Here is a 56306-nt window from a genome sequence, read left to right as displayed (position 1 = left end):
CGGCTGATATCCCTATTCTTGTTCTTGCCGCCGGCGCCTCGAAACGGATGCAGGGAACGGACAAACTTGTGCAAACCATTGCAGGTGTGCCGCTCTTGCGACGGCAGGTGCTGCGTGCGAGGTCTGTTGCTGACATGGTGCTGGTCACGCTGCCGCCAGCCCCGCATCCGCGCTACGCGTGTCTGACGGGATGTGATGCAAAACAGGTCTCGGTTGCGGATGCAGACATGGGCATGGGTCACAGCCTGCGCGCAGGGATTGCCGCCCTGCCCCACGACACCCGACACGTCATGGTTTTGTTGCCGGACATGCCGGACATCACGGCACAAGACATCGCTGCTGTTGCCGCAGGACCGGCAAACCATCCACAGGCGACGATCTGGCGCGGCGCCACCGCCACCGGAACGCAAGGCCATCCAATCATCTTTGAGAAACGCCATTTTGATGACCTTAAACAGTTGACCGGAGATCGGGGCGGTGCGCAGGTCGTCGCGCGGCATAAAGAGCAGGTAAAGCTCATTCCGCTGCCCGGTGAAAATGCAGTGTTGGACCTGGACACGCTAAGCGCGTGGCAAGAGTGGCGACAAAACCAAAAAGCGGGAGATCCATAAGACCTCCCGCTTTCGTAATGCCGCGCGCTTAAAGTGCGGCGGCGGCTGCATATTCCGTATCGGCTATGGGCTATCCGCGCGTGAGCACCTGTGCCTCGTATTTCTTTAACGCGCGTCGCGCAGCTTGATATGACGCGCGCCCCACCGGTGTCTCGAATTCCGGGAAAAGCTCTTCGATTTCCAGCCGTTGAGCATTTCCTATTCCCTTGAGGCTGTAGTCGCCTGGTTGAAAACTTTCTGTCCAAGCCCCGTTCGACAGCACGATCTCATGCTGCGCGAACATGATATGGTGGTACGTTGTCCACCGCGGGTTCGCCACACTGACCCCTTCCAGTGCCGTCAAATGCTTGGCCGCCACCAGAACTTCGCGTTCTTCAAAGTAGAGAGCGGTTTTGTCGTTAGAGACCAGAACCCGGTGGTTCGGACTAACCCACAGATCGCGAACCGGCAGACCGTCTCCCAATGCACCCTTCTTTATGCAGATGGGTTTCAGATGCGGGCTCTTTGCCAGATCGGACCCTGTCAGACCGCGAGAACCCACCCAGCTTATTTCTTGTATCCCGTTGTCGCGCGTCAGTACCTTGTCGCCTGCTCGCAGGGTTTCTACAGGCCTCTCACCAAGAGGCGTAGCAATTTGCATCCCCGGCGCGAAACAGATGGGAATAATTTTTTCGATGTCGTAAAATTCGAGTTGTCCGGTTTCACGGCCGTCTGCGTCAAAATACGTGACAATCCCATCTTCCTGATCATCCGAAGTATAGACGATGCTGGCGCTCCCGCCTGCAGGCGCCGTGCCGCGCAAATCCAAGGTGTCGCAATCGTCACCGCCATCGCCGCCGTCAACGGTGTCACCCGGACCAGCATTGATGAAGAGATCCCGATCGTCTTCACCCTCTAGCGTGTTGTCACCTCCACCCGCACCGTCGATGGTGTCGTTTCCGTCGCCGCCACGTACAATGTCGTCGCCGCTACCGCCACCGAGGCTGTCATCTCCGTCACCACCGTCTAAAGTGTCGTCGCCGGTGCCACCTAGTAGAGTATCCTGTCCATCACCACCGTCGAGACGATCATCCCCGCCGCCACCAGAGAGGCTGTCGTCATTATCACCGCCGCCCAGTACGTCATCTCCGGCCCCACCTTGGAGCGTATCGTTTCCAGAGCCGCCGTCGAGCGTGTCGTCGCCACTTTCACCGTCGAGGCGGTCGTCCCCTTCTTCGCCAAAGAGCGAGTCGTCTCCTGTTCCGCCAAATACGTCATCGTTACTCAATCCTGCTTTTACTGTGTCATCGCCGCCCCCGGCGAGAACGAGGTCGTCATTGGGCGCGGCCCCCGGAAGGAGCGCATCCTCTGCGTCTATCCGGTCGCCGTCGGGATCGCCCGTATAAGCCAGATCGATCAGGTCATCGTCGCCTGTGCCTGACACAATTCCGTCTCGTTGCGGTCCGCTGATAATGTCGCGGTCATAAACGGCGACATATTCAATCTGGCCTTCGAAAAATTTTGAATAGGCGTTGCGGTTGTCGTTCACTTCCCGTGCGCCAATCGTGAAATTCTCACCGTCGTCATCGGCAGTGGCAAAACTCAGACCGGTCGTATCGAAATCGACTTGCGCTTCGGTACCGGTATCCAGATTTGTGACCAGAAGCGTACCGCCGGATGCACTGCTCCAGGCATAAGATAGCTCGACCCTGTCACCGGCTGAAAAGAGACCGGATTCGGTTCGTAGAAACAGATCCGCATCCCCTGTCTTGTGGGTAACTTCGATGCGGCCATCGCCAGTAACGCCGACCGCAAAATAGCTGTCCGTCATGCGGTCGGTGAACTCACCACGATTTATCAGAATGTCTGCAGATTGGTGTTTTTGCGGGCCTTGCGAGAAAACGATGTTAATTGTCCCTTCATCGATATCGAAGGGGTCATCGCTGCCCATGGTGCTGAAGTAATCTTTCTTTCCGTCAAGATAGAGTGCACCGTCGACAACAAACGCATCATCAAACAGCGCGCCGTCCTGCGCGATGCCGTCAGCCGAACCGGTATCAGCAGTCTCCGATCCTCTGAGGAAATCCCAAAAGCCAATCAAGTTGGCTGTATTTGGGGAGTCATCACCAGCTGACATTACTCTTCCTTACAGACCGATAGCGCAAAAACACGCGCACCGGTTTACACAAACACACACATCGTCCTGAGCCGACCCGGTGTCTCGGGCCTTGCGCAACACCACATAACCTTTCAACGACACCGGGGGCTTCAACAGATCACCGAATGAACACTCAAACGGCGGTGATCATCACGTTCACTCGTCACCCGACCACGTCTTGGTCACAACGAACCTGACCGATTGAGACCACACAAAGAAGCGAAAATTGTCCGAAAAAAGCCGTATTCTCAGCCACTGTTCAAATTTTTGACGGCGTAAGGCGCTGGGAGACATGACTAATTTTTGATATTGTTTCTTGCGCGCACTTTCGTGGTATGTCGCGAAGTCCAATAAACGCAGGCGATTAACAACCGACAACGCTTCGTGCTTACACGTAATCCGGACATCATTGTTCTGTCGCAAGAAACAGCGCGGCCACGCCAACCGTTTGAAATTTAGCGGCACAATCTGGCCACATTTGGTCCGGCACATTCTTGCGCTTGCGAACAATCCAACGCGGGTGCAGGTATTTGCCAGCTATCGCCAACAATGAACAATCAATTGTGGCAAGCGCATACAACGTTGATTCGTTTTGGCAGGGGCGTGAGCGCCTAGTTACGATCCAAGGTCAGCATTCGATTTGAATTCGGCGCGGAACACGAGAAACCGTGTTGGTGGTACCCAAGGCCGGACTCGAACCGGCACGCCCGAAGGCGGGGGATTTTGAATCCCCTGCGTCTACCATTCCGCCACTTGGGCACTGAGTTGTGCTTACTCAAGCTTTGACAGCGCGTCCAGCCAAAAAAGAATGCCTATCAACACAGAAACTGAACCACCGACGAATGCGACCTGAGGCGCTGGTCTAGGCCCCCGCAATTTGCTAGGCGAAGCACAAAGGCACGCAAGCTTGCGGCGTGCATGAGCGCGAAAGGCAGTTTTTTGACGGAACAGCAGGTCAATGATTTGGCGATATCAGAACGGCTTGACCAGTTGGCGCAATCCGCTTCTGAGGAAATCGTTTCGCTTTCTTGGATACTAAGCCAGTTGCACGAACGTGCCTTTGGTCTTTTCCTGCTGGTGCTTGCTTTGCCGTGCTGTATTCCGTTTCTATATGGTCTGCCTCAGATCGTGGCGTTGCCGTTGATGTTCGTGTCGGCGCAGATCTTGATCGGACAGGACAAACCGTGGCTCCCGGCAGGACTGGCGGCGCGCAAAGTCTCGGTTCAGGGCTTGGAAACGCTGTCAGATCGGGCGCGACCCTGGCTGCGCCGGATAGAAGCAATCAGCCGGCCACGGCTTGCTAATCTGACCCGGGGCCCCTTTGACCGCATCGTCGGGCTCGCGCTTGTTCTCTTTAGTGCCTCAATTCTTGTTCCCCTACCCGCGACGAATACGGTTCCCGGATTTGCAGTTGTAATAATTGCCGTAGGCCTTTTGCAGCGCGACGGGTTGATGGTCATTCTGGGCATGCTGCTTGGGACGGCGTGGATCGCATCACTTATTTTTGCCGGGGCCACATTGGTCAGTCTTATCAAAGGATGGCTTGGGATATGACGCGTACAAATTTGCTAGCACTCGCAACACTGGGGTCAGCCGGTTTGATGGTTGCAGCACTCGGCTTTCAGCATCTCGGCGGCATGGCCCCCTGCAAGCTTTGCATATGGCAACGATACCCGCACGTCATTGCGATTATGATCGGGGTCATGGCGATAACACTGAAAGCGCGCGGGCTGATTTTGGTCGGAGCTGCTGCAGCGGCGACCACTTCGGCCATCGGATTTTATCACGTCGGCGTGGAGCAAGGGTGGTGGGAGGGGCCGTCAACATGCTCCTCAGGCTCGATCGACAATCTGAGCGCTGATGATTTGATGGAACAAATCCTCTCGGCGCCACTTGTACGCTGCGACGAAATTCCATGGGAACTGTTTGGCATCAGCATGGCAGGTTGGAATGGAGTTGTGTCGTTCGCTCTTATGGTGGTTTGGTTGTTGGCCTGGCGTCGCGCTTAAATGGCCTTGCGTGTCTTGAGCAGCAAACTCGTTTCACTTGCCGTGACACCGTCTAGTCTGCGTACCTGCCCCAAGACAGCATCAAATTCTTCGAGCGAGTTGGTGCCGATCTCTACGATCACGTCCCACCGTCCGTTTGTTGCGTGCACCTGCCGAATGGAAGGCATCGACACGAGGCTGCGCACAATCCGGTCGGTCCCGCGCCCCTCGATTGCAATCATCATAAGCCCCCGCACCGGATCTCGCTGCTGGTCGGTTTTCAATACCGGCGCAAACCCGATTATTTCGCCTGATTGCTGCAATCGTGACAAACGCGCGCGAACGGTCGTCCGCGACCAACCAAGCGTGTCCGCCAACTGAGAGATTGATGCGCGTGCATCCTGACGCAGCGCCAATACAAGCTTTGTATCCAATTCATCCATTTTTCCCCTCCAATATGGATATTGGTTAACCATTATGAGCATTTTGGCAAGTTGTTGTCGCACCATTCTGGCGCATATATCGTGGACAGTCGCCATTATGGAGAATGATATGTCTCAGCAGAATTGCATTTTGATCGGTGCTCCGGTCGACAGCGGAAAACGCAGACGGGGTTGCCTGATGGGGCCAGATGCCTATCGCACGGCCGATCTAGCAGGAGCTTTGACCTCGCTGGGGCACAAGGTGGAAGACCGCGGGAATGTTGCCCCTGCCCCTCATGTTCCAAGCACTGATGGAAAATTATACGCTTTTGAGGAAACCGTAGCGTGGACGAAAGCCTTGTCCGACGCGGCGGAAGCAGCCTGTGCAGACGGTATGCCGATCTTTATGGGAGGCGATCATGCCTTGTCGCTTGGCACAGTGCTCGGTGCCATGCGCTACGCTGCGGCCAAAAGCCAGCCGCTGTTCGTCTTATGGCTTGACGCGCATAGCGATTTTCACACGCTGGCGACTACCGACAGTGGAAACCTGCACGGTACTCCTTTGGGCTACGTAACCGGTCGCGCGGACTTCGATGGATTTCCACCACTGCCATATACACTTCCACAAGAAAACGTCGCAATCATTGGACTACGGTCTGTGGATGCGGCTGAGCGGGTAGCCCTGCAGGAAACAGCGATACAGCGCGTCGACATGCGCGAGATTGATGAAACCGGGATCGCCAAACCACTATCAGCCTTTCTGGACCGCGTAGCAGGATCCAACGGGATGCTGCACGTATCGCTCGACGTAGACTTCCTTGACCCCAGCATCGCTCCCGCTGTCGGCACAACAGTTCCCGGCGGGGCCACCGTTCGCGAAGGTCATTTGGTCATGGAGATGCTGCACGATAGCGGCCTGATGACATCCCTCGATCTGGTCGAGTTGAACCCGTTTCTGGACGAACGCGGAAAAACCGCGCAGGTCATGGTCGATCTGGCCGCCTCGGCGATGGGCCGTCGTGTGTTTGACCGACCTACCCGCGCCTACTGAAGTCTTTAAGGAGTCGCACCATGACCTTGATTGCCCCTTCAGACAAAGCACTCGTGCCCTTTGTCTCTGTTGATCATATGATGAAGCTGATCCACCACGTCGGTATCGAACAGATGCTGACAGGTCTGGCGCAGTACATCGAAGACGACTTCAAGCGTTGGCAACTTTTTGACAAGACGCCGCGGGTGGCCAGCCATTCAAAGGAAGGTGTCATAGAGTTGATGCCGACCTCTGACGGCGAGGTTTACGGCTTTAAATATGTGAATGGTCACCCAAAAAACACCGCCGAAGGATTACAGACCGTCACAGCCTTTGGGCTTCTTGCCGATGTGGGCAGCGGTTATCCGGTTCTTTTGTCGGAAATGACGATGCTGACTGCGATGCGAACCGCCGCAACTTCGGCACTGGTCGCGCGCCTGCTTGCCCCGACAGGTGCCAAGACGATGGCCATGATCGGCAATGGCGCGCAATCAGAATTTCAAAGCCTCGCGATGAAAGCCGTCTGTGGGATAAAGGAGGTTCGGCTTTATGACATTGACCCGCGCGCCACAGAGAAATGCGCAGCCAATCTGGAGGGCTCCGGGTTGAAAGTTGTCCGATGCGCGAGCGCAGAGGACGCAATGCTCGGCGCAGAGATCATCACCACCTGTACGGCGGACAAGCAGTATGCCACGATTTTGACCGACAACATGGTTGGCGCAGGCGTGCACATAAATGCCATCGGTGGCGATTGTCCTGGAAAGACAGAATTGGCGCCTGCTATCCTGCACCGCTCTGATATCTTTGTGGAATTTCCTGACCAGACTCGCGTTGAAGGCGAAATCCAACAACTGGATGAAAATCATCCGGTCACCGAAATCTGGGAAGTTCTGGCGGGAACTGCGACCGGCCGCACATCGGACAAGCAAATCACGCTTTTCGACTCGGTTGGCTTTGCGATCGAAGACTTCAGTGCCTTGCGGTACGTTCGCGACAAGATCAGGCAGACAGAATTCTTTCACGCGCTTGACCTGCTCGCCGATCCGGACGACCCTCGCGACCTTTTTGGAATGCTTCAGCGCGCGGGCTGAGAAGCCGTGCGCGTCACGTCGTGACGGTAAATCCAATCGAACTGGCGCAGCATCAGTCCGGGCGCCAGCCTGCTGCCCAGTGACAAGGCAATGTGGGCTGTACGGCGCGGCAAGCCCGGTTTCATGTGATACTTCCACGCATTCCCGCTTGCGGCATCAATCACCTTGGACACGCGCGAATGTCGGGCTGTTTGATAGGCGCTCAGAGCACGTCCGGTTTGGACTGTGTTTGCCAAAACCCATGCATCTTCCAAAGCCAGATTTGCACCTTGTGCCAGAAACGGCAAAGTCGGATGCGCGGCGTCGCCCAGCAAAACGGTTCCGTGTTCCACCCATCGCGCTGCCACCGGGTGCCGGAACAGGCCCCAAAGATTTACGCGGGTCACAGCGCTCAGAATAGACGCGGAAGGGCCGGAAAAATCGGCAAAAGCAGCGCGAAGGTTTGCAGGCTCATCTGTGTGATGCCAGCCTTCCTCGGCCCAAGCGTCGCGTTCCTGAACAGCGACGATGTTGGTCAATGCCCCGTTGCGCAGCGGATAACTGACAATGTGCCGGCCCGGACCCATGGTGACTGTGGCAACCGGTTGCGGGTCCGCACAGGGAATGAGCGCGCGCCAGGCAACCTGTCCGGTGAATGTCGGCTTTGCATCACCATTCAAGGCCGCCCGTCCGATCGAGCGCAGACCATCCGCGCAAACGATCAATTCGGCGCGCGATGTTCCACCGTCTTCAAAGCTGATTTGCGAGATAGGCCCGGGTGTGACGGCCGTAACCCGTCGTCCTAGTTCCATCGAAACATTTGCCTGACGTGCCGCACGTGCGAGCAATCCGACAAGATCGGCCCGATGCACAAAGAAGTATTGTTGATCACCCAGTTTCGACAGATCCAGTCGCGCCACTTCCGTGCCGCCTTGGTAATCCGTCAGCGAGACGGCTTGCGCCCGAACGGCTCCCATCCGATCAAGGCTGCTTTGCAACCCCAAATCGCGCAAAACGGCCAAGCCGTTTGGACTGATCTGAAGCCCTGCGCCGATTTCGCCAAGGTCAGGAGCCTGTTCAACCAAGGTCACGGCAACGCCGCGCCGGGCGAGCAGCGCCGCTGCTGCGAGGCCGCCAATCCCCCCTCCCACAACAATCGCGTTACTGACCATCGTCACATATCCGTCAAACAAAGGGCGCCGAGACACACGCCTCAACGCCCAATCAATTCATTCCTGCCGTACGCGGCGATCAGTCGTCGCGATGTACTTTTTCCCGACGCTCGTGGCGTTCCTGCGCTTCGAGGCTCATAGTCGCGATCGGACGTGCGTCCAAGCGTTTGAGCGAAATTGGCTCGCCCGTGACCGAGCAATAACCGAATTCACCCTCTTCGATGCGGCGCAATGCACCATCGATCTTGCTGACCAGCTTGCGCTGACGGTCGCGTGTCCGTAGTTCCAGCGCACGGTCCGTTTCCTCGGACGCGCGGTCCGCGACATCTGGAATGTTGCGTGTGCCGTCCTGAAGACCTTCGATGGTGTCTTTGCTGCCTGCAAGCAACTCAGCGCGCCAGTTCAAAAGCTTTCTACGAAAATACTCCAGTTGCCGATCATTCATGAACGGCTCGTCTTCTGCGGGACGATAATCGTCCGGCAAAAACAATTCCTGCTTCATTTTGTTCCCCTCAACGTGGCGAGCGTTTTGCATCCGCACCTTGTCCTTTAGGCCAAGAACCCCTAAGCCAAGCGTGTAGCGCAGAGGGGTGTGGTTGTCACTACACATTTGGGACAATTCGACGCGAATTTGCACTTGACAAACTTGCTGCAAGGGATTGACAGGATAATGAAATTCCAAGGAACCGCCGATTACGTCGCCACTGACGACCTTACTGTTGCCGTAAATGCATCAGTAACCTTGGAACGTCCTCTTTTGGTGAAAGGCGAGCCCGGAACAGGCAAGACCGAACTCGCACGTCAGGTCGCTTTGGCGCTTGGCTTGGAGATGATTGAATGGAACATCAAGTCAACCACACGGGCGCAGCAGGGGTTGTACGAATATGACGCTGTAAGCCGTCTTCGCGATAGCCAGCTGGGCGAAGAACGCGTTCATGACGTGAAAAACTACATCCGAAAAGGCAAGCTGTGGCAGGCATTTGAATCGGAACAAAAAGTCGTTCTGCTGATCGACGAGGTAGATAAAGCGGACATCGAGTTCCCGAACGATTTGTTGCAGGAACTCGATAAGATGGAGTTCTTTGTGTACGAAACCGGTGAGACAATTCGTGCCAAACACCGCCCTGTCGTTATCATAACATCCAATAACGAAAAGGAACTACCCGACGCGTTTTTGCGCCGCTGTTTCTTCCACTATATCCGCTTTCCCGACATGGAAACATTGCGCAAAATCGTCGAGGTCCACCACCCCGGCATCAAGGAAAACCTGCTTACGACCGCACTGACCCAGTTCTATGAAATACGTGATCAGGCCGGGCTAAAGAAAAAACCGTCGACGTCAGAGGTGCTGGATTGGCTCAAACTGTTACTGGCCGAAGACCTGACGGCCGAGGATCTGAAGTCTTCGGGCGCTAGCGCGCTGCCAAAGCTTCACGGCGCCCTTCTCAAAAATGAACAAGACGTGCATTTGTTTGAACGGCTTGCGTTTATGGCGCGCAGCGGACGCTGACAAAACACGCCGAACACAGTTTTGCGGAATCGCAACGGCGGCCCTTGCCATGTGAGGGACGAAGTGCTTTCATCAGCCTAAGGGCAAGAAGACCCACAATAAACTGGCTTATCGAAGCAGGCAGGAAAAATGGCAGGAAAACCACAGGTTGTGGTGCGTCCGCTACGTCCGGACGACAAACCGGAATGGTCGCGGCTATGGAAAGCGTATCTCGCTTTTTACGGCACCGAACGCTCTGATGAAATTTTCGACACGTATTTTGACCGGTTGCTGGGCAACGATCCGCAGGATTACACCGGGCTTATAGCTGAAATTGACGGTCAAGCCGTTGGTTTGGCACATTTTCTGTTCCACCGGCATGGCTGGTCGATTGAAAACGTGTGCTACCTGCAAGACCTTTATGCCGACCCTGAAATACGAGGCATGGGCGTGGGACGCGCCTTGATTGAAGCTGTTTATGCGGCTGCCGATGAAGAAAGTGCACCGGGGGTTTACTGGCTGACACAAGACTTCAACACAACGGCACGACAACTCTATGATCGTATCGGCGTCAAAACGCCATTTATAAAGTATAACCGCTCGTGAGATCGCGTCTTTACTTGTTTCTGCTAATGCTGCTTTGCGCCTGTGCTCCGGTTCAGCAATCCGAGACAGCGTCACGCGCGGTTGCAATGGACAGCAGCCTTCCCCCGATGAAAACTTTCGCGGTCCGGTCGCCAGCCCGCCCGACTATTTCCAACGCCGCGCTGTTTCGTGACTTTATGGAATTGTCGTTTGAAATGGAAAGTGGGCGCCAGCTTGACCGCTTTACCCGCTTTGAAGGGCCCATCAGCCTGCGCGTGACAGGGCGCCCGCCAAAATCACTTAATACCGATCTCGCAGCGCTTTTGACCCGGTTGCGACGCGAAGCAGGGATTGAGATCGTCCAAACACGTCAACCCGCAGCTAGCATCACTGTCGAGGCTGTCCCACGTGCGTCCATTCAGGCTGTGCTGCCACAAGCAGCCTGTTTTGTGGCCCCGAACGTTAGTTCCCTGCAGGAGTTTCGATCCGCGCGGCGCAGTCCACGGACCAATTGGGCCGCGCTGTCAGTACGGGAACGTATTGCGATTTTCGTTCCAAGTGACGCAAGCCCGCAAGAAATGCGTGATTGCCTGCATGAAGAACTCGCGCAGGCACTGGGTCCGCTGAACGATCTGTACCGACTGCCTAACTCTGTGTTCAACGACGATAATGTCCATACGGTTTTGACCGGATTTGACATGCTGATCTTGCGCATAACATACGACCCCACATTGCAGTCGGGTATGCTTCGGTCAGATGTGGAGGCCCGCCTGCCTCAGGTGCTAGCACGGATTAATCCCTCAGGCGGCCGCGCGGTACCGGCCCCCGCGTCGCCGACGCCACTGTCCTATGCGCAATCCATTCAAACAGCGCTGGGGCCCGGCGCCAGGATTTCTGACCGGCGCACGGCGGCAGATGAAGCCTTGCGCATCGCAGCAAGCCGAGGCTGGACAGACAACCGGCGGGCCTTTGCCCATTACGCCAAGGGCCGTTTGCTACAGGGAACCAACAGCATCGCGGCACATCAGCAGTATTTGCTCGCCGATCAATTCTATGCCCGCTCTCCGCAAACCCGTCTGCATCGGGCCTATGTCGCAACACAGCTTTCCGCGTTCGCGCTCGCCCAAGGCAACCCGGCCGAAGCCGAACGGATTGCACGTGCGCATGTGAAAATTGCAGAAAGGTCACAAAACGCGGCTCTGCTCGCGACCTTGCAATTGTTGCGCGCGGAAAGCTTGGATGCCATGGGTCGCGGCAGAGAGGCCAGCAGTTTGCGCCGCGAGACGCTAGGCTGGGCGCGCTACGGATTTGGTGCGGATTGGGCCGTTCGGGCAAAACTGCGCGAAATTGCCGCTTTGAACCCGATACCTGCCCCTGTTTGAGTGGCGCTGATGTGCTAGGTTGAGCACTGGTAAGAAAAAGAGAATTCAAATGATCGTAATATTCGCAGCCCTCGCTGGTGCGATCGTCGGCGGCATGACGGCTTTTCGACGTAAGGGAAACCGCAAGGACATTGCCCAATATGCAGCCGGGTATGCGATGGCTTTCATGATCGTGGGCATGGTTCTCACGGTCGTCATTGATCGCATGGTCAGCTAACCGATGTTCCTGCCGTTCTTTGACAAATTGCGCGCGCACGGCGTGCCGGTTTCACTTCGAGAGTTCTTGTCTTTTCTTGAAGGTGTCCATGCAGGGCTGGCAACCTACGACGTCGAGGCGTTCTACTACCTGGCGCGTCTGACGCTGGTCAAGGACGAGCGCAACATAGACAAATTCGATAGAGCCTTCAGCGCCACTTTTTCCGGGTTGGAAAACATATCCACCGAAGATGTGCTCGAAGCTGTCGATATCCCGCGCGAATGGTTGCAGAAAATGGCTGAAAAACATCTCAGCGACGCCGAAAAGGCAGAAATCGAGGCCTTGGGCGGCTTTGACAAGCTCATGGAGACGCTGAAAAAGCGTCTCGAAGAACAAAAAGGGCGCCATCAGGGTGGGAACAAATGGGTCGGAACGGCTGGGACCTCTCCATTCGGAGCCTATGGCTATAACCCCGAAGGTGTCCGCATCGGTCAGGACCGCTCGCGTCATCAACGGGCAACCAAAGTTTGGGACAAGCGAGAATTCAAAAACCTCGACGACACGGTCGAGCTTGGCACCCGCAATATCAAGGTTGCTCTGAAACGTCTGCGCAAATGGGCCCGCGACGGCGCCGAGCAGGAGCTTGATCTCGGCGGCACTATTCGCGCCACAGCCGAACACGGCTATCTTGACGTGAAAACGAGGCCCGAGCGGCGCAATGCCGTAAAGGTGCTGCTGTTTCTGGATGTTGGCGGATCAATGGATGCCCACGTCAAGGTCGTCGAAGAACTGTTCTCCGCCGCGCGTGCCGAATTCAAGCACATGGAATACTACTATTTCCACAATTGCCTTTACGAGGGGGTGTGGCGGGACAACAGACGCCGCTGGGATGCCCAGATACCCACCCACGAAGTGCTGCGCACTTATGGCGCGGATTACAAATGCATATTTGTGGGGGACGCATCCATGTCACCTTACGAAGTCGCGTATCCGGGGGGTGCATCGGAACACTGGAATGCCGAAAGCGGCGCGACATGGCTGGCGCGCACCCGTGACCAATGGCCGTCTCTTTTGTGGATCAACCCGATCCCTGAGAAATATTGGCCCTACACCCAATCCATTTCGATGATTCAAGAGGTCATCGGGCCTGACGCAATGGTGCCAATGACCTTGTCAGGCATAGAACGGGGGATGAAAGTTCTCAGCCGATAGCCAGAGCCTACTTTGATCCAAAAAATCCCCAACGGAGGCACCCGCAGCTTGCCGAACATATCTTCCAGCACCATATCTCGATCATGTTGAAGCTTACGCCCATTCTCCTTGCCATCGTCTATGGCGTAATCATGTATCGGTTTTCGGCGTGGCGGACGAGCAAGGAGCTCGATTCGCGCTCGACCGAGCTTGCCGATCCCATGCTGAGGGTCATGGCCGACCGAATGGCAGCGGCGCTCGAAGTGGATAAGGTGCGGGTTCACATTTATGAAATTGATCCGGTCAACGGCCTCGCGGCACCGGACGGGCGCATCTTCATCACGCGCGGATTCTATAACAAGTTTCGCGCCGGTGAGGTCTCGGCCGATGAAATGGCCAGTGTTATTGCCCATGAACTTGGCCATGTGGCACTCGGCCATTCGCGGCGGCGGATGATCGACTTTTCCGGTCAGAATGCCCTGCGCACAGCACTCGCCATGGTTATCGGACGCTTTGTGCCCGGTATTGGCCCTCTGATTGCCAGCTTTGTCGCCTCTCTGGTTTCCGCAAGACTATCACGGCAGGATGAATACGAGGCAGATGCCTATGCCGCAGCGCTGCTAACCAAGGCGGGCATCGGAATCGGCCCGCAAATAAGCCTGTTCAATAAGCTTGAGGCGCTAACCGCATCACAAGGTGGCACGGCGCCTGCATGGTTGCTCAGCCATCCAAAAACGGCGGATCGCATTACAGCGCTGCAAGCACTCGAGCTGAAATGGTCCGGGCGTCACGAAACCTGAGTCAATGCTTTTGCCAATCGCGGCAACCGCGCTTTCTTCAGCAACGCCCGCAATTCCCACGCGGTGCCTGACATCCGGTTAGCCGTAGACAGGACGCTTTGCGCCACACCCTCGACCACGTCTGGGTGGTTCTGCCACACCATCATCAGATAGCTGTCCGGATCGACCCTTAAAAGGTCTTCTTCGGCGAGCAGATTTCGCGGAAAGTCTTTTGCGTTCAGTGTCATGATACTGTCGGCATTCCCACAAACCGCTGCCGCCAACACATGAATATCGTCTGCATCCGGCAGCCAGAGGCGTGCCACTGTACGAGTTGATACATCAACTTCGCTTTTGGGAAACCGTGCGCGCAGCAGGGCGATTTCCGCCCGCGCTTGCGCCTCCCCTGTCGGGCCGAGTTTGACGGCTGCGCGCGCCCATTCTTCCAAAATGCGTTCTGACCACAAGGGTGTGAAAACCCCCTGCTCTGCTACCCCCACAAGGACCTCGCGCATCACTGTCGGATAGAGCACGCAGGTATCAATCAGGATCCTCATCAAACTAGAGCTGAAAGAAAATTGACTTGAGATAACCGCTTTCCGCCAGTTGCGGCAGCTGCGGATGGTCCGGCCCTGCAAAGCCTGTGTAGATCACACGAGGGGAGCGTCCACTTCGTCCGATGCCGCGCACACTGGCGCGGCGAAAGGATGTTATATCGGCCGCATGCGAACAGGAACACAGGCCCAGCACACCGCCTTCCCGCACGAGCGGTGCCGCCAAGCGGGCGATCCTTTCGTATGCGCGCAGTCCTGCTTCCAGCGCCGGTTTGGCAGGGGCGAATGCCGGCGGGTCGCACACGACGATATCAAATTGGGCCCCTTGCTCACCCAGACGGGTCAGAACATCAAAGGCGTCTCCCTGAACCGTCGTGAATTGCTGATCAACCTTTGTTGCCGCCGCGCCTTCCGCCGCCAGTTTCAGTGCCGCATGGGACGCATCAACCGCGGTGGCATGCAAAGCTCCCGCAGCAAGGCACGCCAACGAAAACCCTCCCACATGGCTGAATACGTCCAAAACCTCCGCCCCCCGCGCCAACGAGGCCGCAAATGCGTGATTGGGCCGTTGATCGTAGAAAATCCCGGTTTTCTGGCCGCTAGTAAGGTCTGCCATATAAGACGCACCGTTCATTGGCACGCAAACAGGTGCTTGTGGTGCCTGACCTAAAAGTACACAGCTGACATCATCCAGCCCTTCAAGCGCGCGGGTACGTCCCGACGCATTTTTGAGCACATTGGCTACGCCGGTGACACGGGCCAGTTCCGCAGCAAGCAAATCGATGCGCTGATCCGCCCAGGCCGCGTTAGGCTGGACGACACAAGAATCGCCAAATCGATCGATGATGACACCGGGCAGACCGTCCGCTTCTGCATGGATCAGTCGATAGAAAGGTTCCGAGAACATCCGCTTTCGCGCGGCTAGTGCCCGCTTGAGACGTGCGCGAAACCAATCAGCATCAATATAAGCCTCCGGGTTTCTATCGAGCATCCTGCACATGATCTTGGACAACGGATTCACTGCTACGACACCGAGTGGCGCCCGGTTCTCATCTTCCAACCGCGCCACCGTGCCCGGTGCGAGCGCGCGCGTGCGGCGATCGGTGACCAGTTCATTGGAGTACACCCACGGATACCCGTGGCGAATTGCCCGAGCGTTAGCCTTTGGTTTCAGGCGCACAACGGGCACAGGAGCGGAATTGGAAAAGGGCGCTGTCATAGCGCCCTCCTGTAATCACATTTATAGACTGATGAAAGATCAGAAACGGTTGTTCAGAACCTGGATCATGCCAAGGTTCGGATTTTCAAAGCCGTCTGGTGTTGTCAGTTCTTCTTCGATCACTTTGGCGAGATGCGCAGTGATGCGTACCTTTTGCGTCTGCCCCTGACGTTCGGCTGCAATGGCACGCTGGCCACCGTACCCCAACAAATCCGCCTGAACAACGCGGCGTTCCTCCAAAAGCAGACCGGTTTCGGCACTGCGGATCGACAGGCCGAATTTGATCGAGTGTACACCGCCCACGGTGTAACGGGTCTTTTCGGTCAGCGCGTGAAAGCGCAAAAGTTGTACATCAATTATGACTGGCACCTGCCCTTGAACGCGCGCGGTTCCGCGGGCCATTGCATCTTCAAGAATTGCGGCCACTTGCTGGTGCCGGTCACCGGGAGGGTCTTCGCGCCACACGATGTCACCACTGGGATAGTAGCGGTTGGCCTCTGATACGATTAGGCTGTCCGGGACGATAACATTGACTTGCTCGACCCGATAGCTCGGCATCGCCTGTCCGAAGACTGGTGCATTAAAATCCGCTTCTGTCAGCGCCTGCACAGATGGCGTTTGTTCAAATGGCGCGTTCCGGCTTGGAAACTCGATCGACGCACAGCCGGATACGACGGCCGCAAGCGCGATGCTCGCAATCAGTTTGAATATTGTCATTTCGCTCTCCTCGGGTGCTTTTTTGGCGCACCTTTTCTGGTTCTAAGCGCTTGTCGCGCGCGAACTCGGCGAAATTGAGGCAAATTTTCTCTAAATTTGGGGCATCTGCCCGCAAAGGTTCAGTTACGGGCCCGTCCGCGCCAGCCGCCACGCCTGCGCGGCGCGGCCATCCCTTTCAGGCCCTCAGACATGACTTGTGTCATGGGGTGATCCGGAAAGTCGCCTCCGTATTGGGCAATCAGACTGCGTAGCACTTGCCCGGTTTCACGCTCAATCGGCATGCTCAGGGCCCAGTCCAGAAAGATGGAACGACACTCTTCTGTGGTAATGTTTTCAATCTGATAGGATTCAAAGATCAGCCCTTTCGGATCATTTTCATCACCTTTCATCCCGCCCGTCCCTCTTTTCATATCTGGCCAGTACATCACTGATAATACGTGTGTTTTTCTCATAACTCTGCGCAAGATGTTTCTCAAGCGCAGCAATATTGTCGAAATTGACCGCGCGGCAGACAAATTGCTGTCCCTGCTTTCCGAGGCTTTCAGGATCTATAGGGCCGTCGGTCAGCAACTGAACGGCAGAACGCAAATCGGCATAAAGCGCCGCATGCGCGTGCAAAACTGCGGCGTCGCTGTCAGAAAAGACCCCATGTTTCACGGCGGCGGTCAAACCTTCCCGTGTGCTACTTCCAGCAGCCCCCGACAGCAGGTTCCCGGCTTGCGCCAGCAATTCGATATCTTGCAACCTGCCGGACCCAATACGTACATCCCAGACACCGGTAGGTGACTTGGCACCGGCAATGCGATCGCGCATCTGCGCGACCTGCGTAAACACTTCTTCGGTATCCCGCTCGCCAGAAAGCAGCGCTGCTCTGAAAGCAGAGACATCGCCTGCCAATGTGTCCGGCCCGGCGACGACTCTGGCGCGCGTTAACGCCAAATGCTCCCATAACCAGGCTTCGTTTTCCTGATAGGCAGTGAAAGCCGGCCAGCTCGTCGCGACCGGCCCTTGGTTACCCGAGGGACGCAGGCGCATGTCCACGTCAAATAGCTTACCTTGCGCCATCGGCGCGCTCAGCGCAGTAATAAAGCTTTGCGTGAGCCGCGCGTAATATGCCCTTGATGGTAGGGGCTTTTTGCCCTCCGACATATCCTGACCATCAGGATCATAAATGACGATCAGATCGAGATCCGAACCCGCGTGAACCATGGCCGCGCCTAGTGACCCCATCCCCAGTACAATGCCGCCTCTGCCCGGCGCTTTACCATGTTTCACCGCAAATTCAGCCCCGACGACAGGCCATAAGACACGCAGAACTGCGCGGGCAAGATCAGTGTACTGATGCCGCGCTTCCTGCGGTGCGATAAGTCCCCGCAGCAGGTGCACACCAACGCGGAAATGCCACTCTTTGAACCACCGCCGCGTCTGGTCAAGCTTGGATTCGTAATCAGCCTCTTGTGCCAGTGCCGCTGATAACAGATCCTCCAACCCACCTTGCCCAGGCCAGCCGGTAAAGAAATCACCACCGATCACTGCATCAAACACACCGGCATTTCGCGCCAGATACTGACCGAGTGCAGGAGAGGTGCCGACAACATCAATCAACAGATCTGTCAGAGTCGGATTGGCCTCTAGCAGGGAGAAAAGCTGCACACCGGCAGGCAATCCCGACAAAAACCCGTCAAAGGCCAGCAAAGCTTCCTGCGGGCGCGCCACACCTTCGAGCCGGGCGAGCAAATCTGGCCGCAGCCGTGCAAATACTTCGCGGCTACGCGTGCTGCGCAGGGCCGGATAGCTGACCCACCGGCTGAGGATCGCCTCATCGAACACAGGCGGCTCGGGATCGGGATCGACCACATCGCTGGGGGCAAAAAAACCTTCCGTTTTGCTGTGTACTGCGGCAAGCCGTTCGGCGATCTCTGACTTCAGCGACACAACGTCCTGATCCATCATGGCGGCCAACCGTTCAAACCCTTCTTCCGACACCGGCAAGGAGTGCGTGCGCGCATCCTGCACCATCTGCAAGCGGTGCTCGACGGTTCGGTGTGCGACGTAGTGTTTTTCCAATTCTTCAGCGTCCGCAGCAGGTACCCACCCCTTTCGAGCCAGAACGTGCAGCCCTTGCACTGTACCCCGACAACGCAGTTCCACATCGCGGCCTCCGGCGATCAGTTGACGCGTCTGCGTGAAAAACTCGATTTCCCGAATGCCGCCACGCCCGAGCTTCATATTGTGGTCAGGCAAAGTAATCGGGCCACCAAGGCTTTTGTGCGCGCGGATCGCAAGCCGCATATCATGCGCGTCTTGGATTGCCGCAAAGTCGAGATGACGCCGCCAGACAAACGGTGTCAGCCGGTCCAGAAAAGCTTGGCCTGCCCCCAGATCACCTGCGGCTGGTCTGGCCTTGATGTATGCCGCACGCTCCCAAGTACGGCCAAGGCTCTCGTAATATTGCTCCGCTGCCTCCATTGCGATGCACACCGGGGTTACGGATGGATCCGGTCGGAGTCTGAGGTCGGTTCGGAACACATACCCAAGCGCGGTCTTATCGCTCAGCAGGCTACACATCTCGCGCGTGGCCCGCACAAATGCCTGCCGAACCGTAAAGAAGTCATCAGGATCGTAGCGCGTCTCGTCAAACAGGCATATCAGGTCGATATCGGACGAATAATTTAGCTCGCCGGCGCCCATCTTACCCATGGCAAGTACGCTCAGCCCTGCGGCATCAGATATATCTGCTTCCGTCGCACCCGGCAGTTTTTTGCGTTTGATCTGTTTACCGACAGCGGCTGTTATTGCGACATGTGTGGCTGCGTCAGCAAATTCGGTCAGCGCTGCGGTCACCTGCGCCAAAGACCAGGCCCCGCCCAAATCAGCCAGCGCCGTGATCAGCGCAATACGTTGTTTTGACCGGCGCAGGTTATCCGCCAAATCGTCCGGAGGAAGCGCTGCGACCGATTTCAATTCCTGCTCAACCGCGGCTTGCGGGTCCGAAAGCGCTTGGGGCAGCCATTCTTTTTGCTTTTCAATCAGGGACGCCAGATATGGGCTGCACCCGGCCGTCCCGCTTAGCAGATCGCGCGTTTGGGTATCCACATCAGGAATGAGATCAGCAAATTCTTTTCCTCTTTCGGGGTCAAAGGCGCGCGGCACACGCGTTATCTGTTGCGCCAAACTCATGCAACAGGATTGAACCGGTCACGTCCGAAGGTCAATCATCCAACCGAGAAATAGCGCAAACTGGCAATACCAAAGACTGAATTCCAACATCTCAAACAGGTCTTAAGGCATTGATATAAATAAACTTACAAAATAAATGTAAAAAACATTCACATCATCCCTTGCACAGAGGCGAAGCAACCCCAATCTTATCAATGTGAAACACATTCACATCCCTGACAGGGGCTCACCTCTCGCACGAAAGGCAAAATATATGTCGACCCTTACGCAAACCGCTCCTATTGCGCACCGGCCCAACTGGTTCGCCCGCGCTGAAAGCTGGCTTGATGCCCGTGGCAAGGGCGCGTGGATTGCTGCAATGATCCTCGGTATGATTTTCTTCTGGCCTATTGGCCTTGCCCTTCTTGCCTATATGATCTGGAGTAATCGCATGTTCTCACCTTCGAAATCCCGGTGTATGCATTCCTTTAAAGGCGCTCCTTCCGTCATGCGCTCGACCGGCAACAGTGCATTTGATGCCTACAAAGCCGACACTTTGCGGCGGCTCGAAGAAGAGCAAGATCAGTTCGAGGCATTCCTTGAGCGTCTCCGCGACGCAAAGGACAAGGCAGAGTTCGATCAGTTCATGGACGAACGCGTTCGTAAAGACGAAGTGCGCACGACAGAAGCCTGAAGCTTGCACACGCAATAAACCAATGGCCGCGGCGCTTTGCGCCGGGGCTTTCCCCACGAGAAAGAAAGACACATGACCGCTTTCCCAGACCCCATCGCGCAGCCGGAGTTCTATAAGGACGTCCCTCTCAAGCGCCTACTTGCATGGGTGGTAGATGCAACCGTGACTCTGGTGGCTTGCCTTATCATTTTGCCGTTCACGGCATTCACGGCCCTTTTCTTCTTTCCCGCGCTTTTCCTTCTGGTTGGCTTTGCATATCGGGTTCTTACTCTGGCAAATGGATCAGCTACGTGGGGCATGCGCCTCTTTGCCATCGAACTGCGCGGACCGGACGGCGAACCTCTGAACGCTTCGGGCGCATTCGCGCACACTCTAGGCTATACTCTGAGCTGGATGGTGCCGGTTTTCCAATTGATTTCAGTGGTTTTGATGGGATCGACCGAAAAAGGTCAGGGCCTGTCCGATCATGTTTTGGGCACAGTCATGGTTAATCGTCGCGCCCTCTGATGTTAACCTTTGCTCCCTTGCGTTTACGGCTCTCGAATTGCTATCCTCTGCGAAACGAGTTGCAGGTTCTTCATGCGTCACACGCTACCCATCGCACCACAGTTTTACGTCACGGCGCCTCAGCCGTGCCCGTATCTTGATGGTCGGATGGAACGTAAACTTTTTACTGCCTTGCAGGGCGAAAGCGCTGACAAACTGAACGACAGCTTGTCTCAGCAAGGGTTTCGCCGGTCTCAGAATGTCCTTTACCGCCCTTCCTGTGCGGAATGCACTGCGTGCTTGTCCGCGCGCATCAACGTAGATGCCTTTACTGCCTCTCGCAGCCAAAAGCGCACAGTCAGACGAAACAGCGACCTGCAGCGCCGCGCCACGTCTCCGTGGGCGTCAGAAGAGCAATACGATCTGTTCCGGACTTACCTCGACAGCCGCCATGCAGACGGTGGCATGGCGGACATGGATGTGTTCGAATTCGCCGCAATGATTGAAGAGACACCAATCCGAAGCCGTGTGGTGGAATATACCAACCGCACCTCTGGCCAACTGATCGGGGTAAGCCTGACAGATGTTTTGTCAGACGGGTTGAGCATGGTCTACTCATTCTATGAGCCCGACATGCCGCGCCGGTCCCTCGGCACATACATGATCCTTGATCACGTGGAAATCGCACGAGAGGCAGGTCTGCCCTACATCTATCTTGGATACTGGGTGCCGGGCAGCCAAAAGATGGGGTACAAGGCCAAGTTCAATGGCCTTGAAGTATACGCAGGCGGTGCGTGGCAGCGCATGAAAAACCCGGAAAACTACTCGGCCGACACACATCCGCTCTCCACCGATCCGATTGCGGAACAGGTGGCCAACATCCATCTGCCGGACACACGACCGGTCCGTTAGTTGCGCAGATGTAGTGATCTGACAGGACAATCATGAAGAAAAAGACGGTTCTCATCACCGGTGCTGCACGGGGTATCGGTTTTGCTACGGCGCAGGCCATGGCATCTGACGGCTGGAATGTGGGGCTGCTCGACCGCGACGAGGACGCATTGCATCAGGCAGCGCAGCAAATTCCCGATGCCAAAGCGCTGATGTACGACGTATCAAACCCTCAGGATTCCGCACGGGCCATTGCAGACACATTGGCCACCTTCGGCGGCCTTGATGGCTTGGTGAACAACGCAGGCGTAGCAGACTTCGGCCCGATCGAAGAAACCGACTTTGACCGCTGGCGTCGGGTGATGGCGACTAATCTAGACGGTGTTTTTCTGATGAGCCAGGCGGCGCTTCCAGCGCTTAAGAAAACCCAAGGGGCTATCGTCAACATCGCGTCAATATCCGGGCTGCGGGCGTCGACGCTGAGGGTGGCCTACGGCACGTCAAAGGCCGCCGTCATCCAACTGACAAAACAACAAGCCGCGGAACTTGGGGAATACGGTGTACGGGCAAATTGCATCTGTCCCGGACCAGTGCGAACAAAGCTGGCCATGGCCGTTCATACGCAAGATATCATTGATGCCTACCATGACGCGATACCACTGAACCGGTACGGCAGCGAGACAGAGATCGCCGATTGCATCGCTTTTCTGCTCTCGCGCAAAGCCTCATACGTAACCGGGCAAGTGCTGGCGGCAGACGGCGGATTTGAAGCGACCGGTGTTGGATTGCCCGCGCTGCGCATCCCGTAAAACCAGTAGGCGGAGCGCCATCATTCGCCGATGGGCGTATCTAAAATGATGTGAGGGGGGCAACTGGCCCCCTCTCCTTTGGATCAAACGTATTCCGGAACTGTTATCAGTTCGGGATCAGGTCCGGCACGATGGTTACGATCCCCGGGAACGTCCACAAAAGGGCTAGACCAGCGACCTGGATCAGCACGAACGGGATGATGCCACGATAGATATGGCCGGTCGTTACTTCTTTTGGCGCGACACCGCGCAGATAGAACAAGGCGAACCCGAAGGGTGGTGTTAGGAACGATGTCTGCAGGTTGACCGCAATCATGATCGTCACCCATTTAGGATCGAATGTGCCGCCGTAAATGACCGGCCCGACAATCGGGATGACGATGTAGATGATCTCGAGAAAATCGAGCACAAACCCCAGTACGAAAAGCACCAGCATCACAATCAGGAAGACCGTGAACTCGTTGTCGAAAGACTTCAGGAACTGCTGGATGTAGTGCTCGCCACCGAAAGAGATCACCACGAGGTTCAGCAGTTGTGAGCCGATCAAAATGGTAAAGACCATCGACGTTACTTTTGCCGTCTCACGCACGACCGGGCTCAGAACACCGGATGAATAGAGGATCCAGCACGAGAACACCAAGCCGAACAGCGCGTAGAGATATGCCGCATAAGCCACGAAGAACGCGAACCAGCTTTCGAAACCGACATCATCGGTGTTGATCCGCAAGTCAAAGTTGATGCCCACAAGGATACAGACAATGATCGCAAGCGTAGACCAGATGATCAGCTTGGGATTGCGATCCTCGTCGCGCAGCTTGCGGTATGCAGCGAGCATGATCGCCCCGGCAGCGCCAAGCGCCGCAGCAGGCGTCGGGTTGGTGATCCCCCCGAGGATCGAACCGAGAACGGCAACGATCAGAATTAGCGGAGGAAAGACGACGCGGATTAATTCGTTTTGTGCGCAGATCTTAGTGGCGTGAACGACCCCATACATGACAGCTGCAAATGGCAGCGCAAGTATCAGGACCATGGTGCCCGGTGAGGTCAGCGGGCCGACCGCGACAATATCGAGCAGCAAGACCAAGACCGTGCCAACAGCGCCAACGATCAGTGGTTGCGGCGAACTCGAAGGTGAAACCCCGCGCGCCGTGCTCAGGATCAACGAGGTCAGAACAAGGATAACTGCAACGCCTGTACCAATTGGTGCGGCATTCTGCACGGTTTGTTCCAAGGCGGCCTGAAACTCTTCTTCGCTCAGCGCTCGGGATTCCTCAACACCACCTGAGTCATTGATCGCTTGTTGTTGTGCCACGGCTGCGTCCCAAGCCTCCTGACCGTGAAGCTCGATCATAGAGGCCTGACACTGCTCGCTGACGTTCGTACGCAAAGATGCGGCCTCGCCGATGTCAGAGAAACGTGAAATCTCGGTGGATTGTGAGCCCACGACATTGAGGTTGCCCAGCAGGACAACGCCAACAATCAGGGCAACAGGTACACCCAGGAACCACGTGAACGCTTCGCTGCGTGTGACCGGTTCGGCATTCGTGCTTCCCATCTCAACCGCGGGTGCTTTGTCCGGGTTCAAGAGGGCATAGCCAAAGGCATAGAGCGCGTACAGAAGCGCAAGTAAAATGCCCGGCAGCAGCGCCGCTTGAAAGAGCGTGCCCACAGAAAGAACCGCTGGCTCGCCAAGATACGTCAGCGCGTCTGTACACCCCGCTACCGTCGCGCGGCGCTCTTGTGCGGCCGAGTAAAGATCGCCCGCAAGTGTGCCAAGCAAAACGATCACAATAGACGGCGGAATGATCTGTCCCAAAGTTCCGGAGGCGGCAATAACGCCTGTTGAAAGTTCGGGCGAGTAATTGTTCCTCAACATGGTCGGCAGCGCCAACAGGCCCATCGTCACAACCGTCGCGCCAACGATACCGGTAGATGCGGCGAGGAAAGCACCAACGACAACGATAGACACGGCCAGACCACCGGGCAGCGGACCAAACACGCGGGCCATTGTGGTCAGAAGGTCGTTTGCGATTTTCGAACGCTCAAGCGTGATACCCATGAGAACGAACATCAAAACCGCCAGCAAGGTTTCGATGGATTGACCCGCGAGCACCCGCTCGTTCATGCGGTTCACCACGAAAGAGACGTTGCGGTCCAGAGCGACTTCCCAGCCTTTCGGGAAAACCGGTTCTTCTATGCGCGGTAAATCCGGGTATCGGAAGATTGATATTGTGTCTGCCTTAACCCCTGAGTTGACCAGATCGCGGTAGATTGTACTGCTGGTGTCAATCGCTTGGTGGATGAGTAATCCAGCGCTGTCCAGCGCGGCGATAATGCCAAAGGAGATAACCCCTGCCCCCGCGATGGCAAAGGCCACCGGAAAGCCTGAAAGGATACCGCCAAACAGACAGATCGCTACGATGATGAGACCGACTTCTACGCCGTCTAGACCGAAAAACATGGGCTTTGTCCCTTATGCGTCACGCCGTGTGGCGCGTTGTTCTTTTGCAAGCTGTAGTGGCGTGGCGCGTCAATGCGCGCCCTCGTAGGCTTCTTCACCCTCACCCAGCGTATCCTTGTCGAGGTATTTGTTCTCGCTTTCCTCGCCTTCGCGCCATTCCTGGAAAGAGCGGAAGAACATCGCCATCGCTTGCAGGAACACCATCGCGGTGAAGGCACAAAGCAGGATTTTGAAGAGGAAGTAGCCGTTAAATCCGTTCGGGCTGAATCCGATGGTTTCGACGTTCCACCGCAGAGCGCGTGATTTGGCAAGCAAGCGGTCCAGCGTGTCTGACGCCGATGGATTGGGAACGATCAGGTGACGCCACAGGAAGAACCAGCCATACATCCAGATCAACACGGCGGTCGGCATCATGAAGAAAATCGCGCCGAACATGTCGATCAGTTTCTTGGTACGGAAGCGGACAGCGGAGTAGACGAGGTCAACGCGGACGTGGCCGCCCTGCACAAATGTGTAGGCCATACACAGGCACACAACGAGCGCATTGTAGAGTTTCAGCTCTTCGGCAAACCAGCTGATATCGAACTGCAGCGGGATACCAAAGCCAATTGAGATGTCAGGGCGTGTGAAAATGCGCTGCATGAAGACGATGACAACCTGCTGCAGGACCATCAATAGCCCGGCCCACGCGAAAAAGCGGCCCACCGTGTTCGCAAACCCCTCCAGCACGCGGACATAGGCCCACATGATGTTGCCGCGCCACACGCCAATGCCGAACATCACAAGGAAGGTCGTAAAGACAACAAAGAAGAACTCTACCGATCCACCATAGTAGACGAACCGCATAATGGCCTGCTTGTCTGACCAGTCCAGCCATAGTGACGGATGAAAAATGGCGTAAAAGAAGTTGTAAAACGACATGGCAATGTTGCTGAAGAACCAGACGATTCCGTCCAGCACAGCGCCCAGTCCGCCTGCGGCTTCCGCTTCGTTTTCCATTGTGCCCCCTCCCTTGGATCTGCCCTTAACAGCCCAAGTGTGCGTACCGGATCATACCGGTAAAGTTTAGAACCGAAGGGCCAGCGGAAAGCCAGCCCTTCGAAATCGTCGTAAGTCGTTTAGCCGTTGGCCAGAACGCGGTTCCGCTGAGCCACGTAGAAACCATCCGACTTGAGCAACCAGTCAGAGCTTTGCGCCAACGACTCTTCGAAAGAACCGCGGATTTTAGCAAAGAGCTCATCGTTCATGTTCTCATCCATGACGGTCTTGGACGCCGCACCGAACGCATCCCAAACGTCATCTGGGAATTGCAGCGCTTTGACACCCTGAGCCTGCAGACGCGCAAGCGCCGCACCGTTGTTTGCCAGTGTTTCGGCCAACTGGTAGTGCGTTGTCGCCATTGCAGCGTTGGCGATGATCGCCTGATGCGATGGGCTCAGGTCATTGTAGACGTCGAGGTTTACACCACATGCAAGCGCCGAGCCTGGCTCGTGGAAACCAGCGGTGTAGTAGACTTTTGCAACTTCCTGGAAGCCGGCACGCTCGTCCGCGAATGGGCCAACCCACTCAAGACCGTCCAGAGCACCGGAAGACAGCGCTTGATACAGTTCGCCGCCCGGAATGTTCTGAACAGAAGCACCCAGTTCACCCAGAACCTTGCCGCCCAGACCTGGCATACGGAACTTCAGACCGTTGAAGTCTGCTGCCGAGTTGATCTCGGAGCGGAACCAGCCACCGGACTGAGAACCGGAGTTACCGGCAAGGAACGACTTGAGGTTAAAGATTTCACCAAGCTCTGTGTGCAGCTCGTGGCCACCACCGTGGTGGTACCAGTTGGTCACTTCCTGAGCCGTGCCGCCGAAAGGAACGGCTGTGAAGTACGCATAGCCAGGGTGCTGACCGATAAAGTAGTAGTCTGCAGAGTGGTACAGATCGGCCTGACCGGAAGAAACCGCGTCGAACACTTCGAAAGCGCCAACCAGTTCACCAGGTGCTTTTTTGTCGATGGTCAACTGACCGTCGGACATTGCGCCAACCATTTCTTCGAAATACGTGGCCGCATCGTCGAGCACCGCGAAGCCGCGGGGCCAGGATGTTACCATCGTCAGAGTGCGGTTGCCTTGTGCAATCGCAGGGGCCGCCAGAGTTGTGGCAGCAGCGGCAGAGCCGCCAAGTGCAGATGTCTTCAGAAATGAACGACGATCCATAAGAGATACTCCTCCCAGATTATAGCGCCCGACTCTCAGCGTGAGAGTCAGGTCGCCTAAGTGGGGGCACCCTATCGTCGTGGTTCAGCAATGGAATACCTACTACTACGTAGGATCGCGTAATAATGCCGGTTTTGGTAAAAAAATTTAACCTTTTTGCGCGCCAAAAGGCGCCAGATGCCCTGATTTTGGTCACAAGGCGTGTCTTGCGGCCTTTGATTCCAATGAATTTGCTCGTACCAAACCTGTTATGAAGAACCTGGTCACCCGGTTTGCACCTACATATGGGCAGAAACTGTCGCTTATCGCGACGGTCCCGTTGATCGTTGCTGTGGCGGCAATTGCGGTATTGGTGGCGTATCAGTCTCGCACATTGGCTGAGAGGGAAATCCGTTCGCTGGAATTGCAACTTCTGGAAGCCAAAAAAGATGAATTACGCAATTACGTGACCCAAGCCCGGAACGGTTTTTACTTCATCTACGGGAATGCAGCACCAGACGATCTGGAGGCTCAGCAGCAAGTGGCCCAAATTTTGTCCGCGATGATATATGGTCAGGACGGGTTTTTCTTTGTGTACGACTACGACGGGATCAATCTTGTAAGCCCCCGCCAAACTGAACGGATCAACCGCAATTGGATTGAAGAGACGGACAGCGAGGGTACGCCGGTCGTTGCACGGCTGATCGACATCGCGCGTCAGGGCGATGGTTATCTGACGCATCTCTGGCCAAAGCCTTCGACCAATGAAGAAGCCAGAATGATCACCTACGTCACCAGTTTTCCCAGTTGGCGGTGGGCAGTGGGCACCGGAGTATTCATTGACGATGTTTTGGCGACGGTCGCAACAGCGCGGGCCGAAGTTGAGGCGCGCGTACAGCAGACTTTCATCTATATCGGTGTCATTACGCTGGCCGCGCTTTTAACCGTATTCATGACCGGTATGTTCCTGAACATACGTGAACGTCGGCTTGCCGATGCAAAACTAAAACGTCTCACCCAACGGGTGCTGGACGCGCAAGAAGAAGAACGCGGGCGGGTCGCGCGGGAATTGCACGATGGCATCAGCCAGATACTTGTTGGCGTGCGCTATGCTTTAGACACTGCCCGGCGCAAACTTGATCGCGGCGATGATACTGCCGCTGCGCCACTGGCGAAGGGCATCGAAACCCTCGGCGAGGCAATTTCAGAGGTAAGGCGTATCAGTCGCGATTTGCGTCCGGGCATGCTCGATGATCTGGGCCTTGGCCCTGCCATCAAAAATCTTACCGAAGAGTTCGGAGACCGCACAGGTATCCATGTCGACTTCAGCACGGTCGTGTTCCGCAACCGGCTGGATCAGGACTCGAAAATCGCTCTGTACCGCATTGCCCAAGAAGCTTTGACAAACATTGAACGACACGCGCAGGCAACGCATGTCCGTGTGGATTTACGCGGTCACGCCCGCGGTGCAACTCTGCGCATCCAGGACGACGGGCTTGGCATAGGTTCGAACCAGTCGTCCCCGTCCATGGGCCTTGGGTTGCGGAACATGCAAGAGCGGGTAGAACAGCTTGAAGGCGACTTCCGCGTGCAAAGCGGCCCTGGTGGCGTTGGCACTGTGGTCGAAGTATCAGTGCCACTCTCGCACCTGCTGCCGCCCGAACCGGACGCGCAAAACACACGGAGCCAGCACACATGAATGCTGAAATTGATACGCCCGCGCCGATCAAAGTGCTGATCGTCGATGACCACCCGATGGTGGCCGAGGGGATCCAGTCAATCCTTGAAAGCTACGACGACATCTCGGTCGTCGGCACCCGAAATTCCGCTCGCATGGCGATCGATGATTTTGAAACGTTGAATCCGGATGTCATCCTCATGGATCTGAACATGCCGAATATGGGTGGGTTAACGGCAACCGAAATCCTGTTGGAGCAACGCCCCGGCACGCGCATTCTGGTTTTGTCGATGCACGATAGTCCCGAATACATCTCCTCGGCATTGGACCACGGCGCGATGGGCTACATTCTGAAAGATGTTCCCACCGACGAGATCAAGCTGGCGATCGACACGGTCATGCGCGGTAAAAAATACCTGTGCACAGGTGCCAGCGGCTCGCTTGCCCCAAATGAGGAGCCCGCGCGCGAGGCACTGACAGGCCGTGAACAGACAATTCTGCTGCAACTTGCTCAGGGTCGATCAAACAAGGAAGTCGCTCTCGCTCTCGATATTTCGGTCCGCACAGTTGAGACACACCGCAAAAACATCAAACGCAAGCTGGGTATTTCATCGACCGCCGGTTTGACCCGCTACGCGATGGAACATGGTGTGTTGCAAGGTACTGGCGTGAACCTGTAGCGCGATTATTCTTCGTATAGGCGCCGGGTATCGTTGTCGCGCATCACCTCTTCGATCTCTTCGATGGGGCGTTGATCCTCTGCGTGTTGTTTGATCGCTTCGGCATAAGTAGGCAGCCCGTCTGTAGGCGCGGCTTGCTCAGGCACCCACAGTTTTGATCGAATGATCGATTTGCCGCAGTGGTAGAAGGCCTCTTGGACCCGCACAAGGATCGCGATATCGGGCACCCTGCCGTTGATCGCCATGCTTTCACGCAGCTCAAGATCACGCACCACCCGAGCAGTCCCGTTCACGCGCACAACTTCGTTCCGGTTAGGCACCATAAAGCACAAACCCACGCTGCCAGTTTGCAGAATATTGTGAAGACTGTCGTATCGATGATTTCCCGGCCGGTCAGGTATCGCCAGCGTGTGCGCATCAAGCACTCTGACAAACCCCGCAGGGTCCCCTTTGGGCGATACATCCAACCTGCCGTCGGCATCGCTTGTTGCCATGGTCAAAAACGGCGACCGCTCGATCCAAAGTCGGCACAACTCGTCGATATGGTCGAGTATCTTGGCCTGTTGCGAGGCGTAAGCCGCCCGTCCGAGCCCCCTGATGTCTTCGATATCTGTCAAGACGTCCTGTGCTTTGTACATGGTCATTCCTTTCCGGTCGCGCGCGTCCAGTGTGCCGCGCTGCGCGAATGCTGTCTATTGAGGTCCGCGATTATGGCACGATGTTCGCTCCTGCGTGAATCTCTGACACTGGAAACAGTGCTTTCGCCTGAAAACGACCAATCCACTACACAAATTTTCATCAAGTTTCACCAAAAGCCGCCCCTGCGCAAGAAAATGATAAATTTTTGCGATCTGGGGACATAAATTTTTGGAATTGGCTGTTGACGCCCCCTCGCCTGCCTCATAATGTCCCGCGCAGCAAGAGGAAGCATTTCGTGACTGAACTAGTCGTCATTGTAGGAAAATCGCGCATGGGCCGGTAACGGTTGACCATAGTCTGCCCCATGCGCCCCCGCCGAGAAACGGGGGCTTTTTTTTGCGCAACTGGAAAACAGGTCCGGTCGGGACCTATACGGAGAGAACGATATGACACGGCAAATGACTGGTGCAAAAATGATTGTCCAAGCCCTGATTGATCAGGGTGTCGACACCGTCTTTGGGTACCCAGGTGGTGCTGTGCTACCGATTTACGATGAGGTGTTTCAGCAAAACGCCATCCGTCACATTCTGGTGCGTCACGAACAAGGCGCGGTACACGCCGCAGAAGGCTATGCGCGGGCAACCGGCAAACCCGGCGTTTGCCTTGTGACATCAGGGCCCGGCGCGACCAATGCCGTTACTGGTCTGACAGACGCGCTTATGGACAGCATCCCGATCATCGTCCTGACCGGACAGGTTCCGACCTTTATGATTGGCTCGGATGCTTTTCAGGAAGCGGACACCGTCGGCATCACCCGCCCCTGCACCAAGCACAACTGGCTGGTCAAGGAAACAGATGCCCTGTCTGGCGTCCTTCACGAGGCTTTTCATGTTGCGACCAGCGGTCGTCCGGGGCCGGTTTTGGTGGATATTCCAAAAGACGTGCAGTTCGCCACCGGCACCTACACGCCGCCAAAACCGTCGACATCGCACTATCAGCCGCAGCTTAAAGGCGACATGGAAGAGATCACCGAGCTGGTCGCAGCCATGGAAAAAGCAAAACGTCCGGTTTTCTACACCGGTGGCGGTGTTATCAATTCAGGTCCTGCTGCCAGCCAGCTGCTGCGGGAACTTGTCGAAGCAACAGGCTTTCCCATCACTTCGACGCTCATGGGCCTTGGCAGTTACCCTGCCTCGGGCGACAAGTGGTTGGGCATGCTCGGTATGCACGGTCTGTATGAGGCCAATATGGTCATGCATGACTGCGATCTGATGATCAACATCGGGGCGCGCTTCGATGACCGTATCACCGGACGCATCGACGCATTCAGCCCAAAGTCGATCAAAGCCCATATCGACATCGACCCGTCGTCGATCAACAAGGTGATCAAGACCGACATCCCGATTGTTGGTGACGTTGCGCATGTGCTTGAGGATATTCTCAAGGTCTGGAAATCGCGGGGCCGCAAGACCAATAGCGATGCCTTGGCGAAATGGTGGAAACAGATCGAGGAATGGAGGCAAGTTGACTGCCTGAAATTCACGCAAAAGGGTAAAACGATCAAACCGCAACACGCTTTGGCGCGTCTCGAAGCACTCACCAAGGACCATGATCGCTATATCTGTACCGAGGTGGGACAGCACCAGATGTGGGCTGCGCAGTACCTTGGCTTTGAAGATCCTAACCGCTGGATGACTTCAGGTGGTCTCGGCACCATGGGATATGGCTTTCCTGCGTCTATTGGCGTGCAGATGGCGCATCCAGAAGCGCTCGTCATCAATGTTGCGGGCGAAGCCTCCTGGTTGATGAACATGCAAGAGATGGGTACGGCCGTGCAATACAACTTGCCGGTTAAACAATTCATCCTGAACAACGAACGGCTGGGCATGGTGCGTCAGTGGCAAGAGCTTTTGCACGGGGAACGCTATTCCCAAAGCTGGTCAGAGGCGCTGCCCGACTTTGTGAAACTGGCCGAAGCGTTCGGTGCCAAGGGGATCATCTGCTCTGATCCGGCGGATCTGGATGATGCGATCATGGAGATGATCAACCACGATGGTCCGGTGATCTTTGACTGTCTGGTGGAAAAGCACGAAAACTGCTTCCCCATGATCCCTTCGGGCAAAGCGCACAACGAAATGCTGCTGGGCGAGGCCAGCACCCAAGGCGTCATCGACGCCAAGGGGTCTGTTCTGGTCTGATCATGCGCAATGCTGCCAACACAGATGCGCGTAATGCTTCATTGCAGCAGCATACGCAGGTCGTTTACCTGACGCACGGCACCGGTCCAATCCGGATCAGGTGCCGTCGATCCGGGAAAGGCGACCGTCGGTATACCGGCGCGCGTGGCGGCAGCGAGGCTATCCGGCGTGTCTTCGACAGCGATTGCATCCGAGGGCATCAACGACAAACGCTCAAGCGCGATCACGTGGCATTGCGGATCGGGTTTACCTTGTTCAACCATTTCTCGATCCGTGATCAGCGAAAACATGTCTTCCGCGAGCGATCCGTTGGCAGCCTGCAAAATCGCATCGATGTTCTTGCGCGAGGTCGTCGTGACCCAAGCGAGCTTTGCCTCGGAAGCAAGCGCGTGCGCAATCAGGTCTGCCACCCCGGGTCGCAGTGTGACCCCTTCTTGGCTCAGCATGTCCTGATAAATCCGCGATTTTGCTGCGTGGACAGCTTGGGCGTCCACTTCAACGCGCTTTGCCTCGGCGAAAGAAGCGACCCTGTTGCGCCCACCGATTATAGCGAGCAATTCAGCGTATTTCTCCGCTCCCCAATGCCAATCGAGGCCAAATTCCTCAAAGGCCTGATTAAAGGCACGTCGTTGCATATCGGACGTGTCGACAAGCGTGCCGATGGCACCGAAGAAAAAGGCTTTGGGTTGCACAGTGAATACTCCTTACACAAAACCGACGCCGATCGCCGGTTTCTCTCCGAAACAGAACGCCGCAACCTCAAGAAAGGTTCATCATGTCAGCCCTAAAAATCAAAAAAGGCGCAACAAGCCATTCCGCGTATAATCTGCGGCCCACCTTTTCCGATGTTATCGAGCGCCACACGCTTGCGGTGCTGGTTGAAAACGAACCGGGTGTTCTGGCGCGCGTCATCGGGCTCTTCTCAGGCCGTGGCTACAACATCGACAGCCTGACCGTAGCCGAGGTAGATCACACAGGTCACTTGTCCCGGATTACCATCGTAACTTCTGGAACCCCACAGGTTATCGAACAGATAAAAGCCCAGCTTGGTCGCATCGTGTCTGTCCATGACGTGCATGATCTGACAGTAGAGGGTCGCAGCGTCGAGCGCGAACTGGCGATGTTCAAGGTTTCGGGCACTGGTGACAAGCGCGTAGAAGCACTGCGTCTCGCAGACATCTTTCGCGCCAATGTCGTGGACAGCACGCTGGAAAGCTTTGTGTTCGAAATTACTGGCGCGCCTGAAAAAATCGACGCATTTGCCGATCTGATGCGACCGCTTGGCCTAACAGAAGTGGCGCGGACAGGGGTTGCCGCACTCTCGCGGGGCGAGTAACCAGCCAAAAACTAGCAGCTATGTCGCTTTTTAAGCTGTCTGACGGCGTAGGTCTCTCTGACAGGGCGGGCAAAGGGCAAGATTTCGCCCCGATCTTCGCCTGTGTCGCGCTGACGTAAACTTGCGCTTTTGAGTGCGGTCGGCAGGCTCGGACCGGCCTGCTCGGCAACCAGTCGCGGGTTGAAGGCCAAGCGGGTCTTGTCCTGCATTTTCATGTCAAACTGGATAAGGTCGCCGGCATCAAAGAAGTCACCGTGAGCAAATCCCTGATCCTTGCCGTTTACAAACGCCAGATCTCCTTGGTCTTCGCACCATACAACTGCTTTCCGGTCAGAAACATCGCTCCATAGCACAACACCCAGCATGATCTTTTCCAGTTTTTCTATCAACGATTCAACCGTACCAAGAAATCTGGTCGCTTTCACACAACAAAAGGGGCACCGTACGCTTGGAATTTGTGTCTGTTTCGCATAACCTTGACACGTTACCGTTCAGCACCTGACGCCATTTCGCGTCACTCCGCGCTGGGCCAGCTAAACACCGGGTGTAGTCAGTGCAATTTTGCCCCAATTACGAGAAAACACAAAGAACTGACATGCATTCACAACCCAAATCGCCAGCGCAGTTGCGAAACATGTTCGGTGCCAATTTACGCTTGCTGGCCCAAGGCCACCCATCAATCTCCGCTTTGTCTCGCGAATTGGGTATAAACCGCACTCAGTTTAACCGCTATCTCAGTGGCGAAAGCTTTCCCCGCCCTGACGTATTAGCCCGTATCTGCAACTTTTTCGACGTCGACGCACGGGTCTTGCTGGAACCGGTAGATGAGGTCATGCGTGAACAGACAACCGTGTCCGGAAATTACCTACGTCATTTCATGGACGCTGGAACGGTTACTGTACCGGAACATGACTTTCCAAGCGGCTTTTATCAGTTCTCTCGCCGCAGCTTTGTGCGCGAAAATGAATATGTGCGTGGTCTTGCTTTTGTGACCCGTGACAAGTCCGGAACATACGTACGTGGTTATGAACCAAAATTGGCAATGGCGATGCAAGGCATACCGCCTGCTCCCGCTGCGCGCGAGTATCGCGGCTTTGTGCTCCGCGTGGACGATGGCATCACATTGACCGTCTCGCGCCGCGGAGGTCTCACAGCGTCGTTCAATCACCTCAACCGGGTGAATTCCTTCGACAACAATTATTGGGTCGGCTACGTCGCGCGTACTGTTCGCGAAAATTCTGCATCTCAGCGCATGACACGATTGGTATACGAGCATCTTGGCACCGATTTTTCGCGTGTCATGCGGATTGCGCGATCATCCGGCTTTTGCGGTTTTGACGACCTTGTGCCATTTCATCAACGGCTGTTGCAGCCTGAAGACCCCTTTCGCTGAACCGCGAATGTCGCACGCAGGCCAGTGTGGTCGCTCATACGACGCCCCGATTGATGAAAAATGCGTACTCTGACGTGGTAATTCGGTTCAGGGAGTGCCTCAGATGTCAGCCCAACACACTGATCTTTCCGTCGTGCGCCGCCCGGTTGAGCGCGCAAACGGATTGCCAAACGCGCATTACACCGATGCGAAAGTCTTTGAGGAAGAAAAACAGGCCGTGCTGTTCGACGGCTGGTCCGGCGTTGCCGTGGCATCAGACGTGCCTGACGTTGGTGATGCCGTACCGATAGACTTTCTCGACATGCCGCTTTTGTTGGTGCGCGACCGGCAAGGCAAGGTGCGCGTATTTCAGAATATTTGCCGCCATCGTGGAATGATCCTTGTAGACAAGCCTCGGAGAATCGAAGGGGCGATCCGCTGCCCCTACCACAGTTGGTGTTACAGCACAGACGGCCGGCTCGTTTCCACACCGCATGTTGGTGGCCCGGGTCAGAACGCGCATGAGGCGATCGACAAGAGCCTGCTTGGCCTCGTGGAGGTACCAAGTCACATCTGGTGCGACGTCGTTTTCGTCAATGTATCCGGCACTGCAGCGCCCTTTGAAGAATACCACGCAAAACTCCTAGATCGCTGGGGAGAATTCAACGTACCCGTCTACCACGGCGGTCCGGACAGTATCCTACGCTTCGACCTCAAGACCAACTGGAAGCTGGCGGTAGAAAATTACTGTGAGAGCTATCACTTGCCGTGGGTCCACCCTGGCCTCAACAGCTATTCGCGGCTTGAAGATCACTACCACATCGAAGAACCGGGCGCGTTTTCGGGTCAAGGGACTTATGTGTATCGTCAGTTGACCAGTGAAAGTGGTGGCAAATTTCCCGACTTTCCCAACCTGTCGTCAAAATGGGATACAGGGGGCGAATACCTGACTTTCCTGCCGAATGTCATGGTAGGTGTCCAGCGCGACCATATTTTTGTGATCCTTCTGGATCCGGTCGCCGTGGATCGTACCATTGAGACGGCGCACATCTACTATGCATCACCTGATGTTGATCCTGAACTGCGCAAGAAAAACGCAGAACAGTGGTATACTGTTTTTGAAGAAGACATCATGGCGGTTGAGGGAATGCAGCGGGGTCGCCACGCACCGGGGTTCGACGGCGGGCGTTTCTCGCCGGCGATGGATGGGCCAACGCACCTGTTTCATGACTGGGTGGCGTCCCGTATCGAGGCGCGGCGTGAAGCATTGCGCGCGGCTGAATGAATCCCCTCGACATGGCCTTGATTGAAGCGCATGCGCAAGGCGACGGGCTGCGTTTAACCCGGCTCTATACAGAGGCAGCGGACGCAACAACCGACCCGCGCGCCGCGAGCTTTTTCCTCACCCACGCCTATGTCTTCGCGCTGGAGACAGATCATCCAGACGCAGCAGATTTGCGCGCCCGTCTCGTCGCCATGGGTTGTGAGAACCCCGACTAGCTGTCGATGACCAAGCCGCGGTACAAGTGCCACGACGCGTGCCCAAGCCACGGCAACACGAGGAACAGTCCAAGAAATCCCGGCAGCAGCGCAGCAAAGGTCAAAACAGCAATCAATGCCGCCCAACTCAGCATAACGACAGGAGCGGCTTGCACCGCCTGAATGCTCTTTATCATCGCTGTGATGAAGTCGATTTCGCGATCCAGCAGTAGCGGAAGCCCAACCACCGCGATTGCAAATATCAACACGGCAAAAGCAGCCCCAACTAACGTGCCAAAGGCCAGCATCATCAAACCGTTAGGCGATAGAAATACCTCGGATGAGCTCATAATATTTGTCATCGTTGTCAATCCGAGGAACAGCGCGAAGATCATGTGCCCGAGGAAAAACCAGAACAAAAAAATCACCACCATCATCGTGCATAAAGACGGCAGTTGCCGCAGTCTTTGCTGCCATATGACACCAAAAATAGCCTTTGGCGGAGTATCGAGACCTGCTTCCAGTCGGCGTGACACCTCGTACAGGCCGACAGCCGCAAACGGACCCAACAGCGGGAAACCGATAGCCGCGAGGACAAGCCAAAAGCTGTGTCCGGTCTGCGCGGTCACGATGGTCATGACCCATCCGGCGGCGACGTAAAACCCGGCAAACAGCAACCCGTAGAACGGTTTGCGTCGAAAATCGGCCGCGCCGCGCTTTAGAGCGGTTTTCAACAGGTCAAAATCGGCGGCGCGCAGGGGTGGTGCGCCCAACTTTGCGTCATGTGATAGTGTGGTGTCCACGGGGTTCCCTCCCTACTTGCGTGGCCCACTAAAGGTGCCTTGAGAGAGGTACGGTTGTCAAAGACTGAAGTGCGTTATCCCTGAGCCTCGGCGCGCGTTTTTCCCGAGACATCCAGTGCCAGTGTCGCCGCCATGAAGCCGTCGAGGTCACCGTCAAGAACACCCTTGGTGTCGGATGTTTCGTGATTGGTGCGTAGATCTTTGACCATCTGATATGGTTGCAGGACGTATGACCTGATCTGGTTACCCCAGCCCGCGTCCCCCTTGTTCTCATGGGCTTCGTTGATCGCAGCGTTCCGTTTGTCGAGTTCCAGTTGGTAAAGCCGCGACTTCAGCGCTTTCATTGCGATGTCGCGGTTCTGGTGCTGCGACTTCTCCGAACTCGTCACCACGATACCGGTGGGATTGTGCGTGATACGCACAGCAGAATCCGTCGTATTTACGTGCTGCCCACCAGCCCCTGACGATCTGTAGGTGTCGATGCGAATATCGGCCGGGTTGACCTCGATTTCGATGTTATCATCCACGACCGGATAGACCCAAACCGAGCAAAAAGACGTGTGCCGCTTTGCCGCTGAATCAAATGGGGAAATCCGCACGAGGCGATGAACACCACTTTCTGATTTGAGCCACCCATAGGCGTTGGGGCCGCTAATCTTGTAAGTGGCAGACTTGATGCCAGCTTCTTCACCGTCACTCATCGACTGCAGCTCGACCTTGTAGCCCTTCTTTTCGGCCCATCGAACGTACATGCGCGCCAGCATAGAGGCCCAGTCACAGCTCTCCGTTCCGCCAGCACCTGCATTTACTTCAAGGAACGTATCGTTGCCATCAGCTTCGCCGTCCAGCAATGCCTCCAACTCTTTTTGAGCAGCTTTTTCAGCCAGCGTCTTCAGCGCCGCGACAGCGTCCTGAACCACTTCGTCATCTTCTTCCATCTCACCCAGTTCGATGAGCTCAAGATTGTCCGCCATTTCTTGTTTGATGCTGTCATGCGTGGCCATGGCGTCGACAAGCATCTGCCGGTCCCGCATCAGCTTTTGCGCCGCTTCTGGGTCGTCCCACAGGGTTGGGTCTTCGACGCGCGCATTGAACTCTTCGAGCCGGAAAGGGGCCGTTTCAACATCAAGACGCTGTGCCAGCAAATCCACTGATTTCTGGATCTGGTCAACGGTGTTTTGAACGTCTGCACGCATTAAATGGCCTCAATAAAGATGATGTCGCATGGTGATAGACCACTGCCTCGGCAGCGGCAAGATGTCCACAACGGACTTGCCGGATTTAGTAAAGCCCGCCCGAGCTAAGCGTTCCAAAATTTGCATTCGGGCCGACATCTACTGTCTCGCCTGTAGAAGTCGTCACCTGCTGCGCCTGCCCCTGACCGACCTCTTCGAAAAGCGGCAGGTCTTGACCCATGGCAAAACCGCCATCGAACATCATGCCAAAAATCGGCTCTTCGCCGTCACGGAAATACTCCGCAACAACGTTTGCCCCAGACGCGTCATCACTCAATCGCGCACCGGTGAAGCGGTCGATCTTGATAAAGCGGCCGCCCGGAGGAACTTGGAATGGGCCACCCCCATATTTGGCAACTGCCTCTTCCATGAAATTCTGGAAGACTGGTCCGCACATGCCGCCGCCCGAGGCCCCACGCCCAAGCGAGCGAGGCTGGTCATACCCGATGTAACATCCGGCAACGATATTGCTGGTAAAGCCAATAAACCAAACGTCTTTTGCGTCGTTCGTCGTGCCTGTCTTGCCCGCCGTGGGAACCGGCAGCTTGACTGTACGCGCGGCCGTGCCACGCTCGACCACACCGCGCATCATAGAGGTCAGCTGGTAGGCCGTGATCGAATTCATCACGCGTTCGCGGTTTGAAATAATTTTGGGTGCGACCCCGGGATCAAGGCTCGCCAGTTCACAGTCAAAGCAATACCGGTCGTCGTGGCGATAAATCGTTTTCCCGTAGCGGTCCTGCACGCGGTCTACTAGCGATGGTTCAACCCGTTCGCCGCCGTTCGCAAACATCGCATAAGCAGCCACCATCTGATAAAGCGTCGTTTCTTCCGACCCCAAAGCGTTGGCAAGGAAAGATCCCATATTCCGATATACACCAAAACGTTCCGCATAGTCGGCCACAACGTTCATGCCGACCTCCTGTGCGAGCCGGATTGTCATGAGGTTCCGCGACCGTTCGATACCGGTACGCAATGGCGTCGGCCCATAGAACTCACGAGACGCGTTGCGCGGACGCCAAAGACCTTGAGGGGTGTTGATCTCAATTGGTGCGTCTACGACGATCGTGGCCGGAGTATACCCGCTGTCGAGCGCGGCGGCGTAAACGAATGGCTTGAAACTGGACCCCGGTTGCCGTTTGGCCTGTGTTGCGCGGTTGAATACGCTGTCCTGATAGGAAAAACCGCCCTGCATGGCCAGCACACGGCCAGAGTTCACGTCCATCGCGACAAACCCGCCTTGTACCTCAGGAACCTGACGCAAAGACCAGCGGACGAACCGGCCGTCATCGTCCGAGGTTATGGCGCGTACATGAATGACGTCTCCGACCGACAGCAGGTCGCCTGCAACACGCGCAGTTCCGCTGCGCGATCCGTCCAGTCTTTGCTTGCGCGCCCACGTGACATCCTGTGCTGAAATGTAGTGGCCGTCTTCGTCCTCTTCTACGCCCTCGATCCCGATACGCGCATCGTTCGTGCCGACCGACAAAACAACAGCAGGGTACCAGGGGTTTTCCAGGTCGATGTCGCGGGCAATCTCGGCTTCGGCAAGCGCGGCGCGCCAAGTTTCTTCGTCCTGCAACAAGGATGGATCGATTTTTTCAGCGGTTTCCCGGTAGATGCCCTGCCGCCGATCATAGTCTTCCAACTGGCGGCGCAACGCTTCGGCGGCCACAGGCTGCAAGTCTTGGTCGATCGAGGCCCGGACACTCAATCCTCCGGTAAAGAACTCACCTTCACCAAAATCCTCGCTCAACTGCCGGCGGATTTCGTCAGTGAAATAGTCACGCGGCGGCAATTCTGCTTTGAAGCTATCAAAATCCCCGTTCTGGACAGAGCGCAACGGTTCGTTCACCTCTTGCTGGAAGGCGGCCATCGACAGATAGCCATTCTCCATCATCTCTTTGAGCACAAAGTTGCGCCGCGCCAAAAGCCGGTCTTTTTGCCGTACCGGATGATAGTCACTGGGCGCCTTGGGCAATGATGCGAGAAAAGCCGCTTCGTGCGGTGCCAGCTTGTCCAGCGGCTTGTTGAAATACGTCTGGCTTGCCGCCGCAACGCCATAGGAGTTTTGGCCAAGGAAAATCTCGTTCAGATAAAGTTCGAGGATTTTTTCCTTGCTGAGCGTTTCTTCCAAGCGTGACGCCAGAATGATTTCCTTGATCTTGCGCTCCACCCGGCGATCTCCAGAGAGCAGAAAGTTCTTCATGACCTGCTGGGTAATGGTGGACGCTCCGCGCACGTCGCGCCCACGCGAGCGCAGCGCATCGACACCAGCGGCGGCAATCCCGCGCAGATCATAACCGTCATGTTCGTAAAAGTTCTTGTCTTCGGCGGAGATGAAAGCCTGCTTGACCAAATCCGGGATGGTTTCAGCGGGCGTAAACAGCCGGCGTTCCTTGGCAAACTCATCCAGAATTTCACCCTGCCCCGAATAAATCCGGCTGATGGTCGGAGGTGAATACTGTGCCAGTGACTCGTGGCTGGGCAAATCGCGTCCGTACACCCAGAAAATCGCGCCAATGGTCAGGGCAGTCATGCCCACGGCCATCGTCACCATGGTGAAGATGCCTCCGAAAAACGACAAGATGAATCGAAATACCACTGGAATCCCCTAAAGTGGACGCGCGTCCCTGATATAGGCATTCCCGTGCCACAGGTCAAAACGCGAAACCGTGTGTGAGCGCAACGTCGCTATTGCCGTAGCAATGCCCGCCGCTCCTGATCCTGCGTGCGCCACTCATCGACGGCGACAACGATCGCCTCAGCGATCCCTTTCCGCCAAGCAGAATCCGTGAGGTTTGTCAGATCTCGCGGGCTCGACAAAAACCCGACTTCCAAAAGAACAGATGGAATATCGGCTGATTTCAGTACCGTGAAACCTGCGCTGCGCAACGCACGACGGTTGACCGGCCCGCCCGCAGCATCCAGCGATTTGACCAAGGTGTGGGCAAAGGCCTGTGCCCTCGGCGCCGTTTCTTGTCGCGCAAGGTCAAGCAGAACGCCCGTCACCTGATCGTCTGACCCGGTAAGGTCGATGCCTGCGAGCACATCCGCACGGTTGTGCCGTGCGGCTAGTTGCGCCGAAGCTGCATCACTCGCTTCTTTCGACAAGGTGTAGACTGTGGCGCCCTGAGCGCCTCCCTGCGTCAGCGCATCGGCATGTAAGGACAAAAACAGATCTGCGCCCGCGTGATGGGCGGCCGCGACCCGCGCTTGCAGCGAGACAAAAACATCCTCGTGGCGTGTCATGACCACATCCAGATCGCCGGACGCAAGCAAAGCCGCCCGTAATTCGCGCGCAAACGCAAGCATAAGTGCCTTTTCCGAGACACCCTGACGTTCCGCACCGGGGTCGATACCACCGTGACCGGGATCCAGAACCACGACAAACCGCCCTTCCGCGCCTGGCGATTTCGCGCGCGGTTTTTTGCGCTGCGGCCAGAGCGCGGTCTTCGGCGCGCCGCTGGTTTCTTGGAAAACCTCTGGTTCGGCTTTGGCAAGCGTCAAGGTTAAAGTGGCGGTGCCATCCTTTTGAGATGACATCGAGACGTCATGCGGCAGCGCCGGGTGTTCGAGATCGGCGACCATCCGCGACCAACCGGGGCGGATCCGCCCAAATCTCATGGCTGAGATCGCATCGCTCTCCACTGCCAGTTCATGCGCTGCATTTTCCATCCACTCGGTATTTTCGACATCAATGACCAAACGCGCCGGCGCGTCCAAAGTGTAAACCCGGAATGGCATCGGCCTCGACAGTCCGATGCTAAGCGTCGTTTCTCCACGCCAGCTTTGCGACACGGTCGTGCGCGCGGTGTCGATTTGCGCCGGTTGGCTTTGTGCCACGCCGTTCGTCGGTGCGCCTGCCATCAAGGACGCGCACAGAATTAATACTCTGATCATTTGGCTGCTCTGCCCTGCCTTTTTTGGGCAGCTTACACCAGAGAGACCTTTGTGTGAATCCCTCTAGCGAGTGGCCATAAAGGTTTTCAGCCGCGCAAGCCCTTCTGCGATGTCTTCTGTACTGCGCGCATAGGAAAATCGCAGGGTCTGGTGCCCTCTGACCGGATCAAAATCCATCCCCGGCGTCACGGCCACTCCTGCTTTTTCCAAAATTTCGGCAGCGAACGCGCGGCTGTCCTCTGTGTGTTGTGAAACATCCGCATAAACGTAAAACGCCCCGTCAGGCGGCGCGATGCGGTCAAAGCCTGCTTCTGGCAGTCCGGCCAACATCAACGCGCGGTTTCTACGATACACTGCAAGATTTTCTTCTAATTCGCCCGGAGCGTCCAGTGCAGCCAGTGCAGCAACCTGGCTTGCATGTGGGGGGCAGATAAACATGTTCTGCGCGATCCGTTCCACGACACGCACATGATCCTCTGGCACGACCATCCACCCGATGCGCCATCCCGTCATCGAGAAATACTTGGAAAAGGAATTGATCACATAAACATCATTTGTGATCTCCAGCGCAGTCACAGCCTTGGCGTCATATTCGATCCCGTGATAAATCTCGTCCGAGATAAAAGACGCGCCCATCCCATCAGCGGCCCTGACCAAACCTGTCAGTGCCTCGTGATCCAGCATCGTCCCCGAAGGATTTGCAGGCGAAGCAACCATAAGCCCCTGCAGATCAAGCGTTTGGAAATCTGATGGCACCGGCTGCAATCGGTTCTGTGGTGCCGTTGGCAGATCGACCGGAACCAGATCCATAGCACGCAGTATCTGCCGGTAGCTTGGATACCCCGGTGCGCCAATGCCAACCTTGTCGCCGGTATCGAAAAGCGCGGTGAAAGCCAGAATAAACCCAGCGGACGACCCAGAGGTCACAATCACCCGGTTCGGGTCAAGCTCAATCCCGTACCAGTCTTGGTAGAGCCTTGCGATCCGCGCGCGCAATGCGGGCAACCCTAAAGCCACGGTGTAGCCAAGTGCGTCGCTTTGCATTGCCTCTGCCAGCGCATCTGTTGCGGCGCGCGGCGCGCCGGTTCCGGGCTGGCCAACTTCCATGTGAATGATGTGGCGCCCTGATGCTTCGGCACTGCGCGCAGCCTCCATCACATCCATCACAATGAAGGGATCAACATAAGAACGCCTTGAAACCCGCATAATTCCATCCATTACTGTGCTCATGTGGTTTCACCGTGTATTACGGTCGGCGTCAATGCTGACCCTGATTTTTTGCCTGCTGGGAACGTCAGTTGCCGCGCGGGGACTGCTGCGTGACGCAGATATCGAATACGGGTTGAAGCAACTCGCCACTCCCGTCCTAAATGCCGCGGGTCTCAGCCCGGCGCGCGTCAAAGTTCTGGTCGTCAACGAAAGCTCGCTCAATGCATTTGTCGTCAGCAATGACGCCATCTTCCTGAACTACGGGTTGATCAACCGGATGTCTTCCGCCGCAATGCTGCAAGGCGTGATTGCACATGAGGCGGCGCATATCGCCAACGGGCACATCACCCGTCGCATGACGAACATGGCCAGCGCGCGGACGGCAGCGGGCTTTGGGGCAGCACTGGCCACTATCGCAGCAGCTGCCAGCGGGAACGGTCAGGCAGCCGGTGGCATCCTTTTGGGCACCCAAAGTGCAGCCCAACGCGCTTTTTTGAAGCATACACGCGCCGAAGAAGCCTCCGCCGACCAATCGGCGGTCCGTTACATGCGATCAGCTGGCGTCGACCCACAAGGCATGAGCGATGTTCTGGAACTGTTTCGCGGCCAAGAGCTTCTTGCCGAAAACCGGCAAGATCCCTACACGCGTTCGCACCCTTTGTCGCGCGACCGTGTTCGCGCCCTGGATGGGTTTATCGCCGCTTACGGCGGAAAAGAAGCCAAGAACGCCTCGGCGGAATACTGGTTTGCGAGGGTCAAAGGCAAACTGAGCGCTTATACCCGCGCACCCAAGTGGACCCTGCGAAGGATCAATGAGAGCCCGTATAAAGACGTGCGTTTGTTACGTACCGCCGTTGCCGAACACCGCCAGTCTCGGACCAAACAGGCGCTCGCTGCAATTGATGCTGCCATTGCAATGCGCCCGAATGATCCGTTTCTGCACGATCAGCGCGGCCAGATCCTGATCGAGACGCGAAATTTTGCCGCCGCTCAGAACGCTTATGCCCGTGCCGTCAAGCTGGCACCGAACGACGCTTTGTTATTGTCCGGCTATGGGAAAAGCCTGTTGGTTAACAATCAAATCAAAGCCGCGACGAGTACACTGGAACGTGCGCGCCGCATTGATTTCCGCGACGGCTCCATGCTGCGCGACCTGTCTGTGGCTTATGCCAAATCTGGCAACAAGGGTATGGCATCCGTCGTAACGGCGGAACGATACGCCCTGACCGGCAGGTTCAATGATGCCGAAATTCACGCTAAACGGGCCATGGGCCTGCTTCCCGAGGGCTCCGGCCCTTGGCAACGGGCACAGGATGTGTTGATTGCATCTCAACGTGCCGCCAAACGGAGAAAATAAATGTTTTACAATCGCCTCGCAGGCCTGTTTACGGCCCTCATGCTGGCAGCAGTGCCTGCATCGGCGCTGGACTTAAATGAAATGACCGCTGAAGAGCGCGCACTGTTTCGTGAAGAGGTCCGCGCATACCTTCTGGAAAACCCCGAAGTGATCATGGAGGCGGTAAACCGCCTGGAGCAGCGTCAGGCCGAACAGCAAGCGCAAGCAGACGTGCAACTGGTATCGCAGCACGCGGATGCGCTGTTCAACGACGGGTTTTCATATGTTGGCGGCAACCCGGACGGCGACGTGACGCTGGTCGAATTCATGGACTACCGTTGCGGTTACTGCAAAAGAGCCTTCGGCGAAGTCGAAAAGTTGCTGGAAAACGATGGAAACATCCGTTTTGTCGTAAAGGAGTTTCCGATCCTAGGCGAACAGTCGGTTCTGGCCTCACGCTTTGCCATTGCGACCAAACAGGTTGAAGGCGGTGAAGGCTACAAACTCATGCACGACGCGCTTATGGAATATCAGGGCAACATCACCCTACCCGCGTTGCGCCGGCTCGCCGATACGTTTGGATTTGATGCCGACGAAATCGAAACCCGGATGAATGACGAAAGCATCACGGAAGAGATCAGAGCCACCCGCGAATTGGCGCAACAGCTCCGGATCAGCGGGACACCAACTTTCGTTCTCGAAGACGAGATGTTGCGCGGGTATCTGCCTGCAGATCAAATGCAACAACTCGTGGACGAAAAGCGCGGCTAATCGCGCCACTTACTCCGCCGCGTCAGAGACAGCCGCCGCAGCATCAAGCTCGGCGGCTTTCTGTTCCACCTGCTCGACGATGTGCTCAATCATTTGGTCGTTGTTCAACTTATGGCTTTGCTTGCCAGCAAGATACACCATCCCCGACCCTGCACCACCACCGGTGAAGCCCACGTCGGTCATCAACGCTTCGCCCGGGCCGTTCACGACGCACCCGATGATACTGAGGCTCATGGGCGTCTTGATATGCTCCAACCTTTGTTCGAGCGCCTCAACCGTCTTGATCACGTCAAAGCCTTGCCTTGCACAGCTAGGGCAACTGATGATGTTCACGCCCCGGTGACGCAGCCCCAACGACTTAAGAATTTCGTACCCGACCTTCACCTCTTCGACCGGATCGGCAGACAGGCTTACGCGGATCGTATCGCCAATACCCATCCACAACAGATTACCCAACCCGATAGCCGACTTGATAGTGCCGGAGACCAAACCACCCGCTTCTGTAATGCCAAGGTGAATCGGAGCATCGGTGGCTTCTGCCAACTGCTGATAAGCGGCAGCCGCCATGAACACATCTGAGGCTTTGCAGCTGATCTTGAATTCGTGAAAGTCGTTGTCTTGCAGGATCTTGATATGATCCAACCCGCTTTCGACCATCGCATCCGGGCAAGGCTCGCCGTATTTGTCCAGCAAATGCTTTTCCAGACTGCCGGCATTCACGCCAATCCGGATAGAGCAGTTATGATCTCGTGCAGCCTTGATGACTTCTTTTACGCGTTTTTCATCGCCTATATTACCGGGATTGATGCGAAGACATGCAGCCCCAGCCTCTGCAGCCTCTATACCCCGCTTGTAGTGAAAGTGGATGTCAGCCACGAGCGGTACCGACACCTCGCGCACAATCTGCTTCAGCGCTTTGGAAGAGGCTTCATCCGGTACGGATACGCGGACAATATCAGCACCGGCATCTGCTGCTGCTTGGATTTGCGCAATCGTCGCCGCAACATCGGTTGTCAGTGTATTGGTCATTGTTTGCACCGTTATCGGTGCATCACCACCGACCGGGACGCCGCCAACCATAATCTGACGCGACTTGCGACGGTAGATGTTCCGCCAAGGGCGTACGTGATTGAGCGACATGAATATGACCCCTATGAGTGTCTACTGTCATGTAAAATAGACACTGCGTCGCGGCGCTGCAACTTTCGTTTTCAGTAATTTCGGCGGGTTATTCTTCCGCAGGCTCGACCGGCGATTGAAGTTCAACCACGGTGGTTGCAAGTGCTTCATCTGCTTGCAGATCGGCAACTGGGTAGGCTTCTTTTAGCGCATCGACCGACAAGGCCAGATTAGAGGTTACCGTGCCTGTTTCCCCTACCGGACCATAGTATTCACCGGAAAGCGCAAAGTAGATCGCGCCGCTTTCGCCCGTGCGGAGCCGTGCAGGTTCGTCGCCAATGGGCGCGTCCCACGTCTCACCCGGTTCCATGATCGTCTCAAGGATGACCGAGCCGTCTGCCGCAGTGACACGTACCCATGACGGGCGCACCGCAACCATACGCAGGGCCGGGCCGGGATCTTTGGTCACAATAGGTACCGGCGCGTCATCACTCTTTGGCGCCGCCGCAATTCGTGATTGCGCAACGAGGCTGTCTGGAATGCGCTCTGGTGTCAGATCCGGTGTAAAGTTTCCAATCGTGCGCGGATCAATTGTGGAGATCGGCGCATCGCGCGCCACCAAAACGGGTACATCCAGCGCGTCTGGCCGGTAAAGTTCCGCCAGAGCGTCCGAATCCGGCGCTTGCAGTGTCGTCGGGATTGTCGCGTCAGACGTCGTGTCTGGCGCTGCAACCAGCACCCCATCGAGTGGGTCAAGGTCTGAGAGTACAACAGGCGTTTGATCAACCGGAGCCACCTGAACGCGTTGCACCTCTTGCAACACGGAATAACCGCCAAAGCCGATCGCACCGATCAAAGCCATCAGAACAAGAGATGACCCCACGGCACCCGGCTCAATCCTTGACCAGATACTGTCTCCGGCAGGGACAAACGGTGTGGCCGACCGGCTGAACATATCGCCATCCGCAGACCTGGCTGTGCCAGTGCCACGCGGCGTCTTCTTGATCACCGAAGCTGCGGCCGACATGCCGTGCGCGACCGAAAATCCGCTTTCTTCGCAAAAGGTTTCAAACGCCTCATCCGGATCCATACCGAGATAACGCGCGTAGGATCGCACATAACCTGCAATAAATCCGGGCGTATCAAACGCATCGGGGTCGGAATTTTCGATAGCAGCGATGTAGGCGGCTTTGATACGCAATTCCCGTTGGACGTCGAGCAGAGATTTTCCCATCGTCGCGCGTTCGCCGCGCATGATGTCACCGAGGCGCAATTCGAAATCGTCAAACGCTTTGCGTTCGACTTTTTCCTCAACACTCTTTGAGTGCTTGCGCCCAATCATACGTACTGCCCCGTCTTCCCGGTATCTGCCATCGCCCCGATGCCAGAATGAAGAATCGTCCCCACGATTCGTATCTGACTTGTTGTTTAGGCTAAGTTAACACAATACAACTCGTTTTTCCTACGAGCTTCTTTTACCCGGCATTCTCGGCACGATTTAGCGCACAATGTGACCAAAGTCCGTCCATCGCGCGCACCAAAGCGTCAATGTCTTTAGGGCCGTGCACTGGCGAGGGAGTGAACCGCAACCGCTCTGTTCCGCGCGGTACGGTCGGGAAATTGATGGGCTGCACGTAGATCCCGTGATCTTCCAACAGCATGTCAGACAACATTTTCGTGTGCACCGGATTGCCAACCATCACAGGCACAATGTGACTGCCGTGATCGATAATCGGCAATCCAAGTCCCTTTAGGCGCATTTTCAAGATACGCGCTTGCAGTTGATGTGCCTCGCGAATTTCCGGCGCCTTTTTGAGAAAGCCAACAGAAGCAGCAGCACCGGCGGCGACAGCCGGAGGCAGCGAAGTAGTAAAGATGAAGCCCGGCGCATAAGACCTTATGGCATCACACATTTTATAGGATGCGGCTATGTAGCCCCCCATCACACCGTAAGCCTTGGCAAGCGTCCCGTTGATGATGTCAATGCGGTGCATCAGATGATCACGCTCAGCAACACCTGCACCACGAGGACCGTACATGCCAACGGCGTGAACCTCATCGATGTAGGTCAGTGCACCGAATTCGTCCGCCAGATCGCAAATCTCTTCAATCGGGCCAAAATCGCCATCCATCGAGTAAATCGACTCAAAGGCGATGAGTTTTGGCGCAGCCGGATCATCCGCCTCAAGCAGTTCGCGCAAATGTGCCAGATCATTATGCCGGAAAATGCGTTTTGCCCCGCCATTGCGACGCACCCCTTCAATCATTGAGGCATGATTAAGGGCGTCGGAGTAAATAATCAGGCCAGGGAACAGTTTGGGCAATGTCGAAAGCGTCGCATCGTTTGCGATGTACGCAGAGGTAAAAAGCAGCGCTGATTCTTTTCCGTGAAGATCGGCGAGTTCGGCCTCGAGCCGCTTGTGATAAACAGTTGTCCCGGAAATATTGCGCGTGCCGCCCGACCCCGCGCCTGTGGCTTCCAACGCTTCGTGCATCGCCTCAAGCACAACAGGATGCTGGCCCATGCCCAGATAGTCGTTTCCGCACCAAACAGTGATATCACGCTTGGTCCCGTCAGCCCGCGTCCACTGTGCATGCGGGAATTGGCCGTTCCGCCGTTCAATATCAATGAATGTCCGATAACGGCCTTCTTCGTGCAATCGCGCGATGGCCTGATCCAGTTGCTCGGTATAGTCCACCCGGCATCCCTCTTGTCACATCGCGGTTGCCTCGCGCGCAACCGCCCCTCATCGCAGTAAGTATAGAACGTGAACGGATTATTCAATCAAAGGGCGGTGCGAAAAGGTGCGGCAAATGCCCCCGCTTTGCTACCTGCTGGACAGCCCCGCGCGGGTTGTTACGCTGCTGTTCGACCACCATGGAGTTTCCGCATGTCCCTATCCGCAGTGCTTGACCACCTTGACGACCAATTGCCACATGCGATGGAGCGCTTGTTCGAACTGTTACGCATCCCGTCGATCTCCACCGATTCGGCCTTTGCCGCAGATTGCGACAAGGCTGCCGATTGGCTGGTGGCTGATTTGAGATCCATCGGAATCGATGCCCAGAAACGCCCGACATCGGGGCACCCTATGGTCGTCGGACATGTCGACGGTCCGGGCCCGCATTTACTTTTTTACGGGCATTACGACGTGCAGCCAGTCGATCCTGTGGAGCTGTGGGACAATGATCCGTTTGATCCCCGGATCGAAGAGACGCCAAACGGTTCGATAATCCGTGGACGCGGCACCGCAGACGACAAAGGCCAGCTCATGACTTTCATCGAAGCTTGCCGCGCATGGAAGGCGATCCACGGCAGCCTGCCGTGCAAACTGACGTTCTTTTTCGAAGGCGAGGAGGAAAGCGGGTCCCCTTCTCTTGTACCATTCATGGAAGCACATGCCGACGAGCTACGCGCAGACCTCGCGCTTATCTGTGACACCTCCATGTTCGAAAGCAAAACACCTGCAATAGTGACCATGCTGAGGGGCATGATGCAGGAAGAGGTGACCATCACCGGCCCCGACAAAGACCTGCACTCGGGATATTACGGCGGTATTGCCATCAACCCGATCCGCGTGATGTCCAAGATTATCGCCGGTCTTCACGACGACACCGGTCGCGTTACCGTTCCGGGCTTTTACGATGGCGTGCACGACCTTTCGGACGAGATGCGTGCGGGATGGGACGCGCTTGGCTTTGATCATGATACGTTTCTGAAGGACGTTGATTTGTCCGTTCCAGCAGGCGAAGACGGGTATACCCCACTGGAAATGACATGGTCGCGGCCAACCTGCGAAGTCAACGGGATATGGGGTGGATACACCGGCGAAGGTTTCAAGACTGTCCTGCCGTCAAAAGCAGAGTTCAAAATCAGTTTTCGTCTCGTCGGCGATCAGGATCCGCACGCCATTCGAGACAATTTCCGCGCGCACGTACGGTCACTGCTGCCGGATGATTGCAAGGTGTCCTTTGCCGCGCATGGTAGCGCTGAGGCATGCGTGATTGATGCCTCTGATCCAAAGTTTGAATTGGCCCGGCAAGCTCTCAGCGAGGAATGGGAGTGTCCAGCGACTTATATTGGCGGCGGTGGATCCATTCCAATCGCAGGCCATTTTCAAGAACTTCTGAAAACCACCCCCATGCTCATAGGCTTTGGTAAGGATGATGACGCGCTTCACTCGCCGAACGAAAAATACGATGTGGAAAGTTTTCATAAGGGAATGCGAAGCTGGGCAAGAATTCTGAACGCGCTGAAGTGACCAAAGGAGCATAGCATGTTGATCAAGGGGTTCACCGGCGACACTGCCCACGTCAACGGGCAGAACATTCACTTTGTCACGGGCGGCAGTGGCCCTGCGGTTTTGCTTTTGCACGGGTTTCCGCAAACGCACGCCATGTGGCACGCGGTTGCGCCAAAATTGGCCCAACACTACACGGTCGTTGCTAGTGACCTGCGTGGATACGGCGCAAGCAGCAAGCCGCAGGGCACAGCGCCCTATGGGTTTCGCGACATGGCGCAGGATCAACTTGCCTTGATGCGGCACCTAGGTCATCACAGCTTTCACCTTGTCGGGCACGACCGCGGTGGGAGAGTGGCGCACAGGCTGGCTCTCGATGCACCTGACGCGCCGATGACAGTGACCGTCATGGATATCGTTCCGACACATCTGTTGCTGGACGAAGTGACAACACCGGTTGCGCGCGCCTATTACCATTGGTTTTTCCTTGCACAGCCTTATCCGTTTCCTGAAACACTGATCGGCCATGATCCAGACCACTTTTTCGAAAGCTGTCTGCTTGGATGGGGGGCGGCAAAACTTGAAGATTTCGCGCCCGAAGCTCTGGATGCTTACCGTTCTGCGTGGCGCGATCCAGACACGATCCGCGGTATGTGCGCAGACTATCGCGCAGCATTGGATGTAGACTTCGGGCTGGACGCGGTTGACTTGAAATTGAAGGTCAAAGCACCCGGCCTAGTGCTCTACGGCGCGGATGGTGCCATGGCGAAAGCCTATGATGTCCCGGCAACTTGGTCTGATCGATTTGAAACCATGCAGCAGGGTGCAATTGCCGGGGGGCACTTTTTCATCGATCAGTCACCCGATGAAACCTCCCGCGCGCTGCTCGGCTTCCTCCAACAATACCTTTGAGATTTCGGGGAAAAGTGGCGCGGTTGACGGGGCTCGAACCCGCGACCCCCGGCGTGACAGGCCGGTACTCTAACCAACTGAGCTACAACCGCGCGATAGCGGCGGGATAATCCAAGCCATGCGTCCGGTCAACAGCATTCGCCGCCGCAACACGATTATCGCGGCCACACGTCTGACCGGACCTTACACAAAGAAAAGGCAGGTACGAAAATGCAAAAGCCTCCCGTTGGGGAGGCTTCTTTGCAGCGGTGGCGCGGTTGACGGGGCTCGAACCCGCGACCCCCGGCGTGACAGGCCGGTACTCTAACCAACTGAGCTACAACCGCCCACTGCAAGCGCTCGGCTGATGCCTTGCGCGTTTGGCTGTACTATTGCGGGCACAGGTCCGCGTCAAGCGGGTCGGTGAAGAAATTTCATGTTTTCTGCGCAACCGGGGCTGCCGCCGAAGTCTTCCGGCAAAAGCCACTTATTTTTCAGGAAGCGGAATGAATTCACTGTCGTCGCCCGGCGGCAGTTGAAACCGCCCATGCGCCCAGTCTCCGGCCCGCCAAGCTTCTTTCGCGGCGTCAATCCGGTCTTTTGACGAGGCAACGAAGTTCCACCAGATATGGCGTGGGCCATTCAGCGTCTCGCCACCCAAAATCATTAGCCGTGCGCCCTGCTCTCCTGCCGTCAGCGACACCTGATCGCCCGGACGGAAAACCATCATCTGTCCCGCTTCGAACTTGTCGCCGGCGACAGTCACATCGCCTGAAACAACATAAACGCCCCGATCCTCGTGGTTATCCGGCATCGGCAACCGTGATCCGGGGTCGAGCAATGCATCCGCATAGAACATTTCAGAAAATGTTTTCACAGGCGCCCGCGCGCCATAGGCCGTACCTAGAATCAGTCGGACATTTTTACCCTCACCCTCCAACAACGGCAGCGTATCCTTTGGCGCGTGTTCGAAATCAGCTGGATTGTCCTCCGCTTCTTCCGGCAACGCGACCCAAGTCTGTATGCCAAAAAGATCATGCGGAGAATTTCTGATCTCGCCATCTGTTCGCTCCGAATGGGTAATGCCGTGCCCGGCAACCATCCAGTTCACCGCGCCCGGTTCGATCCAGCGATCGGTGCCGAGGCTATCACGGTGGTGCATTTTACCTTTGTAAAGGTAGCTTACCGTGGCGAGGCCGATGTGGGGATGCGGTCGGACGTCTATGCCCGTTCCGGTCACGAATTCAGCAGGCCCCATCTGGTCAAAGAAGATAAACGGCCCAACCATCTGACGGCGGGGTGCAGGCAAAGCGCGACGTACTTCGAATCCACCCAGATCACGCGCACGCGGAACGATCACCGTTTCAATTGCGTCAACGGCATCGCCAGTGGGACAATCGGGATCAAGTGCAGGGTTCCAACTCATTTGCAGTCTCCTTTGTTTGAAGACAAAGATACGCAGCAACCAGCGCATCACAACCGGGCATTGTGTCAGATTTCCGCGCAGCCCCTGTGCGCGCTCTGCTCACCGCTATGCTGCTTTCCGCTATCCGTTTGCACAAGCTTCGCTGCGATGTGGATGAGTTCTGCCACATGGGCCGGCGATTGTTGGGTGGCGGCCTCATAGGCTGCAAATTCAATGAGTTGCGACGCGATGCTGAGTGCTACTTCGGCCCTTTTTTCGGGATCAAGCGCTTCCAGCGCCCTGAGTAACGCTTGAAGGTCCACGACCTTTTCGAGAATTTGCTCCGTTGACACGGCCATTCGTGTCACCCTTCACAACAACACAAATCTCTCAATGGCGCGATCTGCAAACGACACAGGTGCCGCGCAAATTATTTACCAAATTGTTAACTGACGCAAGGAAGAGTTGCGCCTGCAGAGATTTTAGCAACTTTTTGTGGTGTACCTTGAATACGGGAGTGCTTGCTCGGCTCGATTACAGGGCCGGGTTAGTTCACCAACGGCTTGCTGGTCGACGTCGCAGGATTGGAATGATCACTGATTGAGCGGGCGCTCAGCGACAAATCCACAGCCGCCTCGATGAGTTTTCCGACATCTTCACTGGGAATCTTGCCCGCAAGATCAAAAGCTGCGGTTTCAATCAGTCGAGCGGCAAATGAAAGCGCTAATTCATTGGCTTCCAAGGGGTCCAAGGTTTCCAATCTGGCCTTCAGGATCTCGAACTCATGCTCACAATCATCAAGTTCTTTTGAACCGCCCGACTGTGTCGCGTTTTGCTTCGCCAACATCGCACCACTTTCCCTATTACCGCCGTCACACTTATCGGTGCCACAGTCTAACCCTGCGAAACAGTAAAAAGTTAAGGCTGACACAAAACTGGCGCTTCGCGCTGTGATTTCGAGTAATTCGGAGAGGATGGTGGGTCGTGAGAGGCTCGAACTCCCGACATCTTCGGTGTAAAAAAGGCGCCCCTCACCCAAAGTATTGATTTTTGGCAAAAGGCGCTCTTTTTAAACAACTTGTAAAGATGTGTTGGCCAAGCTGATCCGGTTCACGCAGGTTCCGTGAACCAAGGAACACTTCGCAAAGTTGGTTGACGCATTGTAGTCACGGCCTCGTATTCTGGAAATCAACTTAGCTCTGCCCAAATCAACAGTTCACATCATTCGGATACGATTGCCGGAACGAATTACAAAACCTCGAAATCGCATTCGCCGAAGAACCGTAATCGTAAACTTGCCCGCCGAGGATGCTGCTAAGGGTAACAGCGGTTCCGTTCTGCGTTTCACTCACGAAATATTCAATTTTGTATTTTCATGGGTAAGCACCGGATTGCGAGCGGCTTCCGCAACGATGAGACCTGCATCATAATCAGTGGATGTAAGCGACAAACCAGACCTGACGGATGCTTGCACAGCATTTCGGAATACAGCGTTCGAACTTTGCCCGCTTATAAAGTATGATGTTGTATTTTGCGTGCCGTATGATGTGGCACAAGCAGACAAAGTTATTCCTGCAAAGAACATTGCTGACGCTACTCGCCGAGTTCTGTTTTCTGACACCTTAATCTCCAGACAGCTCAAAATCACACAGACCACTAAGTCGGGTTTGTAAGTCAGTATTAAGTTGTTAATTGGACATTCGTGTGAACCGGAACTGATTGTTTCGAAGACGCGGTACTGCGCTGTAGGTTATTTTAGACAACGCGTCAGCTCTGCTGAACTCGGCGCTCAGCCTCGATTAACTACCTAAGAGTGAAAACCCACAAACAAACTTGCAGAGTAGTTCACAACCCTCATCAAAAGCCCGATGGTGGAATACGGTCAGTCCGGCAGGCCTGTCATCAGCATCGGGGAGTTTATCAGGCAGCAGCGTCAATGTGATCTGCAAATATCCGCAGGGCCGCAGCCGCTGCATCCCGTTCATCCGGCGCTTGTCGCGCATGGTCATTGATCCGCATCAAGGCTTCAATGCGGTTAGCGTCACCAGCCTCGCATGCGGAAACTGCTTGCTCAATTAATTCGATAAAATTTGTAGGATGGGTCATAGGTCGATCTCTTGATTTCCATGCCGGGATATCCCTCGACATTTCTGAGCAATTTTAGATAATTTTGGTGCAATTTGTAAGAAATTTTTGATTTAAATGTTTATTAACAGATATTTATCGATCTTCGAGTTCGATCACCGAGGGAGGAAAGGCGCTTTTAGGAAAACGCCGGTACATAATCACTTTCTGAAAGGCGCAAGAGTTTGCGTTCTATACTGGCTAGGTGAGCTCTAATTCCTTCGAGATGGCAAGTCACTTGACAGTGTAGACTGGGAACCACCTGGTGGTGCACTTGAGTTCACCACGCTGTGGTGGGCATTGAGAGATGAACTGAAGGCACATAGCGCGACAGTTGAGCTTGGGACAAATTGATCGAAACAATGAACGCTCCATTGCAACATGGAAAGTCTAGCTACTATAAGTGGATAGTGGTCAGGGGTTTTAATTTCAACTTTGTCTGCAAAGCAAAGTCGGACGAGCGGCAAATGGGTCAGCATGCAATCACCATTCATTGAAAGAAAATTGGCTACTTGGCTTTTGAGGAGGACTTCAGGCTCCGGGGTTAGGAAAGTAGTATCGGCGTGTGGCGCAGTCGCTAGCGAGATCGGAAACGTCCGGAATGACAACCAAGACAAGGCCGTTATAATAAAGTCAGTAGACGCTGAAGGTCATTCTTA

The 56306-nt window shown here is 55.8% G+C and carries 54 protein-coding genes and 3 tRNA genes (2 of these 57 running past the window's edge); 27 read left to right on the top strand and 30 right to left on the bottom strand.

The genetic code is table 11. The annotated features are described in order from the left end of the window. A protein-coding gene (locus AC2D8V_RS15140; RefSeq protein ID WP_484734405.1) for a nucleotidyltransferase family protein crosses the window boundary here: on the top strand, positions 1-611 show its 3' portion. The gene continues 16 nt to the left of window position 1, outside the view; 611 of the gene's 627 nt are visible here — the last part of the coding sequence; its start codon lies beyond the left edge, outside the window; it ends in the stop codon at positions 609-611. 70 nt (positions 612-681) lie between these two features. Here AC2D8V_RS15140 and AC2D8V_RS15135 read toward each other — a convergent pair whose 3' ends face one another. Further along, on the bottom strand, positions 682-2727 hold the full coding sequence (locus AC2D8V_RS15135) for a Hint domain-containing protein (protein ID WP_484734404.1): 2046 nt from the start codon (positions 2725-2727) through the stop codon (positions 682-684). 696 nt (positions 2728-3423) lie between these two features. After that, a tRNA-Leu gene (locus AC2D8V_RS15130) sits at positions 3424-3507 on the bottom strand. Between the two features lie 159 nt (positions 3508-3666). Here AC2D8V_RS15130 and AC2D8V_RS15125 point away from each other — a divergent pair. Together AC2D8V_RS15125 and AC2D8V_RS15120 are read left to right on the top strand one after the other, a co-directional pair. Beyond that, positions 3667-4302 (top strand): exopolysaccharide biosynthesis protein, encoded by a 636-nt coding sequence (locus tag AC2D8V_RS15125; protein ID WP_484734403.1) that lies wholly within the window; start codon positions 3667-3669, stop codon positions 4300-4302. Beyond that, positions 4299-4757 carry a disulfide bond formation protein B gene (locus tag AC2D8V_RS15120; RefSeq protein WP_484734402.1) on the top strand — a complete coding sequence of 153 codons (459 nt, stop codon included), beginning with the start codon at positions 4299-4301 and terminating at the stop codon, positions 4755-4757. The genes AC2D8V_RS15125 and AC2D8V_RS15120 overlap by 4 nt, the downstream gene beginning before the upstream one ends. Here AC2D8V_RS15120 and AC2D8V_RS15115 read toward each other — a convergent pair. After that, entirely contained in the window at positions 4754-5179 is a 426-nt protein-coding gene (locus AC2D8V_RS15115; protein WP_484734401.1) for an Lrp/AsnC family transcriptional regulator, read from the bottom strand. The two genes, AC2D8V_RS15120 and AC2D8V_RS15115, sit on opposite strands and share 4 nt — an antisense overlap. 109 nt (positions 5180-5288) lie before the next feature. On the opposite strand from AC2D8V_RS15115, the gene rocF reads away from it, so the two are divergent. Further along, a complete protein-coding gene (gene rocF / locus AC2D8V_RS15110; RefSeq protein ID WP_484734400.1) occupies positions 5289-6209 on the top strand; it encodes an arginase in 921 nt (306 codons plus the stop codon). A gap of 20 nt (positions 6210-6229) precedes the next feature. Continuing rightward, entirely contained in the window at positions 6230-7279 is a 1050-nt protein-coding gene (locus AC2D8V_RS15105) for an ornithine cyclodeaminase (protein WP_484734399.1), read from the top strand. Here AC2D8V_RS15105 and AC2D8V_RS15100 read toward each other — a convergent pair. Both AC2D8V_RS15100 and dksA read right to left on the bottom strand, forming a co-directional pair. Further along, on the bottom strand, positions 7264-8430 hold the full coding sequence (locus AC2D8V_RS15100; RefSeq protein WP_484734568.1) for an FAD-dependent oxidoreductase: 1167 nt from the start codon (positions 8428-8430) through the stop codon (positions 7264-7266). The two genes, AC2D8V_RS15105 and AC2D8V_RS15100, sit on opposite strands and share 16 nt — an antisense overlap. A gap of 79 nt (positions 8431-8509) precedes the next feature. Beyond that, the gene (gene dksA, locus AC2D8V_RS15095; protein ID WP_484734398.1) at positions 8510-8932 is read right to left on the bottom strand and encodes an RNA polymerase-binding protein DksA; all 423 of its coding nucleotides are present in this window, start codon (positions 8930-8932) and stop codon (positions 8510-8512) included. A gap of 168 nt (positions 8933-9100) precedes the next feature. Here dksA and AC2D8V_RS15090 point away from each other — a divergent pair, with 168 nt between their 5' ends. The 6 genes from AC2D8V_RS15090 (at position 9101) to AC2D8V_RS15065 (ending at position 14073) form a co-directional block, all read left to right on the top strand. Then, complete coding sequence (locus tag AC2D8V_RS15090; RefSeq protein WP_484734397.1) at positions 9101-9940, top strand: AAA family ATPase; 840 nt, start codon at positions 9101-9103, stop codon at positions 9938-9940. Between the two features lie 129 nt (positions 9941-10069). After that, positions 10070-10525, top strand: coding sequence for a GNAT family N-acetyltransferase (locus AC2D8V_RS15085; RefSeq protein ID WP_484734396.1), 456 nt, complete (start codon positions 10070-10072; stop codon positions 10523-10525). Between the two features lie 26 nt (positions 10526-10551). Next, entirely contained in the window at positions 10552-11886 is a 1335-nt protein-coding gene (locus AC2D8V_RS15080) for a DUF2927 domain-containing protein (protein WP_484734567.1), read from the top strand. Positions 11887-11935: 49 nt separating this feature from the next. Continuing rightward, a complete protein-coding gene (locus tag AC2D8V_RS15075) occupies positions 11936-12103 on the top strand; it encodes an apolipoprotein acyltransferase (protein ID WP_484734395.1) in 168 nt (55 codons plus the stop codon). Positions 12104-12106: 3 nt separating this feature from the next. Beyond that, positions 12107-13294 (top strand): vWA domain-containing protein, encoded by a 1188-nt coding sequence (locus tag AC2D8V_RS15070; protein ID WP_484734394.1) that lies wholly within the window; start codon positions 12107-12109, stop codon positions 13292-13294. 83 nt (positions 13295-13377) lie between these two features. Then, positions 13378-14073, top strand: a complete 696-nt coding sequence (locus tag AC2D8V_RS15065; protein WP_484734393.1) for a M48 family metalloprotease — start codon at positions 13378-13380, stop codon at positions 14071-14073. Here the strand turns inward: AC2D8V_RS15065 and AC2D8V_RS15060 are convergent. From AC2D8V_RS15060 to AC2D8V_RS15040, 5 genes are all read right to left on the bottom strand, one after another. Beyond that, positions 14061-14609 (bottom strand): RSP_2648 family PIN domain-containing protein, encoded by a 549-nt coding sequence (locus tag AC2D8V_RS15060; protein ID WP_484734392.1) that lies wholly within the window; start codon positions 14607-14609, stop codon positions 14061-14063. The genes AC2D8V_RS15065 and AC2D8V_RS15060 overlap by 13 nt on opposite strands. A gap of 4 nt (positions 14610-14613) precedes the next feature. Further along, entirely contained in the window at positions 14614-15825 is a 1212-nt protein-coding gene (locus tag AC2D8V_RS15055; protein ID WP_484734391.1) for an RSP_2647 family RNA methyltransferase, read from the bottom strand. 39 nt (positions 15826-15864) lie between these two features. Further along, entirely contained in the window at positions 15865-16542 is a 678-nt protein-coding gene (locus AC2D8V_RS15050) for a DUF6778 family protein (RefSeq protein ID WP_484734390.1), read from the bottom strand. Between the two features lie 119 nt (positions 16543-16661). Further along, positions 16662-16931 carry a hypothetical protein gene (locus AC2D8V_RS15045; protein ID WP_484734389.1) on the bottom strand — a complete coding sequence of 90 codons (270 nt, stop codon included), beginning with the start codon at positions 16929-16931 and terminating at the stop codon, positions 16662-16664. Continuing rightward, positions 16921-19722, bottom strand: coding sequence for a [protein-PII] uridylyltransferase family protein (locus AC2D8V_RS15040; RefSeq protein ID WP_484734388.1), 2802 nt, complete (start codon positions 19720-19722; stop codon positions 16921-16923). The genes AC2D8V_RS15045 and AC2D8V_RS15040 overlap by 11 nt, the downstream gene beginning before the upstream one ends. A gap of 253 nt (positions 19723-19975) precedes the next feature. Here AC2D8V_RS15040 and AC2D8V_RS15035 point away from each other — a divergent pair, with 253 nt between their 5' ends. The 4 genes from AC2D8V_RS15035 (at position 19976) to AC2D8V_RS15020 (ending at position 22581) form a co-directional block, all read left to right on the top strand. Further along, the gene (locus AC2D8V_RS15035) at positions 19976-20395 is read left to right on the top strand and encodes a DUF2852 domain-containing protein (RefSeq protein ID WP_484734387.1); all 420 of its coding nucleotides are present in this window, start codon (positions 19976-19978) and stop codon (positions 20393-20395) included. Between the two features lie 72 nt (positions 20396-20467). After that, the gene (locus AC2D8V_RS15030; RefSeq protein WP_484734386.1) at positions 20468-20902 is read left to right on the top strand and encodes an RDD family protein; all 435 of its coding nucleotides are present in this window, start codon (positions 20468-20470) and stop codon (positions 20900-20902) included. Between the two features lie 72 nt (positions 20903-20974). Continuing rightward, complete coding sequence (locus AC2D8V_RS15025; protein WP_484734385.1) at positions 20975-21793, top strand: arginyltransferase; 819 nt, start codon at positions 20975-20977, stop codon at positions 21791-21793. Between the two features lie 32 nt (positions 21794-21825). Further along, entirely contained in the window at positions 21826-22581 is a 756-nt protein-coding gene (locus tag AC2D8V_RS15020; protein ID WP_484734384.1) for an SDR family NAD(P)-dependent oxidoreductase, read from the top strand. Positions 22582-22687: 106 nt separating this feature from the next. Here AC2D8V_RS15020 and AC2D8V_RS15015 read toward each other — a convergent pair whose 3' ends face one another. The 3 genes from AC2D8V_RS15015 to AC2D8V_RS15005 form a co-directional block, all read right to left on the bottom strand. Continuing rightward, positions 22688-25042 carry a TRAP transporter large permease subunit gene (locus AC2D8V_RS15015; RefSeq protein ID WP_484734383.1) on the bottom strand — a complete coding sequence of 785 codons (2355 nt, stop codon included), beginning with the start codon at positions 25040-25042 and terminating at the stop codon, positions 22688-22690. 69 nt (positions 25043-25111) lie between these two features. After that, a complete protein-coding gene (locus AC2D8V_RS15010; protein ID WP_484734382.1) occupies positions 25112-26041 on the bottom strand; it encodes a TRAP transporter small permease subunit in 930 nt (309 codons plus the stop codon). Positions 26042-26160: 119 nt separating this feature from the next. Next, positions 26161-27249, bottom strand: a complete 1089-nt coding sequence (locus AC2D8V_RS15005) for a TRAP transporter substrate-binding protein (protein WP_484734381.1) — start codon at positions 27247-27249, stop codon at positions 26161-26163. A gap of 250 nt (positions 27250-27499) precedes the next feature. On the opposite strand from AC2D8V_RS15005, the gene AC2D8V_RS15000 reads away from it, so the two are divergent. Continuing rightward, positions 27500-28927: a cache domain-containing protein gene (locus AC2D8V_RS15000; RefSeq protein ID WP_484734380.1), complete on the top strand. Its 1428-nt coding sequence runs from the start codon at positions 27500-27502 to the stop codon at positions 28925-28927. Next, on the top strand, positions 28924-29586 hold the full coding sequence (locus tag AC2D8V_RS14995; RefSeq protein ID WP_484734379.1) for a response regulator transcription factor: 663 nt from the start codon (positions 28924-28926) through the stop codon (positions 29584-29586). The genes AC2D8V_RS15000 and AC2D8V_RS14995 overlap by 4 nt, the downstream gene beginning before the upstream one ends. A 5-nt stretch (positions 29587-29591) precedes the next feature. On the opposite strand, the gene AC2D8V_RS14990 is transcribed toward AC2D8V_RS14995, so the two are convergent. Beyond that, positions 29592-30224 carry an MSMEG_1061 family FMN-dependent PPOX-type flavoprotein gene (locus tag AC2D8V_RS14990; RefSeq protein WP_484734378.1) on the bottom strand — a complete coding sequence of 211 codons (633 nt, stop codon included), beginning with the start codon at positions 30222-30224 and terminating at the stop codon, positions 29592-29594. A 447-nt stretch (positions 30225-30671) separates the two neighbouring features. Between AC2D8V_RS14990 and AC2D8V_RS14985 the strand changes: the two genes are divergently transcribed. Continuing rightward, positions 30672-32423 carry an acetolactate synthase 3 large subunit gene (locus tag AC2D8V_RS14985; RefSeq protein ID WP_484734377.1) on the top strand — a complete coding sequence of 584 codons (1752 nt, stop codon included), beginning with the start codon at positions 30672-30674 and terminating at the stop codon, positions 32421-32423. 38 nt (positions 32424-32461) lie between these two features. On the opposite strand, the gene AC2D8V_RS14980 is transcribed toward AC2D8V_RS14985, so the two are convergent. Beyond that, the gene (locus AC2D8V_RS14980) at positions 32462-33115 is read right to left on the bottom strand and encodes an HAD-IA family hydrolase (protein WP_484734376.1); all 654 of its coding nucleotides are present in this window, start codon (positions 33113-33115) and stop codon (positions 32462-32464) included. 83 nt (positions 33116-33198) lie between these two features. On the opposite strand from AC2D8V_RS14980, the gene ilvN reads away from it, so the two are divergent. After that, entirely contained in the window at positions 33199-33759 is a 561-nt protein-coding gene (gene ilvN / locus AC2D8V_RS14975; RefSeq protein ID WP_484734375.1) for an acetolactate synthase small subunit, read from the top strand. An 11-nt stretch (positions 33760-33770) separates the two neighbouring features. Here ilvN and AC2D8V_RS14970 read toward each other — a convergent pair whose 3' ends face one another. Then, entirely contained in the window at positions 33771-34184 is a 414-nt protein-coding gene (locus AC2D8V_RS14970) for a hypothetical protein (RefSeq protein ID WP_484734374.1), read from the bottom strand. 170 nt (positions 34185-34354) lie between these two features. Between AC2D8V_RS14970 and AC2D8V_RS14965 the strand changes: the two genes are divergently transcribed. The 3 genes from AC2D8V_RS14965 (at position 34355) to AC2D8V_RS14955 (ending at position 36631) form a co-directional block, all read left to right on the top strand. Continuing rightward, a complete protein-coding gene (locus tag AC2D8V_RS14965) occupies positions 34355-35152 on the top strand; it encodes a helix-turn-helix domain-containing protein (RefSeq protein WP_484734373.1) in 798 nt (265 codons plus the stop codon). Between the two features lie 103 nt (positions 35153-35255). Further along, the gene (locus AC2D8V_RS14960) at positions 35256-36416 is read left to right on the top strand and encodes an aromatic ring-hydroxylating oxygenase subunit alpha (protein WP_484734372.1); all 1161 of its coding nucleotides are present in this window, start codon (positions 35256-35258) and stop codon (positions 36414-36416) included. A gap of 11 nt (positions 36417-36427) precedes the next feature. Then, positions 36428-36631: a hypothetical protein gene (locus AC2D8V_RS14955; RefSeq protein WP_484734371.1), complete on the top strand. Its 204-nt coding sequence runs from the start codon at positions 36428-36430 to the stop codon at positions 36629-36631. On the opposite strand, the gene AC2D8V_RS14950 is transcribed toward AC2D8V_RS14955, so the two are convergent. The 5 genes from AC2D8V_RS14950 to AC2D8V_RS14930 form a co-directional block, all read right to left on the bottom strand. Further along, positions 36628-37413 carry a DUF2189 domain-containing protein gene (locus tag AC2D8V_RS14950; protein WP_484734370.1) on the bottom strand — a complete coding sequence of 262 codons (786 nt, stop codon included), beginning with the start codon at positions 37411-37413 and terminating at the stop codon, positions 36628-36630. The two genes, AC2D8V_RS14955 and AC2D8V_RS14950, sit on opposite strands and share 4 nt — an antisense overlap. Positions 37414-37487: 74 nt before the next feature. Beyond that, positions 37488-38609: a peptide chain release factor 2 gene (prfB, locus tag AC2D8V_RS14945; protein ID WP_484734369.1), complete on the bottom strand. Its 1122-nt coding sequence runs from the start codon at positions 38607-38609 to the stop codon at positions 37488-37490. 85 nt (positions 38610-38694) lie between these two features. Then, the gene (locus AC2D8V_RS14940) at positions 38695-41208 is read right to left on the bottom strand and encodes a penicillin-binding protein 1A (protein ID WP_484734566.1); all 2514 of its coding nucleotides are present in this window, start codon (positions 41206-41208) and stop codon (positions 38695-38697) included. A gap of 134 nt (positions 41209-41342) precedes the next feature. After that, complete coding sequence (locus AC2D8V_RS14935) at positions 41343-42551, bottom strand: N-acetylmuramoyl-L-alanine amidase (RefSeq protein WP_484734368.1); 1209 nt, start codon at positions 42549-42551, stop codon at positions 41343-41345. Between the two features lie 63 nt (positions 42552-42614). Next, positions 42615-43757, bottom strand: coding sequence for a pyridoxal phosphate-dependent aminotransferase (locus AC2D8V_RS14930; RefSeq protein WP_484734565.1), 1143 nt, complete (start codon positions 43755-43757; stop codon positions 42615-42617). A gap of 55 nt (positions 43758-43812) precedes the next feature. Here AC2D8V_RS14930 and AC2D8V_RS14925 point away from each other — a divergent pair, with 55 nt between their 5' ends. Next, positions 43813-45117, top strand: coding sequence for a M48 family metalloprotease (locus tag AC2D8V_RS14925; RefSeq protein ID WP_484734367.1), 1305 nt, complete (start codon positions 43813-43815; stop codon positions 45115-45117). Then, positions 45118-45867: a DsbA family protein gene (locus AC2D8V_RS14920; protein WP_484734366.1), complete on the top strand. Its 750-nt coding sequence runs from the start codon at positions 45118-45120 to the stop codon at positions 45865-45867. Positions 45868-45876: 9 nt separating this feature from the next. Here AC2D8V_RS14920 and ispG read toward each other — a convergent pair whose 3' ends face one another. From ispG to hemA, 3 genes are all read right to left on the bottom strand, one after another. Then, complete coding sequence (gene ispG, locus AC2D8V_RS14915) at positions 45877-47007, bottom strand: flavodoxin-dependent (E)-4-hydroxy-3-methylbut-2-enyl-diphosphate synthase (protein ID WP_484734365.1); 1131 nt, start codon at positions 47005-47007, stop codon at positions 45877-45879. 88 nt (positions 47008-47095) lie between these two features. Then, positions 47096-48328: a helix-turn-helix domain-containing protein gene (locus AC2D8V_RS14910; protein ID WP_484734364.1), complete on the bottom strand. Its 1233-nt coding sequence runs from the start codon at positions 48326-48328 to the stop codon at positions 47096-47098. A 133-nt stretch (positions 48329-48461) separates the two neighbouring features. Beyond that, positions 48462-49685 carry a 5-aminolevulinate synthase gene (gene hemA, locus AC2D8V_RS14905; protein ID WP_484734363.1) on the bottom strand — a complete coding sequence of 408 codons (1224 nt, stop codon included), beginning with the start codon at positions 49683-49685 and terminating at the stop codon, positions 48462-48464. A 192-nt stretch (positions 49686-49877) separates the two neighbouring features. On the opposite strand from hemA, the gene AC2D8V_RS14900 reads away from it, so the two are divergent. Both AC2D8V_RS14900 and AC2D8V_RS14895 read left to right on the top strand, forming a co-directional pair. Beyond that, positions 49878-51248: a M20/M25/M40 family metallo-hydrolase gene (locus AC2D8V_RS14900; protein WP_484734362.1), complete on the top strand. Its 1371-nt coding sequence runs from the start codon at positions 49878-49880 to the stop codon at positions 51246-51248. A gap of 15 nt (positions 51249-51263) precedes the next feature. After that, positions 51264-52139 carry an alpha/beta fold hydrolase gene (locus tag AC2D8V_RS14895; protein WP_484734361.1) on the top strand — a complete coding sequence of 292 codons (876 nt, stop codon included), beginning with the start codon at positions 51264-51266 and terminating at the stop codon, positions 52137-52139. A gap of 15 nt (positions 52140-52154) precedes the next feature. On the opposite strand, the gene AC2D8V_RS14890 is transcribed toward AC2D8V_RS14895, so the two are convergent. The 6 genes from AC2D8V_RS14890 to AC2D8V_RS14865 form a co-directional block, all read right to left on the bottom strand. Continuing rightward, positions 52155-52231, bottom strand: a tRNA-Asp gene (locus AC2D8V_RS14890). A gap of 157 nt (positions 52232-52388) precedes the next feature. After that, positions 52389-52465, bottom strand: a tRNA-Asp gene (locus tag AC2D8V_RS14885). 140 nt (positions 52466-52605) lie between these two features. Next, positions 52606-53544: a pirin family protein gene (locus AC2D8V_RS14880; protein WP_484734360.1), complete on the bottom strand. Its 939-nt coding sequence runs from the start codon at positions 53542-53544 to the stop codon at positions 52606-52608. A 65-nt stretch (positions 53545-53609) separates the two neighbouring features. Continuing rightward, a complete protein-coding gene (locus tag AC2D8V_RS14875; protein ID WP_484734359.1) occupies positions 53610-53882 on the bottom strand; it encodes a hypothetical protein in 273 nt (90 codons plus the stop codon). A 188-nt stretch (positions 53883-54070) separates the two neighbouring features. Next, the gene (locus tag AC2D8V_RS14870) at positions 54071-54580 is read right to left on the bottom strand and encodes a hypothetical protein (RefSeq protein WP_484734358.1); all 510 of its coding nucleotides are present in this window, start codon (positions 54578-54580) and stop codon (positions 54071-54073) included. An 863-nt stretch (positions 54581-55443) separates the two neighbouring features. Continuing rightward, positions 55444-55629, bottom strand: coding sequence for a hypothetical protein (locus AC2D8V_RS14865; protein WP_484734357.1), 186 nt, complete (start codon positions 55627-55629; stop codon positions 55444-55446). 495 nt (positions 55630-56124) lie between these two features. Here AC2D8V_RS14865 and AC2D8V_RS14860 point away from each other — a divergent pair, with 495 nt between their 5' ends. Beyond that, on the top strand, positions 56125-56306 hold the 5' end (the start) of the coding sequence (locus AC2D8V_RS14860) for a protein phosphatase 2C domain-containing protein (RefSeq protein WP_484734356.1). 934 nt of this gene lie beyond the right edge of the window; 182 of the gene's 1116 nt are visible here — the first part of the coding sequence; it begins with the start codon at positions 56125-56127; the stop codon falls past the right edge of the window.

The sequence above is a fragment of the Roseobacter sp. YIN89 genome, from assembly GCF_057219365.1.
This window is presented reverse-complemented; position numbering and strand designations above follow the sequence as displayed.

What these genes read in the sequence shown, in the direction of transcription:
- AC2D8V_RS15135 (WP_484734404.1), bottom strand. Translation starts at nt 2,727, where the DNA reads ATGTCAGCTGGTGATGACTCCCCAAATACAGCCAACTTGATTGGCTTT.
- AC2D8V_RS15125 (WP_484734403.1), top strand. Translation starts at nt 3,667, where the DNA reads ATGAGCGCGAAAGGCAGTTTTTTGACGGAACAGCAGGTCAATGATTTG.
- AC2D8V_RS15120 (WP_484734402.1), top strand. Translation starts at nt 4,299, where the DNA reads ATGACGCGTACAAATTTGCTAGCACTCGCAACACTGGGGTCAGCCGGT.
- AC2D8V_RS15115 (WP_484734401.1), bottom strand. Translation starts at nt 5,179, where the DNA reads ATGGATGAATTGGATACAAAGCTTGTATTGGCGCTGCGTCAGGATGCA.
- rocF (WP_484734400.1), top strand. Translation starts at nt 5,289, where the DNA reads ATGTCTCAGCAGAATTGCATTTTGATCGGTGCTCCGGTCGACAGCGGA.
- AC2D8V_RS15105 (WP_484734399.1), top strand. Translation starts at nt 6,230, where the DNA reads ATGACCTTGATTGCCCCTTCAGACAAAGCACTCGTGCCCTTTGTCTCT.
- AC2D8V_RS15100 (WP_484734568.1), bottom strand. Translation starts at nt 8,430, where the DNA reads ATGGTCAGTAACGCGATTGTTGTGGGAGGGGGGATTGGCGGCCTCGCA.
- dksA (WP_484734398.1), bottom strand. Translation starts at nt 8,932, where the DNA reads ATGAAGCAGGAATTGTTTTTGCCGGACGATTATCGTCCCGCAGAAGAC.
- AC2D8V_RS15090 (WP_484734397.1), top strand. Translation starts at nt 9,101, where the DNA reads ATGAAATTCCAAGGAACCGCCGATTACGTCGCCACTGACGACCTTACT.
- AC2D8V_RS15085 (WP_484734396.1), top strand. Translation starts at nt 10,070, where the DNA reads ATGGCAGGAAAACCACAGGTTGTGGTGCGTCCGCTACGTCCGGACGAC.
- AC2D8V_RS15080 (WP_484734567.1), top strand. Translation starts at nt 10,552, where the DNA reads ATGCTGCTTTGCGCCTGTGCTCCGGTTCAGCAATCCGAGACAGCGTCA.
- AC2D8V_RS15075 (WP_484734395.1), top strand. Translation starts at nt 11,936, where the DNA reads ATGATCGTAATATTCGCAGCCCTCGCTGGTGCGATCGTCGGCGGCATG.
- AC2D8V_RS15070 (WP_484734394.1), top strand. Translation starts at nt 12,107, where the DNA reads ATGTTCCTGCCGTTCTTTGACAAATTGCGCGCGCACGGCGTGCCGGTT.
- AC2D8V_RS15065 (WP_484734393.1), top strand. Translation starts at nt 13,378, where the DNA reads ATGTTGAAGCTTACGCCCATTCTCCTTGCCATCGTCTATGGCGTAATC.
- AC2D8V_RS15060 (WP_484734392.1), bottom strand. Translation starts at nt 14,609, where the DNA reads ATGAGGATCCTGATTGATACCTGCGTGCTCTATCCGACAGTGATGCGC.
- AC2D8V_RS15055 (WP_484734391.1), bottom strand. Translation starts at nt 15,825, where the DNA reads ATGACAGCGCCCTTTTCCAATTCCGCTCCTGTGCCCGTTGTGCGCCTG.
- AC2D8V_RS15050 (WP_484734390.1), bottom strand. Translation starts at nt 16,542, where the DNA reads ATGACAATATTCAAACTGATTGCGAGCATCGCGCTTGCGGCCGTCGTA.
- AC2D8V_RS15045 (WP_484734389.1), bottom strand. Translation starts at nt 16,931, where the DNA reads ATGAAAGGTGATGAAAATGATCCGAAAGGGCTGATCTTTGAATCCTAT.
- AC2D8V_RS15040 (WP_484734388.1), bottom strand. Translation starts at nt 19,722, where the DNA reads ATGAGTTTGGCGCAACAGATAACGCGTGTGCCGCGCGCCTTTGACCCC.
- AC2D8V_RS15035 (WP_484734387.1), top strand. Translation starts at nt 19,976, where the DNA reads ATGTCGACCCTTACGCAAACCGCTCCTATTGCGCACCGGCCCAACTGG.
- AC2D8V_RS15030 (WP_484734386.1), top strand. Translation starts at nt 20,468, where the DNA reads ATGACCGCTTTCCCAGACCCCATCGCGCAGCCGGAGTTCTATAAGGAC.
- AC2D8V_RS15025 (WP_484734385.1), top strand. Translation starts at nt 20,975, where the DNA reads ATGCGTCACACGCTACCCATCGCACCACAGTTTTACGTCACGGCGCCT.
- AC2D8V_RS15020 (WP_484734384.1), top strand. Translation starts at nt 21,826, where the DNA reads ATGAAGAAAAAGACGGTTCTCATCACCGGTGCTGCACGGGGTATCGGT.
- AC2D8V_RS15015 (WP_484734383.1), bottom strand. Translation starts at nt 25,042, where the DNA reads ATGTTTTTCGGTCTAGACGGCGTAGAAGTCGGTCTCATCATCGTAGCG.
- AC2D8V_RS15010 (WP_484734382.1), bottom strand. Translation starts at nt 26,041, where the DNA reads ATGGAAAACGAAGCGGAAGCCGCAGGCGGACTGGGCGCTGTGCTGGAC.
- AC2D8V_RS15005 (WP_484734381.1), bottom strand. Translation starts at nt 27,249, where the DNA reads ATGGATCGTCGTTCATTTCTGAAGACATCTGCACTTGGCGGCTCTGCC.
- AC2D8V_RS15000 (WP_484734380.1), top strand. Translation starts at nt 27,500, where the DNA reads ATGAAGAACCTGGTCACCCGGTTTGCACCTACATATGGGCAGAAACTG.
- AC2D8V_RS14995 (WP_484734379.1), top strand. Translation starts at nt 28,924, where the DNA reads ATGAATGCTGAAATTGATACGCCCGCGCCGATCAAAGTGCTGATCGTC.
- AC2D8V_RS14990 (WP_484734378.1), bottom strand. Translation starts at nt 30,224, where the DNA reads ATGTACAAAGCACAGGACGTCTTGACAGATATCGAAGACATCAGGGGG.
- AC2D8V_RS14985 (WP_484734377.1), top strand. Translation starts at nt 30,672, where the DNA reads ATGACACGGCAAATGACTGGTGCAAAAATGATTGTCCAAGCCCTGATT.
- ilvN (WP_484734375.1), top strand. Translation starts at nt 33,199, where the DNA reads ATGTCAGCCCTAAAAATCAAAAAAGGCGCAACAAGCCATTCCGCGTAT.
- AC2D8V_RS14965 (WP_484734373.1), top strand. Translation starts at nt 34,355, where the DNA reads ATGCATTCACAACCCAAATCGCCAGCGCAGTTGCGAAACATGTTCGGT.
- AC2D8V_RS14960 (WP_484734372.1), top strand. Translation starts at nt 35,256, where the DNA reads ATGTCAGCCCAACACACTGATCTTTCCGTCGTGCGCCGCCCGGTTGAG.
- AC2D8V_RS14955 (WP_484734371.1), top strand. Translation starts at nt 36,428, where the DNA reads ATGGCCTTGATTGAAGCGCATGCGCAAGGCGACGGGCTGCGTTTAACC.
- prfB (WP_484734369.1), bottom strand. Translation starts at nt 38,609, where the DNA reads ATGCGTGCAGACGTTCAAAACACCGTTGACCAGATCCAGAAATCAGTG.
- AC2D8V_RS14940 (WP_484734566.1), bottom strand. Translation starts at nt 41,208, where the DNA reads ATGGTGACGATGGCCGTGGGCATGACTGCCCTGACCATTGGCGCGATT.
- AC2D8V_RS14935 (WP_484734368.1), bottom strand. Translation starts at nt 42,551, where the DNA reads ATGATCAGAGTATTAATTCTGTGCGCGTCCTTGATGGCAGGCGCACCG.
- AC2D8V_RS14930 (WP_484734565.1), bottom strand. Translation starts at nt 43,757, where the DNA reads ATGCGGGTTTCAAGGCGTTCTTATGTTGATCCCTTCATTGTGATGGAT.
- AC2D8V_RS14925 (WP_484734367.1), top strand. Translation starts at nt 43,813, where the DNA reads ATGCTGACCCTGATTTTTTGCCTGCTGGGAACGTCAGTTGCCGCGCGG.
- AC2D8V_RS14920 (WP_484734366.1), top strand. Translation starts at nt 45,118, where the DNA reads ATGTTTTACAATCGCCTCGCAGGCCTGTTTACGGCCCTCATGCTGGCA.
- ispG (WP_484734365.1), bottom strand. Translation starts at nt 47,007, where the DNA reads ATGTCGCTCAATCACGTACGCCCTTGGCGGAACATCTACCGTCGCAAG.
- AC2D8V_RS14910 (WP_484734364.1), bottom strand. Translation starts at nt 48,328, where the DNA reads ATGATTGGGCGCAAGCACTCAAAGAGTGTTGAGGAAAAAGTCGAACGC.
- AC2D8V_RS14900 (WP_484734362.1), top strand. Translation starts at nt 49,878, where the DNA reads ATGTCCCTATCCGCAGTGCTTGACCACCTTGACGACCAATTGCCACAT.
- AC2D8V_RS14895 (WP_484734361.1), top strand. Translation starts at nt 51,264, where the DNA reads ATGTTGATCAAGGGGTTCACCGGCGACACTGCCCACGTCAACGGGCAG.
- AC2D8V_RS14880 (WP_484734360.1), bottom strand. Translation starts at nt 53,544, where the DNA reads ATGAGTTGGAACCCTGCACTTGATCCCGATTGTCCCACTGGCGATGCC.
- AC2D8V_RS14875 (WP_484734359.1), bottom strand. Translation starts at nt 53,882, where the DNA reads ATGGCCGTGTCAACGGAGCAAATTCTCGAAAAGGTCGTGGACCTTCAA.
- AC2D8V_RS14865 (WP_484734357.1), bottom strand. Translation starts at nt 55,629, where the DNA reads ATGACCCATCCTACAAATTTTATCGAATTAATTGAGCAAGCAGTTTCC.